Below are 46305 nucleotides of genomic sequence, written 5' to 3'. Positions count from 1 at the left end.
GAATGATGTTTCGATCCCCGCGGCGCTGCTGGCTGGTGTCATCAGCTTTCTGTCGCCCTGCGTGCTGCCGCTGGTGCCGCCCTATCTGATCTACCTCACCGGCGCGACCATCGAGCATGCCGCCAGTGACGAGACGAAAGCGGCCTCGCGGCGCGCGGTGATGATCTCAGCCGGCATGTTCGTGCTCGGCTTTTCCACCGTGTTCGTGGCGCTCGGCGCCAGCGCGTCGCTGATCGGAAGCCTGATCCGCGCCTGGTCCGCGGAGCTGTCGATTGTCGCCGGCATCGTCATCATCATCATGGGCCTGCATTTCCTCGGGCTGACCCGGATCGGCTTCATGATGCGGGAAGGGCGGTTGCCGATCCCCAAGCCGGTCGGCCTGTGGGGCGCCTATGCGATGGGGCTCGCCTTCGCGTTCGGCTGGACGCCCTGCATCGGGCCGATCCTGGCGGCGATCCTGTCGGTCGCCGCATCCGAGGCCACGGTGGCCAAGGGGGCGATGCTGCTCGCGGTCTATTCCGCCGGGCTCGGAATTCCCTTCCTGATCGCGGCGTTCATGGTTGAACAATTCTCCGCGCTGTTTGCGCGGATCAAGCGGCACCTCCTCCACGTCGAACGGGCGATGGGCGTGCTGCTGGTTGTCACCGGAATCGGCTTTCTGACCGGCGCGGTCACCAGCGCCAGCATCTGGCTGCTGGAAACGTTTCCGGCCTTGCAGAATTTCGGTTAGGGCACTGCCAACTTCTCAAGGCGAACGGGTGCAAAACCACTTACTCCAGCTCGATTTGGGTCTGAACCGACCGGACGATCCGCTCGAATGCAGCCTTGGCCGGAGAATCGTCGGTGAGCCACTCCATGGTCCAGTTCGGTCGTCCCTCCAATGGCGTGAACGTGGCGATTTCGTAGGCACCACCGGCGCGCGACAGTGACGCCTTGAGCGTCGGCTGGTCTTCAATCAAGGACCAGACTCTCGCTTCGATCTCGCGGCGGGCAGCTTTGACCGGGTGCAGTTCATACCTTCCCTGGAGTTCGCCGGCGATTGCGTTGAGGCAGGTGTAGCAGGCCACCGATACCTTGTTGTCCTTGCCGGCTATTCCAAAGCCCCAATTGGCATCGGGGCGGGGCGTGGGGCCGAAGATGAAAAGATCTTCCAGTTCGCTGCACACTTCGTGCTTGCGGGCGGCCGCCAGCATCATCTGGCGCAATTCCTCCTCGTTCCTGCGTTCCTTCGTCAAGTTGGATCTCCTGCTGCGCAACAAGGTTGGGACGCGCCTGATACCGATCGGCGGCGGAGGCCATGGCCTTTCTTCAGCCGATGTCAACGCTCGCGCCCTGCAAGGGACCGCTGTTTTCAAGCCGAAGCGCCACGGCTGCCAAGCGTCGCCAGAGCCTGGCAATGGCAATTTAGGTGTTGTGTAGTACAAACGTCCGGGCGCGCACCCGATGGCGCGTCCGGACGTGGGGTAGCGTCAGCCGTTGCGATTGATCGCGATACGGCGGACGTTGCTCTTCGCTTCGGCGGACTTCGGCACCGTGATGCTCAGAACGCCGTTCCTGAACGTGGCCGTAGCCTTGTCCTCATCGACGTCATCAAGCGGAATCCGCCGTTCGAAGCGGCCGTAGTACCGCTCGCTGAAACGGCGGTCCTTGTCTTCCGTTTCCGATCGTTTCTCGCCCGAAATCGAAAGGACGCCGTTGGCGACTTCGAGGCTGACTTCCTTCTCGTCCAGACCGGGCAGTTCGGCGGTGATGCGCACTTCCTTGTCGGTCTCGTCGATGTCGATCCGGGGCCAGCCCGCCCCGTTCAGTGCCCCCGTCGATCCGAACGGTGCAACATCAAACCCGCGAAACACATCATCGAACAATCGGTTCATTTCGCGATGCAACGCAAAGAACGGATGCACGTCGGTGCCGCGCTGACTGCCGACCTCGCGTCCCCTGCTGCTCCATGGGATCAGATCCTTGATAGCCATGCTTGTTTTCCTCATTCACGTGGCTTCCGCCGCGAACGCGTCCGCCGCGGAAGCTGGCTATTTGAAAGGTTCGATCGCGGTCAGGCCGCCTTGCCGTCGATCTGGCGGACGTTGGAAACCGATGCGCCGTCGATCGAAATACGCCGCGGCTTCATGGTCTCCGGAACCTCGCGGACCAGTTCGATTTGCAGCAAGCCGTTGTCAAACGCCGCGCCCTTGACCTGAACATAGTCGGCCAGGTTGAACTGCCGCTTGAAGGGTCGCGATGAAATTCCCTGGTACAGGAATTCGCGCTGCTGTTTTTCCGCCTTGCGGCCTTCGACCGTCAGCACGCTTTGTTCGGCGGTTATCGCGATTTCGTCGGGCGAGAAACCGGCGACCGCCAGCGAGATCTGGTAGCGGTCCTGAGCCAGTCGTTCGACGTTGCAGGGTGGATAGTTTTCGTCCGTACCGGTGTGCTGCGCGGCATCGACGAGGTCGAACAGGCGGTCAAATCCAATGGTCGACCGCCAAAGGGGAGAAAAGTCGTAGGTCGTCCTCATAGCCAAATCCTCCATTGAGCAAGATGGGTACGAGCAGGCACCGGACACCGCCGGCGCCCGTCTCAGCCGGACCCCCGAAGGGCGCCCGGGCCGCCGAAGGCGGCACGATGAAAATTAGAAAAAGCCCGTCGGGTTTCAAGAGGGACGCCGGCACTTTTTCGAAATTCGAAAGCGTGATCACGATTTTCGGTTCGATTGCGGTCGCCCCATCAATCGCGAAGGGCAATCAACTTCCCGGCCAGGCACGCGTAACCAACAGCCGTCCGTGTTGCCGTCTTGGCGCGGCACCGCCGCCGATATTGGCGGCGGTGCTTTCGCTGCCGTCACTCACGGCGCCCTAATTGGCGGGTGTCTTGCCGAATTGCGCTTCAGCATTCCCGAACTGATTGGTAGCCATGGCCGAGCTTTTCAGGATTGCCGGACCGTCGAAATCCCGCATCAAAAATGTGCCAATTCCCGGGCCGTTCGATTTTGCCCCAATGCCCATCCACGGCATGGTGTCGAGATAGGGGATAGGCGGGAGCGGAAGATCTTGCGAAAGTCTCGTCGCAGCCACTGCGGCGACGTCATTGTTGAATTCGCTCTCGCTCGCCACGGCGGTTTGGGGAGCCACGAGAGCGCCCGCGAGCACAAATGCGAACAGTCTTGCCGTCATGTCATCCTCCGTCATTGTTGCGTCGGGCTCATCCCCCGCGATCGGGATTTGCCGACTGGTCGCCGCAACGCTCAATCAGAAAAAATGTTCCGGCCAGGGCGGCTCCGCTCGCGGCCATAATATTCGCGACCATCAGGACGGTCATCGGGGGCGTAAACATCGGCGTCGTTCCGTCGCTTATGCAGCTTCGCGTTGCTGCGGGGCGGAAATAGGGGCGGTCGCCGCCTGTATCGCAGCCTTTACCTTCTGAAACGCGCGCGACTCGATTTGACGAATGCGTTCGCGAGATACGCCGTGCTCGGCGGCAAGTTCTTCAAGCGTCGCTGGCCGTTCCTTCAGCCTGCGCGCCACGAAGATACGGCGTTCACGGGCGTTAAGCGCCGCCACCGCTTCGTTCAAGGCCTGGCGGCGAGCGGCGGTCTCTTGCTCGTCGGCCAGCGTGGATTCCCGGTCCGGCGCGGGATCGACCAGCCAATCCAGCACCTGGCCGGCTTCACCATCGTCACGGACCGGAAGGTTCAAGGAGACGTCGCCCTGCAGGCGCCGGTTCATTTCAACGACCTCCCGTTCAGCCACCTTGAGATGCCCGGCTATCCGGCGGACCTGCTCCGGCCGCAGATCGCCGTCCTGGAGCGTCGCGATCGCTCCCTTCGCGCGCCGCAGCTTGAAGAACAGCCTCTTCTGGCTGGAACTGGCTGCGATCTTCACCAGCGACCAGGATCGAAGGATGTACTCCTGGATCGTGGCCCTGATCCACCACACCGCATAGGTGGCAAGGCGGACACCCCGTTCCGGATCGAACCGCTTCACGGCCTGCATCAGGCCAATGTTGCCCTCGGACACGATTTCCGAGACCGGAAGACCGTAGCCGCGATAACGCATCGCGATCTTGGCGACGAGCCTCAGATGGCTGGTGACAAGCCGGTACGCGGCGTCGCGGTCCTGCTCTTCGCGCCAACGCCTCGCGCAGGCGAGTTCTTCGTCCGGCCTGAGCATGGGAAATTTGCGGATCTCGGTCAGATATTTCGACAATCCGGCGTCGACCGTGAGCGCCGGCAGACCAGCAGCGTTAAGCATTCTTGAACACCTCATTGGCGCAGGAAACATGACGCGGTTCAACAGGGCGATTGGCGCGATCCATCGAACCAGCTCTCGGACTGCTTAAGGCTCGGTTTGGATGTTGGGTACGGCTGTCGGCCCGGCGCTGCTCGGGAAATTGCTGCCGTCTGCATCTCGGGTAACATCGACCGGACCGAAAAGGTCGTCGAAGCCCGGTAACGACCGCCACCAAGCGGTCAGATCGCAAGTCCTCATAGCCAAATCCTCCAAAGAGCAAGATGGGTACGAGCAAACGCCGGACACCCCCGGCGCCCGTCTCCACCGGGCCCCCGAAGGGCGCCCGGAACCGCCTGTGGCGGCACGCACAAAACTAGCAAATCGCGTTTTGGTTTCAAGGAGGGGGCAGGTGTTTTGAGGCAGAAAAATCCTCATCGTTTCTGCAATCCCGGCGAGTCGTGTGATCCCGCACGATTGATCTTGTGCGCGGACCGCGCGACACTCCGGTCATGATGCGGAGTGCGATGTGGAAGGACCATGCTTTCCTGCCCTATGTCTGGGCCATATCGATCTATCTGTGTTCGCGGGTGGTGGTCGCACTCGGACTGGTGTTCTCACGAAAATACCTGCCCATCACGGCGGCGGACTGGTCTGCGGGACCGTTCTGGTACCACCAATTGCTGCAATGGGATTCGGAATGGTATTTCAAGATCGCAACCGAGGGATACCGGTATAACGGCGATCCGACCATTCAACAGAATGTCGTGTTCTACCCGCTATATCCGCTGCTCTCGCGGGGTCTCGCGGCGATCAGCGGCCTGTCGCCCGCCGATTCACTGCTGCTGGTGGCCAACGTCGCGGGACTGTTGGCGGTGGTCGCTCTTTTCAAGCTGGTTCGCGAGGAATTCGGCGACCGGCTCGCTCTCGCCACCGTCGCACTGCTCAGCTTCTTTCCGACCTCGGTCTTGCTGTCGGCCGGGTATACCGAGCCTCTGCAGTTGCTCCTGATCGTTGCGTTTTTTCTTGTGTTGAAGCAGGGGCGCTATCTGTCGGCAGCGCTGCTTGCGGGCCTCGCGGTGGCCGACCGGTCAACGGGCATTGTGCTGCTGCCCGTCCTGCTCTGGGAGATGTGGCGCAATCGCGATCAGAGGCCGTTCCTTGCGGTCCTCTTGCCGTGCGTCGTTCTCGCGACGTCCGGCCTCTGGCTGTTCATGATCTATCTCTGGAGCCAGTTCGGGGATCCGTTCGTCTTCGCCGAAGGGCAGACCGCTTTCCACCGGGAAACGACCATGGCTGCGCGGATAATTGCGGCACTCAAGCTCGAACCGTTCACCCGGATGACCCTCAATGACTGGAATCCATGGGGACAAGACAGCTGGTTTACGCTGCTGTTCATTGTCCTGATCGCCGTGGGTGCGTTTCGGCTGCGCTCTTCATGGACACTGTTCGCCATGGGCGTGTTGTTGCTGCCATATCTGACACTCAGCGGCGGGCCGGCAGGCTTCGTGTCGATGGGCCGGTTCAATCTGGTTTCGTTTCCCCTGTTCGTCGTGTTGGCCGATTTGTTGCTGCGGGCGAAATGGCTGCTGGCCGGCGTGATCGGGCTTCTCGGTGCAGCCCTGCTCATGAACACCGCGTTGTTCGCCCGCAGGATCTGGATCGGGTGAAAAACTACCGCTTCTCGATTTTCGTGATGGTCTTCGTCCCGCCCGTTTCGCTGACCGAGAAAGTAACCCGGTCGCCGGCGTGCAGTGTCGTCAGCATGCCGGCTTGAACCTTGAATTGCTCCGCCGCGCCGCCGGTGTTCGCTCCAACCGTGGCGTTCTCGGTGCCGCTTGGCACCGGCTGAATGGTAATGGTCCCGCTGATCCGATTGAGCATGGTGATCGTTCCGGTACGCGCTTCCTGGGCCCACGTCGCCGAACCGATCATCGCCAGCATGGCACCCGCCAATAACGTTTGTGTGAATCTCATCGCGATCTCCCGGATTTCGTGCATTCGACGTTAAGTTCCGGCGGCCGGATTTTGTTCCCGGCCTCGAGGCCAGAATGCCCTATTCCAGCGTGCAGGTCACCGTGCAGACAACGCCGCGGGGCAGAAAATCGACGGTAGCCTCGCCGCCGAGCTGGTCGCGGGCGCTGCGCTCGATCAGCCGCGAACCGAAGCCACGCTGCACCGGCGCTGTGACGTGCGGCCCGCCGGATTCCGTCCAGATCAACCTCAATTGCCGTTTGGCGTCTTCCGCGATCACCTCCCAGTCCAGCGCAACCTTGCCGCTGTCGTTCGACAGCGCGCCGTATTTGGCGGCGTTGGTCGCGATCTCGTGCAGGATCATCGACAGCACCACGGCAAGCCGTGGCGACAGCGGCACGTTCGGGCCGGAGATTCGCAGCCGCTCCGGCGTGCTGAGCAGATAGGGCTGCAGCACACGGCCGACGACATCCTTGAGTTCCGAGCCCTCCCACTTTTCCTTGCTGAGAAGGTTGTGCGCTTCCGCCAGCGCCCCGAGACGTCCCTCGAATTTCTCGCGCTCGACCCTGCTGGCGCTGCGAAAGGTCTGCGTGGCGATCGCCTGCAGGATCGCCAGCGTATTCTTGACGCGATGATTGAGCTCTTCGATCAACAGATCGTGCAGCATCTCGCCCCGGGCGATCGCCCTCGCCATCCGCACCGCGAAGGCGAGGCCGATCAGCAGCAGGAGGCCGCCGATCACGCTGGTGATGGCGAGGTTGCGCAACAACGGGCCGACCAGCGAGCTCTCCGCGATCCCGGCGGCCACCGTCCAGCCGGTGAGCGAGGAGCGTGCAAAGCTCGTGATCAGCGGCACGCCTTCGAGCGACACCGTCGGCACGGTGGTTTCCGGTGCGCGCTGCATCGCGGCGTACAGCGTCGGCGAGGCGCGTTTGCCGACGGTTTCCTGCGGATTGGGAACACGCGCGAAGTTGATGCTGTCGCGGTCGAAGATCGAGATCGTCCAGGCCTGGCTCGGACGCTGCTTCTCGATGAGTGCCTGGAAGATCTCGATCGGCGGACTGAAAGAAAGGACACTGACGACCTCGCCGTCGCGAAGCACCGGCACCTCGATCGTCACGATCAGCCGTTTCTTTACTTCGTCGATGAACAGGCTGGAGTATTGCGTGCTCTTGGTTGCGAATGCCTTCTCGACGACGTCGCGATGGTTGCGCGGCGGAAGGCTCGCTGTATCCGCCGTGACCGAGGAAAACAGCTGACGGCCGTCGCGGTCGGCTACCAGCACGACGCCCTCCTTGCCATATCGCTCGAGAAAGCTGGTGGCGATGGGGCGGAAGCCGTCGAAATCGCGGTCCCGCAGCGCGTTGGTCAGCGCCATCACCCGGAGCCCGCCGGTCATCCGCTGCATTTCGGCGTCGAGAACCAGCCGGATGCTGCGTACCGTTTCCAGCACGCGCTGCGTCGCGGCCCGGCGGTCCTGTTCGTAGTTATAGAAAACGAGGCCAACCGCGAAGATGATCAGCGGCAGCGTTGTTCCCGCGACCAGCAGGACGAGACGCACTGGCAAGGAGAGTTTCGGCACGCGGATTCCGGCTGATGACGTCCGGCGCGAAAGCGCCTGATGCGCCGAGCATAGGAGAAGCGTTGGAAACGCGCCAGCGGAAGCCGGGTTCCATGGTGCCTTGAACGCCCGGCCTGCTGCTCAGAGGTTGCTGTCGGTGATGGCGGAATAGACCATGGTGCGCAGTTCACGCCGGATCGGATAGGCGCTCGACGGCAGCACCTGGGTCATGAAGATGGCGATCAGTTCTTCCGCGGGATCGATCCAGAACGATGTCGTCGCCGCTCCGCCCCAGGAATATTCACCGGCGCTGCCGGGAATCAGCGTTTGCGCCGGGTTCATGGTGACGGAGAAGCCGAGGCCGAAGCCGATGCCGTTGTAGGTCGCCTCCGAGAACAGCGAGCGCGACATCGCCGGCAGGTCGCAGCCGCCGGGCAGGTGATTCGACGTCATCAGCGCCAGCGTCTTCGGACCGAGCAGCCGGACGCCGCCGAGTTCGCCGCGGTTCAGCAGCGCGCGGCAGAAGGTGAGATAGTCGGCGGCGGTCGAGCACAGCCCGCCGCCACCGGAAACGAACGACGGCGGCGACAGGAACGAACTCGTGGTGGGGTCGTCCTGCAGTGTCAGGCCGGCCTTGAGATCGGTGCCCGGGGAGGTCATGCCGAGCTTCGCGTCGGCCGAATAGCAGGCCGCGAAGCGACCCGCCTTGCCGGCAGGTACATGAAAATCGGTATCGGTCATCCCGAGCGGATCGAAGATGCGCTCCTTCAGGAACTGCTCGAACGGCATGCCGCTGATCAGGCCTACGAGGTATCCGACTACGTCGGTGGAGACGGAATAATTCCAGCCCTCGCCGGGAGAGAACTCCAGCGGAATTTTCGCGAGGTCGTCGATCATCGACCGCAGCGTGCCTGACTTGACGACCTCGCCGATCTTCATCTCGCGATAGGCGGCATCGACATTGGAGCGCTGCTGGAAGCCGTAGGTCAGTCCGGACGTGTGCCGCAGCAGGTCGACGATCAGCATCGGCCGTGACGGCGGCCTGGTCAGGAAGGCCGGCGCGGTGCCGGCCTGGAACACGCCGAGGTTCTTCCACTCCGGGATGTATTTGTGCACGGGCTCGTCGAGCGCGACGCGGCCTTCCTCGACCAGCATCATGAAGGCCACCGACGTGATCGGCTTGGTCATCGAATAGATCCGGAAGATGGTGTCGTCCCTGACCGGCACCTTGCGCTCGAGGTCGGCAAAACCCTGCACCGCGCTGTGCACCACCTTGCCGCGGCGGTAGACCAGAATCTGCGACCCCGGAAAGCGGCCGGCGTCGATGTAGCGGTGCTTCAGATGCGCATCGATGCGGTCGAAGCCGGCCTTGGACATGCCGGCGGATTCGGGCGAGGCGGGGGTCGGGGCTAACATCGGGGTCTCCGGGGCTGTCGCGGTCCGCCTTGATAGCCGAAAATGGCACGTCGTTCCAAGCGTCGCCTGCTTACCCCGGGCGGGCGGCTGGTGTAGGCTTCGCCCGTCACACGCGCCGCCGCAGGACAGCCCGACATGCCGCAATTCAACGACACCGAACTGACCGCCGCCGTCATCAAGAGTTTCGAGGAGACGCCGGACCCGCGGGTCAGGTTCCTGATGGAAGAACTGGTGAAGTCGCTGCACGACTACGTGCGCAAGACCGATCTCTCCTTCGACGAATGGGGCTACGCGATCGATTTTTTGACCCGCACCGGCCAGAAATGCTCGTCGAGCCGGCAGGAGTTCATCCTGCTGTCCGACGTGCTCGGGGTGTCGATGCTGGTCGACGCCGTCAACCATCGCGAGCGCGAGGGCGCGACCGAGACGACGGTGCTGGGGCCGTTCTATGTCGGCGAACACCGACCGATGCCGCACGGCACCGATGTCTCCTCCGAACTCGAGGGCGAACGGATGTTCGTGCAGAGCCGCGTCACCGACCTCGCGGGCAAGCCGCTGGCGGGCGTCCCGGTCGACATCTGGCACGCCGACGATGACGGCTTCTACGATTCGCAAAAGCCGGATTACGAGACCCGGGGTCCGTCATCGCGGGCGCGCTTCATCACCGACGCCGATGGCCGGTTTTTCTTCCGCACCATCCTGCCGTGTAGTTATCCGATTCCGACCGACGGTCCGGTCGGGGAAATGATCCTGCAGACCCGTCGCCATCCGATGCGGCCGGCGCATGTGCATTTCCTCGTCGACGCGCCCGGCTACGAGCCGCTGGTCACGCATGTCTTCATCGAAGGCGACAAATACCTCGATACCGATGTGGTGTTCGGGGTGAAGGACGAACTGGTCGCCAGGATCGAAAAGCGCAGCGATGCGCTGATGCCGGACGGCAAGCCGGCGCCCGCGCCATGGCATTTGATGACCTATGAGTTTCGCATGAAGCCGGGCAAGGGAACGGCGCCGAAGCCAATGCTGGCCGTAGCCGAAGACGCCTAGGAATCGTCGGCCTGGAGGCTTGCTCAATCTTTGTGCGGCGCACAAGAAATGAGCGAATCGCAAATTTTCGATGCGGGTGTCCAGCTCGGCGCCTCCAGATTGAACTCACAAGCATCTGACTGACATACGATTTTTTCGTCGCACCGGCTTGGCACGAAGCTTGAATAGCTGGTGCCGACGCCATTGATGCCGTCCCTCGAAACCAATCATCCGAATTGTGAAACCGCCAGACCGGGGCCTCCCCGGAGCGTGCCTCCGTGCGCTTCCAGCGGTGACACCTGACGAACGGCCCAACCGACGCAAAGGACGCCAGCGCCCATGACGAAGCCGACCGACCAGACCTCCCGCCGCGGCATCAGCCGCCGTCAGATCCTGAAAGCCACCGCGGGTACCGCAGCCCTGCTCGCCGCCGCCAGGCTGAACTTCCCCGCCGGCGCCTTCGCGCAGGGTGCGGGTCCCGAAGTCAAGGCCGCCAAACTCGGCTTCATCGCGTTGACCGACGCGGCGCCGCTGTTCGTCGCCAAGGAAAAGGGCATGTTCGCCAAATACGGCATGCCCGACGTCGAAGTGCAGAAGCAGGCTTCCTGGGGCACCACGCGCGACAATCTCGTGCTCGGCTCCGAAGGCAACGGCATCGACGGCGCGCACATCCTCACCCCGATGCCGTATCTGATCTCTTCCGGCAAGGTGACGCAGAACAACCAGCCGACCCCGATGTACATCCTGGCGCGGCTCAATCTGAACGGCCAGTGCATTTCGGTCGCCAAGGAATACAGCGACGTCAAGGTCGGCGTCGACACCGCGCCGTTCAAGGTCGCGCTGGACAAGAAGAAGGCCTCCGGCAAATCGATCAAGGCCGCGATGACTTTCCCGGGCGGCACCCACGATCTGTGGATCCGCTACTGGCTCGCGGCCGGCGGCATCGATCCCGACAAGGACATCGAAACCATCGTGGTGCCGCCGCCGCAGATGGTGGCCAACATGAAGGTCGGCACCATGGATTGCTTCTGTGTCTGCGAGCCCTGGAACCTGCAGTTGATCCACCAGAACATCGGCTACACCGCGATCACGACCGGCGAACTCTGGGCCAAGCATCCGGAAAAATCCTTTGGCATGCGCGCCGCCTATGTCGACAAGTACCCGAAGGCGGCCAAGGCGCTGCTGATGGCAGTGATGGAAGCGCAGCAGTGGTGCGAGAAGCCGGAAAACCGTGACGAAGTCGCGGCGATCTGCGCCAAGCGCCAGTGGATCAATTGCCCGGTCAACGACGTCACCGATCGCGTCAAGGGCAAGTTCGACTACGGCACCGGCAGGGTGGTCGAGAACAGCCCGCACGTCATGAAGTACTGGGCCGATCACGCTTCCTACCCGTTCCAGAGCCACGATCTCTGGTTCATGACCGAGGACATCCGCTGGGGCAAATTCGAGCCCGGCTTCGATTCCAAGGCGCTGATCGCCAAGGTCAATCGCGAAGACCTCTGGAAGGATGCGGCGAAGGAACTGGGCGTCGCCGCCGCCGACATCCCCGCCTCCAAGTCGCGCGGCAAGGAGACCTTCTTCGACGGCAAGGTGTTCGATCCGGAAGATCCGGCGGCGTATCTGAAGTCCCTTTCCATCAAGCGTGTCGAGGTCTGATCCAGGCGGGGCCGCACGCGCGGCGTGCGGCCCGCCCATCGAACATGGAGAACCACTCCCGATGAATATGCATGCCCTGAAGACCGAACCCGATGCGGCGGCGGTTGCGCCTGCCATCGTGACCGCCGCGGCTCCGGTCGTCGCGATGACGCCGAAGCGACAGCCTCGCGCCGAGAAGTACATCAAGATGGCGCAGGAATCCGCGGTGCGCGTGGTGCCGCCGCTGATCGTGCTCGCGCTCCTGATCCTGTTCTGGGAACTGGTCTGCCAGCGCGCCGGCTCGACGCTGCCGCCGCCTTCGCGGGTATTGCAGGAAACCAAGGAACTGATCCTGGATCCATTCTACGACCGCGGCGGCATCGACAAGGGCCTGTTCTGGCACATGTACGCCAGCCTGCAGCGCGTCGCGCTCGGCTATTCGCTGGCGGCGATCGCCGGCATCGCGCTCGGCACCCTGGTCGGCCAGTCGGTCTGGGCGATGCGCGGACTCGATCCGATCTTCCAGGTGCTGCGCACCATTCCGCCGCTGGCCTGGCTGCCGCTGTCGCTGGCGGCGTTCCGCGACGGCCAGCCCTCGGCGATCTTCGTGATCTTCATCACCTCGATCTGGCCGATCATCATCAACACCGCGGTCGGCATCCGCAACATTCCGCAGGATTACCGCAACGTCGCCGCAGTCGTTCAGCTCAACCCGCTGGAATTCTTCTGGAAGATCATGATTCCGGCGGCGGCGCCCTACATCTTCACCGGCCTGCGCATCGGCATCGGCCTGTCCTGGCTCGCCATCGTGGCGGCGGAAATGCTGATCGGCGGCGTCGGCATCGGCTTCTTCATCTGGGATGCCTGGAACTCGTCGCATATCAGCGAAATCATCCTGGCGCTGTTCTACGTCGGCATCATCGGCTTCGTGCTCGACCGCATCATCGCGGGCATGGCGCAGATCGTCACCCGCGGCACCGCGCTGAACTGAAGGAATAGCTCATGCAGGCCTATCTGAAGCTCGATCATATCGACAAGGTTTTCACCCGCGGCAACACCTCGACCGAAGTGCTGAAGGACATCAGCCTGACGATCGACAAGGGCGAGTACGTCTCGATCATCGGGCACTCCGGCTGCGGCAAGTCCACGCTGCTCAACATCGTCGCCGGCCTCACCACCACCACGATGGGCTGCGTGCTCTTGGAAAACCGCGAGGTCAACTCGCCGGGTCCGGATCGCGCGGTCGTGTTCCAGAACCACAGCCTGCTGCCCTGGCTCACGGTCTACGAAAACGTCCGGCTCGGCGTCGACAAGGTGTTCGCTTCGAGCAAGACCCGCAGCGAGCGCGACGCCTGGACCATGCACAATCTCAATCTGGTGCAGATGGCGCATGCCAAGGACAAGCGTCCCTCGGAAATCTCCGGCGGCATGAAGCAGCGCGTCGGCATCGCGCGTGCGCTGGCGATGGAGCCGAAGGTGCTGCTGCTGGACGAACCGTTCGGCGCGCTCGATGCGCTGACCCGCGCCCATCTGCAGGATTCGGTGATGGCGCTGCATCAGAAGCTCGGCAACACCATCCTGATGATCACCCACGACGTTGACGAAGCCGTGCTGCTGTCGGACCGCATCGTGATGATGACCAACGGGCCGAGCGCGCGCATCGGGGAAGTGCTCGACGTGCCGCTGGCGCGTCCGCGCAAGCGGCTCGAGCTCGCGACCAATGCCGGCTACCTGAAATGCCGCCAGCGCGTGCTCGAATTCCTCTATGAGCGGCATCGATTCGTCGAGGCGGCATAAGCCGTTGCTTCTCTCGCGAACCTTGTAGTGAACGAATGTTTGCCCGGCGCGACCAAGAGGTTCTGCTTTAACCCATTTGGAGAGATGAATGAATTCGACGCAGGTGAAACTGGTTCAGGAGAGTTTTGCAAAGGTGGTCCCGATCTCGGAAGCCGCGGCAGCAATCTTCTACGATCGCCTGTTCGAGGTCGCCCCGGCGGTGAAGGCGATGTTTCCGGACGATATGAGCGGACAGCGCAAGAAGCTGATGATGATGCTGGCCGCCGTGGTGAACGGCCTCGGCAATCTGGAGTCGATCCTGCCTGCCGCCAGCGCGCTGGCGAAGCGCCACGTCGATTACGGCGCCCGGCCGGAGCACTACCCCGTGGTCGGCGGCGCCCTGCTGTGGACGCTGGAAAAGGGACTCGGCGAGGCCTGGACACCCGATGTCGCCGAGGCATGGACCGCGGCCTACGGGACGTTGTCCGGCTACATGATTTCAGAAGCATATGGCCGCGCGCAAGCCGCCGAGTAAGGATGCGATGTGAGCGAACCGCTGGTCATCGTCGGCAATGGAATGGCGGCGGCGCGTCTGGTCGACGAACTGTCGAAGGCGGCGCTCGGCCGTTATGCCATCGCGGTGATCGGGGAGGAGCCGCGGCTCGCCTACAACCGCGTGCTGCTGTCGTCGGTGCTGGCGGGCGAGACTGCCTCGCATGACATCGAATTGCGGCCGGCGTCATGGTGGCGCGACCGCGGGGTTACCCTGAAATACGGCTGCGCCGCCACCGGGATCGACGTCGGCCGCCGCGAACTCAAGATCGACAATGACGAGAGCATCGCGTTTTCCAAACTGGTGCTGGCCACCGGCTCGACGCCGCTGCGGCTCAACGTGCCCGGCGCCGAGCTCGCGGGCGTACATACTTTTCGCGACAGCCGGGACGTCGACCTGTTGCTGACGCTGGCGGCGCAAAGGAAGCGCGTGGTCGTGATCGGCGGCGGATTGCTCGGGCTGGAAGCGGCCTACGGCCTCGCCAAGGCCGGCGCGGCGGTGACCCTGGTTCACCTGATGGACCGGCTGATGGAGCGCCAGCTCGATGCGCCGGCGGCCGAGCTCCTGAAGTCGCTGGTCGAGCTCAAGGGCATCACCATCCTGCTCAATGCCAGCACCGCGCGGTTTCACGGCGAGACCCGCGTCGAAGGCGTCGAACTGGCCGACGGACGCCGGATCGACGCCGATGCGGTGATCTTCGCGGCCGGCATCCGCCCCAGCATCGCGCTGGCGAAGGAGGCCGGCATTGCCGTCAATCGCGGCATCGTGGTGGACGATGTCCTGCGGACCGGCGTGCCCGATATCTTCGCGCTCGGCGAATGCGCCGAGCATCGCGGCACCTGCTACGGCCTGGTCGAGCCCGCCTACGAGCAGGCGCGCGTTCTGGCGCGGCATCTGGCGGGCAGGCCGGCCGCCTATCATGGCAGCGTGGTCGCCACCAATCTGAAGGTCTCCGGCGTCAGCGTGTTTTCGGCCGGCGACTTCATCGGCGCCGACGGCAGCGAGGCTATCGTGCTCAACGACGTCAGGCACGGCACCTACAAAAAACTGGTGATATCGGACGGCCGGCTCACCGGCGCGGTGCTGGTCGGCGATGTCGCCGACGCGCTCTGGTACCTCGAACTGATCAGGGATCGCCAGCCGGTGCTGGGCATTCGCCGCCGCATGATGTTCGGCCGCTCGCTCGCGACGGCCTCGGAGGCGGCGTGATCCGGCAGCCGACATGACCGCGGTCGATCCCGCGCTGCCCGCTGTTCGCACCACCTGCGCCTATTGCGGTGTCGGCTGCGGCGTCGTGGCGACGCCCGACGGCAGCGGCGGTGCGGCGATCTCGGGCGATCCCGAGCATCCCGCCAATTTCGGCCGGCTGTGCTCGAAAGGTTCGGCGCTCGGCGAAACCCTCGGGCTCACGGACCGGCTGCTCCATCCGATGATCCGCTGCAGCAAGGGCACCATGGAGCGGGTGGCCTGGAGTGACGCGCTCGACCATGTCGCGCATCGCTTCGCGCACATCATCAAGCGCGACGGTCCGGACGCGGTGGCGTTCTATCTGTCCGGGCAGCTTCTCACCGAGGACTATTACGTCGCCAACAAGCTGATGAAGGGATTCATCGGCAGCGCCAATGTCGACACCAATTCGCGGCTGTGCATGGCCTCCTCGGTCGCCGGCCACCGCCGCGCCTTCGGCGCCGACACCGTGCCCGGCTGCTATGACGATCTCGACCAGGCCGACCTGCTGGTGCTGGTCGGCTCCAACGCGGCGTGGTGCCATCCGGTGCTGTACCAGCGCATGGTCGCCAACAAGCAGAAGCGCGGCGCGCGCATCGTCGTGATCGATCCGCGCCGCACCGATACGTCGGGGGATGCCGACCTGTTCCTGGGCCTCAAGCCCGGCACCGACACCGCGCTGTTCTCCGGGCTGTTGGCGCATCTGGCCGACCACGGCGCGCTGGATACCGGCTATATCTCGCGGCATACCTCGGGTTTCCAGGAGGCGCTGGCGCGGGCGCGGGTCATGGCCGGCAGCGTCGGCGCGACCGCCCTGGCGACCGGCCTCGCCGAACGCGATGTCGCGGACTTCTTCCGGCTGTTCGCCACCATGCCGCGCGTGGTGACGCTCTATTCGCAGGGCGTCAACCAGTCGGCGCAGGGCACCGACAAGGTCAATGCCATCATCAATTGCCACCTCGCCACCGGGCGCATCGGCCAGCCCGGCGCGTCGCCGTTCTCGCTGACCGGTCAGCCCAATGCGATGGGCGGGCGCGAGGTCGGCGGGCTCGCCAACCAGCTCGCCGCCCATATGGGCTTCACGCCGCCCGACATCGACCGCGTCCGCCGGTTCTGGAAAGCGCCGCGCATCGCCACGCACGAAGGGCTGAAGGCGGTCCAGATGTTCGAGGCGATCGCCCGCGGCGAGATCAAGGCGCTGTGGGTGATGGGCACCAATCCCGCGGTGTCGCTGCCGGACGCCGACGCAGCCCGCGCCGCGCTGAAGAAGCTCGAACTGTTCGTGGTCTTGGAGAATGTGCGTTCCAACGACACCGTGAACGCCGGCGCGCATGTGCTGCTGCCGGCGCAGGCCTGGGGCGAGAAATCCGGTACGGTGACCAATTCGGAACGCCGCATCTCGCGGCAGCGGGCGTTTCTCGAGCCCCCCGGTGAGGCCAGGCCGGATTGGTGGATCGTTGCCGAAGTGGCCAAACGGCTCGGATTCGGCGCGGCGTTCGACTTCAATTCCGCGGCCGACGTGTTCCGCGAACACGCCGCATTGTCGGCGTTCGAGAATGCCGGCGGCCGCGATTTCGACATCGGCGCGCTGAAGTCGCTGTCGGACGAGGCGTTCGACGCGCTCGCGCCGGTGCAATGGCCGACGCGGCTGGACTCCAGCCAGCCGCAACGGCGGTTCTTTGCCGATGGCGGCTTCTTTACCAACGACTTCAAGGCGCGCTTCGTGGCGCCGGAAATCCCGGCGCTGCGCAGTGTCACCACGGCCGCCCGGCCGCTGCGGCTGAACACCGGCCGCATCCGGGATCAATGGCACACCATGACGCGCAGCGGCCAAAGCCCGCAGCTCGGTCAGCATCTGCCGGAACCGTTCGTCGAGGTGCATCCCGACGACGCCCTGAAATTCGGCGTGGCCCATGACAGCTTCGCGCGGATCACCACCGATTACGGCCAATGCACGCTCAAGGTCGTCGTCAGCGAACGGCAGCAGCGCGGCATGCTGTTCGCGCCGATCCACTGGAGCGAGGCGACCGCCACGGCTTCGCGGGTCGGCGCGCTGGTGGCGCCGTTCACCGATGCGTTTTCCGGCCAGCCCGAGAACAAGGCGACGCCGGCGTCGATCGCGCCTTACGAATATGTGTTCCGGGGCTTTGCGCTGTCGCGCACGCCGCTGACCTTGCCCGGAAATGCGTGGTGGGCCCGCGTCGCGGTGCCCGGCGGCTACGGCTATCTGCTGGCCGACAATGCGGATCTTGCGGGATGGCAATCCTGGCTGCGCGCGGCGGCCGGCGACGATCTCGCCGAGTACAAGGATTTCGGCGGCGGCGTCTACCGCGCCGCTTCTTTTGCCGCCGACCGGATCGAAGCCTGTCTGTTCATCGGCCCGGCGCAGGACGCCGGCGACTGGAACGTGATCAAGCAGCTGTTCGCGGCAGGCCCGCTCGGTGACGAGCAGCGCCGCATGCTGCTGTCGGGTGAATCGACCGACGGGATCGCCAGCGCCGGGCCGATCGTCTGCGCCTGTTTCGGGGTCGGCCGCACCACGATTGTCGCGGCTATCGCGGCGGGGGCGGGGACCGCCGCCGAGATCGGCGCGCGGCTGAAAGCGGGCACCAATTGCGGCTCGTGCATTCCCGAGATGAAGCGGCTGATCGCGCAGGCGGGCGCGGCTGCGCGGACGGACTCGCAACACAAGGTGGCGATGGCCGCAAGCTGAGATGTAGCTTGGATGGAACGCTGCATAATCGGCCGCCGGAATCTTTCATCGCCCGGCTTTGGCTGGGCGATCCAGTACGCCGTGTCGTCTCGATCAGTTCGCTGACGCCTCTGGAATGCCGGATCACCCGATTTCGCGGGTGTTGACGGCTGGGGTAGTTCGACGAGGACTTTCACTTCCCGTTCGTCTAGGCTGAGGCTCGCTCGGTTAATTCGGCGAACGAGGCGATCTTGCAAACCAGAAAATTCGGCAACGCTCCCGACGTGTCCGTGATCGGGCAGGGCACCTGGTATATCGACCGCGGCGATCGCAAGCAGGCGGTTGCGGCGCTGCGTCGCGGTCTCGACCTCGGCATGGGTCACATCGACACCGCCGAGATGTATGGCGATGCCGAGCCGGTGGTCGCCGAAGCGATCGCCGGGCGGCGCGACGAGGTTTTCCTGGTCTCGAAGGTGCTGCCGGGCAACGCCTCGCGGCGCGGCACCATCACCGCCTGCGAGCGCTCGCTGGGGCGGCTGAAGACCGACCGGCTCGATTGCTATTTGCTGCACTGGCGCGGCGCCTATCCGCTTGATGAGACGGTTGCGGCGTTCGAAGAGTTGGTAGCCGCCGGCAAGATCCGCAGCTGGGGCGTCAGCAATTTCGACACCGACGATCTCAACGAACTGCTGGCGGTCGCGGGCAAGAACAAAATCGCGTGCAACCAGGTACTCTATCATCTGCAGGAGCGCGCCATCGAGCACGCGGTGATCCCGTGGTGCGAACAACACGCGGTCGCGGTGGTGGCCTATTCACCGTTCGGTCACAATGATTTTCCGTCCGCGCGCAGCAAGGAAGGTGCGTTGCTGCAGGGCATCGCCGACGCCCATGGCGTCTCACCGCGCCAGGTCGCGCTGGCGTTTCTGACGCGCCGGCCCTCGGTGCTCGCGATTCCAAAAGCCGGAACATCGCAGCATGCGGCCGACAATGCCGCCGCGGGCAATTTGGTGCTCGGCGAAAGCGACATCTCAGCCCTCGACACGGCGTTCCCGCGCGGCCCGAAACCGCGCGGCCTGCCGATGCTGTAGCGGAACACGGTTCTTAACAAAGTGTTACGGCGGCGCGCGCCCGACTACTGCGGCGCTTCGTGCGCAATCGCGCATATCGGCGTCCCGGTTTCGTGCCTTGTCGCGTCAACCCAATTGGCGTTGTTAGAGGTTCGCCCCGAATCGAAAATTATTGCCTCCGAGATTGCCCGTGACACCGCCCCCCGCCGCAGCCGTCAGGCTGGACAGCGTCCCCTTGCCGTTGCCCGAAAAGAAGCCCGCCGCACGCCAGGCACCCGCGCGCGCCGATCATCCCTTCAAGGGCATCGCGCTGATCCTGCTCTCGACCGTGTTCCTCGGGGCCTCGGACGTGACGGCGAAATATCTGTCGGCGACGCTGCCGTCGGTCGAGATCGCCTGGATCAGGTTCCTGACCTTTGCGCTGATCATGTCGCCAGCGATGTTTCCGGGATCGCCGCTGTTCGCCCTGCGCACCGAGCGCCCCGGGCTGCAACTGATGCGCGGTGCGGCGTTGCTCGGGTCGTCGCTGTTCTTCATCTCCGGCCTGCGCTATCTGCCGATCGCGGAAGCCTCGGCAACCGGTTTCGTGGCGCCGCTGTTCGTCACCGCGCTGTCGATTTTCTTTCTCGCGGAGAAGGTCGGCGTGCGGCGCTGGATGGCGACAGCGGTCGGGCTGGTCGGCGTGCTGATCATTTTGCGGCCGGGTACCTCGGCCTTTCATGCCGCCGCGTTCTTTCCGCTGGTGTCGGCGCTCGCCTGGGCCTGCACCTTGATCATGACGCGCATGATGAGCGGGCGGGAACACGTGATAACCACCATGACCTGGTCGGCAATCACGGGCCTGTGCATTCTCTCGGTGATGGTGCCGTTCGTCTGGGTCACCCCGACCTGGCACGATATTGCCTTCGGCGTATTCATCGGCGTGGCGTCGACGGCGGGGCAGTGGATCGTGGTGCTGGCGTTTCGATACGCCGATGCCTCGGTGCTGGCGCCGTTTTCCTACACGCAATTGCTGTGGGTCAGCCTGCTCGGCTTCTTCGTGTTCGGCGAAGTGCCTGATGTCTGGACCGTGACCGGCGCCGTTTTCATCGTCGGCAGTGGCCTCTACACCGCGCACCGCGAGCGCGTCAGGCGCTCGCAATTGCTGGCGGTCGCGGGCGAGTCGTCGCCGAACGCGTGAGCCGGCTGGTACAATCATGCGCTGAATGAGAACGGTTCACGCGCAGGCGTTGCGCGCCTGCAACAGTTGGGCAGGAAACGCCCGATTTTCGAGGGAAAGCCAACGGATTTGCAGGCAACCGTAAGTTTACGGGGAAACGCGTGCTAGCCTGAACCGCTGGCGCCGCAGAGCGCTGGACGACAGGGCTGTAGGCGGGTTGGGTTGTGGTTCATTCGGGTCGAGCACGCTTGCGTGTGCCGGCAAGCGCCGCGGTAGCTGTTGCTGTGCTCGCGCTCGGCGCTGCGCAGGCCAAGGCCGCCAATTTTGACGTTACCGACTCGGCCTCGTTCGTCTCCGCCATCGCCACCGCCGGCAACGGCGACACCATTACCATCCTGAACAGTTTTACGATGACGACGCGGGTCGATCCGATCTCCGCTAACGTGACCGTTATCGGCAATGGCAACACCATCGATGCCGCCAACGCGTTCCGGCCGTTTTTCGTCTACAGCGGCACGGTGGCGATTCAGGATCTCACGGTCGCCAACGGCATGGCGCAAGGGGGACGCGGCGGCGACGCCAATGTGGCAGGCGGTGGAGGGTTGGGCGCCGGGGGCGCCATCTTCGTCAACACGGGCGCCAGCGTCACCATCGCCAATGTGAGCTTTCAGAACAACCAGGCGGTCGGCGGTCGCGGCGGCCAGAACACCGGTCTCGCGTTGAACGGTGGCGGTGGTGGTGGCGGTCTTGGCGGCAATGGCGGCGACGGGGCGCTGAACGCGGCGAGCGGCGGCGGCGGCGGCGGTCTGTTTGGTGCCGGAGGCAATACGAGGGCTGGCTTTGGCGGCGGTGGCGGCGGTGGCGGATTCTTTGCAGGCGCCGATGGCAACTTCACGGAAGGCGGTGGCGGCGGCAGTGCGCAGGGACCCGGCAACGGAGCTGTCCCTGGTCCTGGCGGGACCGGCGCCGGGGCGGGATTTGACGGCACGAGTTTTGGCGATGGCGGCGGAGGCGGGGTCTCTGGCGGTGGATCCGGCGGTAACGGCGGACCCGGCGGGGGCGGCGGCGGAACTGGCGGTTTTCAGGTGAGTAATCCCGCCACCGGAGGCAATGGCGGCGCTTTCGGCGGCGGCGGCGGTACTGCGACCGGGTATACCCAACCCGGCAATGGGGGTTTCGGTGGCGGTGGTGGCGGCGGCGGCGGCGCCGTCAGTGGCATCGGCGGGTTTGGCGGCGGAGGAGGAGGGGCGGCTTCCGCTGGGACTCCCGGTGGCTTCGGCGGCGGTGCCGGCGCTATCGTGAACGGCGGCGGAGGAGGCGCGATGGGCGGCGCGATCTTCGTCGCGGCCGGCGGGTCGCTGTCGATCAGCGGCGCTTCCACCGAAGGCGGCAGCGGCGTGACCGCCGGCAGCGGCTTTTTTCCCGACCCCCTCCTCGTAGCTGGTGACGGCTCAGCCTTTGGTTCGGGGATTTTCTTCCAGGGCGCACCCGGCGGGGCAGCCAGCACGCTGACGTTCGGCGCCGGCAATCAGACTTATGCCGGGACGATCGCGGATCTCAACGGCGCTGCCGGAAACGCCACGACCGCCAACGGCCTCGGCGGCACCGGCGGCATCATGGCGCTCGCCAAGACCGGCGGGGGCATACTCACCCTGAGCGGCGCCAACAGCTATTCCGGCGGCACCAGCGTCACCGCCGGAACACTGACAATCACCAATGGCGACGCCATCGGCAGCGGCGATCTGGCAATGGCCGAGGGCACGTCGCTGCGGCTCGATGGCAGTTTCACGCTGAACAACAACATCAACATCGCCGGCGATCCGATCTTCGACGTCAGCGCGGGCAATACCGTTGACGTGGCCGGGGTGATCAGCGATGCGCCTCTTCCGGCGCCGCCCGGCGTGGTCGAAAAAATCGGCGCCGGCACGCTGGTGCTGTCGGGCGTCAACACCTATTCCGGCGGCACCGTGATATCGGCCGGCATCCTGCAAGTGACCAACAGCGGCTCGGTCGGGACCGGTGCGGTAACGCTGGACGGCGGCACCTTCCAGGCCGACGGGCTCGGCGATCTCACCTTCACCAATGGTTTCAACATCAACACCCCAGGCGGCACCGTCGACAACAACGGCATCGTGCTGACGCTGTCCGGTCTGATTTCCAATGGCAATGGCTCAACCGGCGTGCTGCAACTGACCGACTCGTTCGGTGGTTCCGGCCTGACGGTGCTGTCCGGCGCCAACACCTATTCCGGCGGAACAACGGTGGTCGGAACCACGGTGCAGGTGACGAACAGTACCTCGGGAGTGAGCAGTTCGGTCGGCACGGGAACGGTCACGCTCCAGAACGCTCAATTCCAGGCTGGCGCCGCTGACCTCGTCTTCGGCAACAATTTCAGGATCAACGATACCCCGGCTGGCAGCGCGATCGATGCCAACGGCTACGCGCTGACCATCGCGGGCGTCGTCGCCGACGGCGACGGACCTGGACGCCTGACCGTGGCGGATTCGTTCGGCGGTGGCGCCGTAATTTTCACCGGCGCCAATACCTACACCGGCGGAACCACGATCTGCAGCTGCGCGACGCTTCAACTTGGCGACGCCACCCATATGGCAAGCATCGTCGGGGGCGTCATCAACGAAGGCACCTTCAACATCGTCAATGCCAATACCGCCGGCATCACCTCGATCATCAACGACGGCACGTTCGGGCCGGCTGTAACGACCTTCCTCAACGCCACCTCCGCCAGCAGCATCGCCATCACCAACGAATATCTCGGCGAGACGATCTTCGGTGTCGCCGCCGGCACCGACACCGCGACGGCCGGAAACGCTGTCATCGTCAACCGTACCGGAGGTTCGACGACGTTCCAGGCGATGACCACCGCCGGCAACGCCAGCATCACCAATCGTTTCGGCGGCCAGACCATCTTCGGTACGGCGACCGGCACCGACGCTCCTAGCGCCGGCACCGCCACCATCGTCAACCGGTACTTCGGCAACACCGAATTCAACGCCTTCGCGACGGCGGGCAACGCCAGCATCACCAACAGGTTCGGCGGCAGTACCGACTTCTACGATTCCAGCACCGCGGGCAACGCCACGATAACGACCCGAAACGGCGGCGCCACCTTCTTTCACGACAATGCCGACGGCGGCACCGCACAGTTCGTCACTATCGGCACCGGATTTGTAGACTTCTCAGGCAGCCTGGGCCCGAACGGCGACGGCCGGATCGCAGCGGGATCAATAGCGGGGTCAGGGTCCTACTATATAGGGGCCGGGAACACGCTGGTGGTCGGCGGCAACAATCTGTCGACGGAAGTCAGCGGCATCATCGCCGACTACGATCCCTGCGGCTGCTTTCCGGGGATAGGCAACTTGGAAAAGATTGGCACCGGCACCATGATCCTGTCGGGGGCCAACACCTACACCGGAACGACCGGGGTATTCGGCGGCGTGCTCGATGTTCGAGGCTCGATCGCATCTTCCAGCCTCACCACCGTGAATGCCAATGCGGCGCTGACCGGAGCGGGCACCGTCGGCCATACCGTGATCGGCAGCGGCGGCATTTTCCTGCCCGGCAACGGCTCGCCGGGTTCGTCGATGACGGTGTCCGGCAATCTCGCCTTCCAGTCGGGCGCGCTGTACCTGGTACAACTCAACGCCGCGACATCGGCCTTCGCCAACGTCACCGGGACTGCCGCGCTCGATGGCACGGTGGGCGCATCGTTCGCGGCGAGCAGTACTTTATTGCCGCAATACACCATCCTGACTGCAGCAGGTGGCCGCAGCGGCACCTTCGCGGGCGTTGATGCGCTGGGGATTCCAGCGGGTCTCGTCGCCACGCTCAGTTACGATCCCACCCACGCTTATCTCAATTTCGTGCTGGATTACGCGGCAAAGTCAAACCTGAACGTCAACCAGCAGAATGTGAACAAGGCGCTGGGAGATTTCTTCAAGGCCAATGGCGGCATTCCGGTGGCGTTCGCGGGATTGTCTCTTGCAGGACTCTCGCAGGTCTCCGGCGAGAGCGCGACCGCATCGCAGCAGGCCACTTTCGATGCCATGAATTTGTTCATGGGGTTGCTGACCGATCCCTTCGTTGCGGGCCGTCATGGCCTTGGTTCCACTTCCGGCGGCGCTTCGCCATTCGCCGAGACGTTCGACAGCGTCAACGCCTATGCGGCGAAGCAGCCGGCCGCGGCGCGCGAGGCGTTCGCCAAATTCGCCACCAAGGCGAAGTTCGCGCGCAATGATCTGTTCGATCCGCGCTGGAGCGTGTGGGGCGCGGCCTTTGGCGGCGGCAGTTCCACCGACGGCAACGCGGCGCTGGGATCGAACAATGCAACCGCGCGCGCATTCGGCTTTGCCGCCGGCGCGGACTACCGGATTTCGCCGGCGACGGTCGCCGGCTTTGCGCTGGCCGGAGGCGGCACAAGTTTCGCTGTCAACGGTTTCGGCTCCGGGCGCTCGGACCTGTTCCAGGCCGGCGCGTTTGTTCGCCACACCGTCGGGCCGGCCTATGTCACGGCAGCGCTGGCCTATGCCTGGCAGGACGTGACGACGGATCGCACCGTCACCGCCGCCGGCATCGACCGGCTGCGCGCGCAGTTCAGCGCCAACGCCTGGTCCGGCCGCGTCGAGGGCGGCTATCGTTTCGTCACCCCGTGGATGGGCGTCACGCCCTATGCCGCCGGGCAGTTTACCACCTATCAATTGCCGGCCTATGCCGAGCAGGTGGTGTCGGGCGCCGACACTTTCGCGCTGAATTATGCCGCCAAAAACGTCACGGCGTCGCGATCCGAACTCGGCATCCGCACCGACAGATCGTTCGCGATGCAAAACGCGATCCTGACGCTGCGCGGCCGCGCCGCCTGGGCGCACAATTTCAATACCGACCGCAGCATCACCCCGGTGTTCCAGACGCTGCCGGGCGCTGCCTTCGTCGTCAACGGCGCGGCGCAGGCCCGCGATGCCGCGCTGACCACCGCATCTGCCGAGATGAAGTGGCTGAACGGCTGGTCCGCCGCCGTCACCTTCGAGGGAGAATTCTCCCACGTCACGCGGTCCTATGCCGGCAAGGGCATTGCGCGCTATACGTGGTAAAGGCTCGGGCTGAAGCCTGACAAAAACAAGAACGCGAAGGAAACGCCGATGCGCGCTGCGATTTTCAGGAACGGCGAGATCGTCGTAGACACGCTGCCGGAGCCGAAACCGGCGTCCGGGCAGGTGCTGGTCAGGACGCTGGCCTGCGGCATCTGTGGCTCCGACCTGCACGCCCGCAAGCACGCGCATCGCATGGTCGAACTCGCAAGACATTTCCCCGGCCGCAAGCCGATGGACCTTTCCCGCGACATCGTATTCGGCCATGAATTCTGCTGCGAGATCCTCGATTACGGGCCGGGCACCGCGCGCAAGCTGAAAGCCGGCACCCGCGTCTGCTCGCTGCCGGCGCTGCTGACCGCGGAAGGCCCGCAAGGCATCGGCTATTCCAACGACAATCCCGGTGGCTATGCCGAGCGCATGCTGCTCAGCGAGGCGCTGCTGCTGGAGGTGCCGAACGGATTGGCGGCCGAGCATGCCGCCCTGACTGAGCCGCTCGCGGTCGGCGTGCATGCCGTCGCCAAGGCCAATATCCGCGGCGACGAGGTGCCGCTGGTGATCGGCTGCGGCCCGGTCGGGCTGGCGGTGATTGCGGCGCTGAAACTGAAGGGATTGCACCCGATCATCGCCGCGGATTATTCACCGGCGCGCCGTGCGCTGGCCGAAAGGATGGGCGCCGACATCGTCGTCGATCCCGCGCGGTCGCAGCCTTATGCGACCTGGGCCGAGCACGCCGCGATGTCGCCGGAGCAGAAGGCGGCGCGGCCGCCGCTGCAGGCCTTGCTGCCGGCGCTCAAGCCGGCGCTTATCTTCGAATGCGTCGGCATCCCCGGCCTGATTCAGCAGGTGTTCGAGGGGGCGCCGCGCGACGCCCGCATCGTCGTGGTCGGCGTCTGCATGGAAACCGACCGCTGCGAACCGATGCTCGGCATCATGAAGGAACTCAACGTTCAATATGTGCTGGGCTATACGCCGGACGAATTCGCCCATTCGCTGCGCCTGATCGCGGAAGGCGAAGTCGATGCCGCCGCGCTGGTCACAGCGACCGTCGGCATCGACGGCGTCGCCCAGGCGTTTGCCGATCTCGCCAATCCGGAGCGGCATACCAAGATCGTTGTCGAGCCATGGCGGTAGGTTTTTTCAGCGTCATGGTGAGGAGCCGCCCTCGCGCCGTCTCGAACCATGAGAGCCCCTTTCTCTCACCCTTCGAGACGCGTCCAGGTGGACGCTCCTCAGGGTGAGGATGGTGGGGTATGATGCGCCATGACCCCTGATGATACCGATCGTCCTCCGGTGCTGGCGCATCAGCGTTTTGTCAATGACCGGGAATCCTTCGCGGGCCTCGATCTGGCGCAGCGCTTCCGGCGCATTCACGACACCAATCTGTGGGGCGCTGTGGCATCCACCTCGGGGCTCGGCTCGGAGCTGGACGCCACCGCGGTGCTGCGCGCGGAATTGTCCGGACTTTTTCAAAGGCTCGGCGTGACTTCGCTGCTCGATGCGCCCTGCGGCGATGCCGGCTGGATCAACCAGGCCGATCTCGGCGTGCGCTATGTCGGCATCGACATCGTACCTTCACTGATTGACAATCTGCAGGCCCGCGCCACCGCCGGCGAGATCAGGGGAGAATATCATCTCGCCGATATCACCGTGGATGTGCTGCCGCGGTGCGATGCCATCCTGTGCCGGGATTGCCTCGTGCATCTGTCGTTCGCCAATATCGGTCACGCCGTGTCGAATTTTCGGGCGTCCGGCGCGACCTGGCTGATTGCGACCACGTTTCCGGATTGGCAAGGCAATGCCGATTGCGAGGACGGCGACTGGCGTGCGCTGAATTTCGAACGCGCGCCCTTCAATTGGGGGCCGCCGGTCGAACTGCTCAACGAAAATTGCCTCGAGGCGGGCGGCGGCTGGCGCGACAAGAGTCTTGGCGTGTGGCAGCTTGCGCAAATTCCGCACTGAGGCGAGACCGCGTTTGCCGATCTGGCCAATTGCGAAGCCATGACGGTAGAGTGAATGAAATCGGTCGTAACGGGAGACGAAACATGATCGCGCTGACCTCAAAGGACCTCCTGCCGGAAGACGGCACCCGCGGCACGCTGGTGGGGCGGGTCTGGCTGCCCGATCTGGCAGGCCCGGCCGTCGTCGCGGTTCGCCCGGACGGCGTATTCGATGTCAGCGCGCGTTTCCCTACCGTGAGCGCACTCTGCGAGGAGACCAACCCGGCGGAAGCGCTGCGGGGAGCCGCAGGAGAGCGGATCGGCGATCTCGAAAGCATCCTTGCCAATACGCCGCCCGATCGCCGCGACGGGACAAGACCCTGGCTGCTGGCGCCGCTCGACCTGCAGGTCCTGAAAGCGGCGGGCGTCACCTTCGCGATCTCGATGCTGGAGCGCGTGATCGAAGAGCGGGCGCGCGGCAACCCGGCCTCGGCGGATGCGATCCGCAAGGAAGTGGTGCGGCTGGTTGGGGACGACCTCTCGAAACTCAAGCCGGGGTCGCCGGAAGCCATGAAGCTGAAGGCGGTGCTGATCGATCAGAACGCCTGGAGCCAGTATCTCGAGGTAGGCATCGGTCCCGATGCGGAAGTGTTCACCAAGGCGCCGACGCTGTCCTCGGTCGGATCCGGCATGGATGCCGGCCTGCATCCGAAATCGACCTGGAACAATCCGGAGCCGGAGGTGGTGATCGTGGTGTCGAGCCGCGGCGCGATCGTCGGCGCGATGCTCGGCAACGATGTCAATCTGCGCGACTTCGAGGGCCGCTCGGCGCTGCTGCTGTCGAAGGCCAAGGACAACAACGCCTCCTGCGCCGTCGGCCCGCTGCTGCGGCTGTTCGACACCAGCTTTTCGCTCGACGACGTCCGCAAGATGGACGTCGGGTTGACGGTGAAGGGGCAGGATGGTTTCGTTCTCGACGGGTATTCGTCGATCAGCAAGATCAGCCGCGATCCTACCGACCTGGTGGCCCAGACCATCGGGCCGGTGCACCAATATCCCGATGGCTTCGCGCTGTTCCTCGGCACCATGTTCGCGCCGGTGAAGGACCGCGATGCGCCGGGCGAGGGGTTTACGCACAAGCGCGACGATATCGTCACGATATCGGCGCCGCAGCTCGGCAAGCTGGTCAACCGCATGCGCTCAAGCGATGAGTGCGAGCCCTGGACCTTCGGCATCGGTGAACTGATGCGCAACCTGGCGAAGCGGAAGATTCTGTAGGAGTACAACATTCGGCAGTTGGAACGGGGACTCGACGGCTTCCTTCAACAACAGACGACCGGGATTATGGGTCCCGGCGTTCGCCGGGACGACGGAGTGAGCGCGGATTACACCGGCAGCGCGATCGAGTATTTCACCTGGCTCAGCGCAAAGCTCGATTCGATCGAGGCGATGCCGTCGAGCCGCGTCAGCTTGTTTTTCAGGAACGCTTCGTAGGACGAGAGATCGGCGGCGACCACGCGCAGCAAATAATCGCGGTTGCCGGTCATCAGATAGCATTCCAGCACCTCGTCCCACTTCGAGATCGCCCTGGCAAAGCGGTTGAGGTCTTCCTCCTTCTGCCGCGCCAGTTTGATGGAGATGAAGACGCTGACGTGGAGACCGAGGGATTTCTGGTCAACGGTCGCGATATAGCGGGTGATGACGCCGCGTTGTTCCAGCAGTTTCACCCTTCGATGGCACGGCGACACCGACAGGCCGACCTTGTCGGCGAGCTCCTGCATGGTGGTGCGGCCGTCGGATTGCAGCTGGGCGAGGATCTTGCGGTCGATGGCATCAAGTGCGTGCATTGGGATAAACTCGATCCTTTGGACTGTGCATTGGTATTTTATCCCAATATTGGCAGGTATGTCGCGGAAATTTGAGATTTTTGACGACGGCTGAAGCGCTAACATTCCCGGATATTTCGCCCTGCCGGGAGTATTGCCATGCCGATCGATCCCGCACGCCTCGAAACCCTGTCCGCGCTGGCCCGCAAGGTGCTGTGGCTGTCGTCGTGGACCATCCATCACGCCAACCACATCCGGCCCAATGCCGACGGGCTGAAGGTCGGCGGCCACCAGGCCTCGTCGGCCTCGCTCGCCAACATCATGTCGGCGCTGTATTTCTCGGTGCTGAAGCCGGAGGACCGCGTCGCGGTGAAACCGCATGCCAGCCCCGTGTTCCACGCCATCCAGTATCTGTTCGGGCACCAGACCCGCGAGAAGCTGGAAGATTTTCGCGGGTTCAATGGCGCGCAATCCTATCCGTCGCGGACCAAGGACACCGACGACGTCGATTTTTCCACCGGTTCGGTCGGGCTCGGCGTGGCGCAGACGCTGTTCTCCTCGCTGGTGCAGGATTACGTCAAGGCGCATGGCTGGATGAAGGATCGCCGGGAAGGGCGGATGATCGCGCTGGTCGGCGACGCCGAAATGGACGAGGGCAATATCTTCGAGGCGCTGCTGGAGGGCTGGAAGCATGGCCTGCGCAACACCTGGTGGGTGGTCGACTACAACCGGCAGAGCCTCGACGCCGTGGTGCGCGAGGGGCTGTGGGAAAAATTCGAATCCATGTTCCGCAATTTCGGCTGGGACGTGGTGATCGTGAAATACGGACGGCTGATGCAGGCGGCATTCGCCGAGCCCGGCGGCGAGGCCCTGAAAGGCTGGATCGACGCCTGCCCGAACGCGATGTATGCGGCGCTGTGCTTCCAGGGCGGGGCGGCATTTCGAAAACATCTCGACGACGAGATCGGCGACCAGGGCGCGGTGTCGCAACTGATCGGACGGCGCAGCGACGACGAGCTGCTGGCGCTGATGTCCAATCTCGGCGGACACGACATGGCCAGCATGATCGAGGCGTTCGAGCAGATCGACCATGATCGTCCGGTCTGCTTCATCGCCTACACCATCAAGGGCGTCGGCCTGCCGTTCCAGGGCCACAAGGACAACCATGCCGGATTGATGACGCCAACCCAGATGGAGAAGTGGCGCGCCGCGCAGAACATCCGCAGCGGGCATGAGTGGGAGAAGTTCGAGGGCCTGGCGCAGGATCCGGCGGTGCTGGAGGCCTTTCTGGCGGACGCGCCGTTCAACCGCGACGGTCGCCGCAGGCTGAGCGCTCCCGTGATCGAGGTGCCCGAGCGGCTGTCCTTCAAGACGTCGCCGCAGATGTCCACGCAGCAGGGATTTGGGCTGGTGCTCAACGAACTCGCGCGCGGCGACAGCGAACTGGCCGCGCGCATCGTCACCGCGTCGCCGGATGTCACGGTGTCGACCAATCTCGGCGCCTGGGTCAACCGCCGCGGGCTGTTCGCACGTGCCGAGAAGGCCGATCTGTTCCGCAGCGAGAAGATTCCATCGACCTTCAACTGGGACTTTTCGCCCAAGGGCCAGCATATCGAACTCGGCATTGCCGAGATGAACCTGTTCATCCTGATGTCGGCGCTGGGGCTGTCGCATGCCATCAATGGCGAACGGCTGCTGCCGGTTGCCACCCTGTACGACCCCTTCATCCAGCGCGGGCTCGATGCGCTGAACTACGCCTGTTACCAGGACGCGCGTTTCATGGTGGCGGCGACGCCGTCGGGCGTTACGCTGGCCCCGGAAGGCGGCGCGCACCAGTCGATCGCCACGCCGCTGATCGGCATGGCGCAGGATGGCCTCGCCTCGTTCGAACCGGCCTTCGTCGATGAACTCTCCGTGATCATGGGCTGGGGTTTCCAGCACATGCAGCGCGAGGGGGCAGGCGAGGGCGGCTCGGTCTATTTGCGGCTGTCGACCCGCACGGTCGACCAGCCGCAGCGGATCATGACGCCGGAGCTGCAACGCGGCATCACCGATGGCGCCTATTGGCTGCGCAAGCCCGGCGAGAACTGCGAGGCGGTGGTCGCCTATACCGGCGCGGTGGCGCCGGAAGCGATCGAGGCGATCGGCCTGATCGGCGAGAGCCGCAGGGATGTCGGCCTGCTCGCGATCACTTCGGCCGACCGGCTGCACGCGGGCTGGACCTCGGCGCGCAAACTGCGCCGCGACCGCCGCGGGGTGGCGCATCTCAGCCATATCGAGAAATTGCTGGCGCCGCTGCCGCGCGACTGCGGCATCGTCACTGTCATCGACGGCCATCCGGCGACGCTGGGCTGGCTCGGCAGCGTGCGCGGCCACCGCGTCGAGGCACTCGGCGTCGAGCATTTCGGCCAAACCGGCACCATCGGCGACCTTTACCGCCACCACGGCATGGACGCCAACGCCATCATCGACGCGGCGGAAAGCCTGACGGCGGGCGCCCCGGTGCGGCACAGGAAGATGGCGGTGTAGTTCGCCGGACGGCGTGCCTTGCTTCCTTCGCGAACCTCACCCTATATTCCGCGCCTGCCGCATCGCGGCGTCCCGCATATGGCGGTTCAATTCCCCCGGCTTTCGTGCAAGGATGCCTGCCGAACGGTCCGTTCCCCTCCCTTTGCTTCGAAATAAAGAGGTTTCCGATGGTCAACCGCATGCAATTCTACATCGATGGCGCCTGGGTCGATCCCGCCGTCAAGAAGTCCACCCCGGTCGTCAATCCGGCGACCGAAGAGGCGATGTATGAGGTTGCGCTGGGGTCCAAGGCCGACGTCGACAAGGCGGTGGCCGCTGCCAGGCGGGCCTTCGAGACCTATTCGCAGACCACCCGCGAAGAGCGCGTCGCGCTGCTTACCAAGGTCATGGAGGTCTACAAGACCCGCATGAAGGACATCGGCGCCGCCGTCTCCGACGAGATGGGTGCGCCGCTGCCGATGGCGGAAAAACTGCAGGCCGGCGCCGGCCTCGGCCATATCGCCTCCACGCTGGAAGTGCTGAAGAACTATCATTTCGAGGAGCCGGTCGGCTCCGCCATGGTGGTGCGCGAACCGGTCGGCGTCATCGGCATGATCACGCCGTGGAACTGGCCGCTCAACCAGATCGCCTGCAAGGTCGCGCCCGCGCTCGCCGCCGGCTGCACCATGATCCTGAAGCCGTCGGAATTCACCCCGACCTCGGCACTGATCTTCGCGGAAATCCTTCATGAGGCCGGCGTGCCGAAGGGCGTCTTCAACCTGATCAACGGCCTCGGCCCCGAGGTCGGCGCCGCCATGAGCGAGCATCCCGATATCGACATGATCTCGTTCACCGGCTCGACCCGCGCCGGCGTCGATGTCGCCAAGCGCGCTGCACCGACCGTCAAGCGGGTCAGCCAGGAACTCGGCGGCAAGTCGCCGAACGTCATCCTGGAAGGCGCCGATCTCGCCAAGGCCGTCACCGGCGGCGTCATGCACATGTTCAACAACTCCGGACAGTCCTGCAACGCGCCGTCCCGCATGATCGTGCCGCTGTCGAAGATGAAGGAAGTCGCCGCGATCGCGAAAAGTGTGGCCGACAAGACCAAGGCCGGCGATCCCCGCGCCGAAGGCACCACCATCGGCCCGGTCGTGTCCCGCATCCAGTGGGACAAGATCCAGACCCTGATCCAGAAGGGCATCGACGAAGGCGCCACCCTGGTTGCCGGCGGCCCCGGCCTGCCGGAAGGCGTCAACAAGGGCTTCTACGTGCGCCCGACCATCTTCGCCGATGTCACCAACGACATGACGATCGCCCGCGAGGAAATCTTCGGACCGGTGCTCACCATTCTCGGCGCCAAGGACGAGGAAGAAGCCGTCAAGATCGCCAACGACACGCCCTACGGTCTCGCCGGTTATGTCTCCGCCGACACCGTCGAGAGCGCGCGCCGGGTCGGCCGCCGCATCCGCGCCGGCAACGTCAACCTGCAGGGCATGCCCAACGACCGCACCGCGCCGTTCGGCGGCTACAAGCAGTCCGGCAACGGCCGCGAGTGGGGCAAATACGGCCTGGAAGAGTATCTCGAGGTCAAGGCAGTCGCCGGCTACAACGCCGCGTAAGTCTTTACGCCAAGCGAGATTGAAGCGCCGGGGCGGATCATTCCGCCCCGGCGTTTTTGCGTAGGGTGGGCAAAGGCGCGCTTGCGCCGTGCCCACCAACAACGGGTGATGCAGGATGGTGGGCACGCTTCGCTCTGCCCACCCTACGATTTCGGCGCCTATCCCCCCGGTGCGCCCTGCGTGTTGACATACAGCGCGTAGATCGACTGGCTCGCCGCCATGAACAGGCGGTTGCGCTGCAACCCGCCGAAACACAGATTGGCGCAGCGTTCGGGCAGCGCGATGCGGCCGATCATGACGCCGTCGGGCGCGAACACCACGACGCCGTCGAGTTCGGGATCGCCCATGCCCCAGCCGCACCACAGATTGCCGTCGATGTCGGCGCGCATGCCGTCGGGCGTACCGGTGCCGGCGTCGGCGAACACGCGCTTGTTGGAAAGCCTGTCGCCGCCGGCTGCGACGTCATACGCCAGGATCTTGCGGGTCGGCACGCCTCGCGATTCGATGATGTAGAGAATTTTCTCGTCCGGCGAGAAGCACAGCCCGTTCGGCCCCAGAATTCCCTCGGCGACGATGCCGGCCTTGCCGGTGTCGCCGTCGATCCGGTAGACGTTCATGTCGATCTCGGACTCGGCCTTGTAGCCCTCGTAATTGCCGAGCAGGCCGAATACCGGATCGGTGAACCAGATCGATCCGTCGGATTTGACCACGACATCGTTCGGCGAATTGAGCCGCTTGCCGTCGAACGAATCCATCAGCACGGTGATGGCGCCGTCATACTCGGTTCGCACCACGCGCCGTCCGCCATGCTCGCAGGTGACCAGCCGGCCCTGGCGGTCGCGGGTGTTGCCGTTGGCGAAACCCGACGGTTTGCGGAAGATGCTGACCGCGCCGGTTTCCTCCTCCCACTTGATGATGCGCTGGTTGGGAATGTCGCTGCACAACAGATAGCGCCCGTCGCCGAACCACACCGGGCCCTCGGCCCAGCGCAGCCCGGTGGTCAGCCGCTCCACCGCCGACAGTTTCCACCAGTATTTTTCGAACCGCGGATCGAGCGCGTGAATCGCGGGATCGGGATAACAGGTCGCCGGCTGCCAGCCGGCGCGGGGTGCTGCCTCGGACATTTGCTGTTCTCGTTGCTTGTTGCGTTTCCTCGCGTTCTGGTTTGCTATCATTGTCGGTCGACGACCGCAAATCGGTTGCAGCAACGAGGGAAGAAATGCCACGCATATTGATGACCGGCGCCGCCGGCGGGATCGGCACGAGCCTGCGCAAATTATTGCCGCCGGTCTATCCGGATCTGCTGCTCAGCGATCTGAAGGCGCCCGCCGATCTCGGTGCAGGCGAGAAATTCAGGGCGGCGGATCTGGCCGACCTCGCGCAGGTCGAGGCGATCTGCGAGGGCGTCGACGGCATTTTGCATTTTGGCGGATTTTCGGTCGAAGGAGCCTGGGACGATATCCTGCAGTCCAACATCATCGGCTGCTACAATCTGTTCGAGGCGGCGCGCAGGAAGGGCGTCAAGCGCGTCGTGTTCGCGTCGTCGAACCACGCAGTCGGCTTCTATCCGCGCCATCACCGCATCGGCACCGACGTGACGGCGCGGCCCGACAGCCGCTACGGCGTCAGCAAGGTGTTCGGCGAGGCGGTCGGCGCGCTCTATGCCGACAAGCACGGGCTCGGCGTCACCTGCCTGCGCATCGGCAATTTCGGCGAAAGGCCGCTCGATCACCGCCGGCTGTCGATCTGGCTGAAGCCGGAAGACCTGGTGCAACTCTGCCGCATCGGCCTCGACCATCCCGGCATCCATTTTGAGATCCTCTACGGCGCCTCCTACAACGAACGTGCCTGGTGGGACAATCACCGCGCCTACGACCTCGGCTATCGCCCGACCGGCCGCGGCGAGGATTTTCGCGAGCATGCGATGGCGGAGCAGGCGAAACTGCCGCCCGATCCGGTCAGCGACTTCTACCAGGGCGGCGCGTTCTGCGGCATGGAGTTCGATGGCGATATGGGGCGGATCATCGATTGGAAGTGACGGCTCTTGGGCCGTCATTGACAATAATTCCGCGGACTTCATAAGTGGGCGAAACAGAACAGCAAGGAACAGGCACGATGGCCGACGGGCTTCGCAAGGGTTTGACCAGTTACGGCGATGCCGGCTTTTCGCTGTTTCTGCGCAAGGCCTTCATCAAGGCGATGGGCTATTCCGACGACGCGCTGAACCGTCCCATTGTCGGCATTACCAACACCCACAGCGACTACAATCCCTGTCACGGCAACGTGCCCCAGATCATCGAAGCGGTGAAGCGCGGCGTGATGCTGGCGGGCGCGATGCCGATGGTGTTCCCGACCATCTCGATCGCCGAGAGTTTCGCGCATCCGACCTCGATGTATCTGCGCAACCTGATGGCGATGGATACCGAGGAGATGATCCGCGCCCAGCCGATGGACTCCGTCGTCGTGATCGGCGGCTGCGACAAGACGCTGCCGGCGCAGATCATGGCAGCCCTCAGCGCCGATCTGCCCACCGTCGTCATTCCGGTCGGGCCGATGGTGGTCGGGCATCACAAGGGCGAGGTGCTGGGCGCCTGCACCGATTGCCGGCGGCTGTGGGGAAAATACCGCGCCGGAGAAATCGACGATGTCGAGATCGAGGCGGTCAACGGCCGGCTCGCGCCGTCGGTCGGCACCTGCATGGTAATGGGCACCGCCTCCACCATGGCCTGCATCACCGAGGCTTTGGGCCTGTCGCTGCCGATGAGCGCGACGATTCCGGCGCCGCATGCCGAGCGCTTTCGTTCCGCCGAAGCCAGCGGCAAGGTCGCCGCCGGGATGGCGAAGGCCAAGGGACCGAAGCCCAGCGAGTTCCTGACCAGGGCCTCGTTCCGCAACGCGCAGGTGGTGCTGCAGGCGATCGGCGGTTCGACCAACGGCCTGATCCATCTCACCGCGATCGCCAACCGCACCGAGCACCGCATCGATCTGGAAGGCTTTGACGAGCTCGGCCGCGAGGTGCCGGTGCTGATCGACCTGAAACCGTCGGGCGATCATTACATGGAGCATTTTCATCATGCCGGCGGGCTGCCGAAACTGATGGCGCAACTCGGCGACCTGATCGACCTCGATGCCAAAACGATCACCGGCGCGACCCTGCGCGATGTGGTCGCCGCCGCCGAGGAAGTGCCGGGCCAGGACGTGATCCGCGCGCGAAACAGTCCGATCAAGCCGGAAGGCGCGATGGCGGTGCTGCACGGCAATCTGGCGCCGCGCGGCGCGGTCATAAAACATTCGGCGGCGAGTCCGAAGCTGCTGCAGCACACCGGCCGCGCCGTGGTGTTCGAATCCGTCGAGGACATGACGCTGCGGGTCGACGATCCCGATCTCGACGTCAACGCCGACGACGTGCTGGTGCTGCGCAATGCCGGCCCCAAGGGCGCGCCGGGCATGCCGGAGGCGGGCTATCTGCCGATCCCGAAGAAGCTCGCGCGCGGCGGCGTCAAGGACATGGTGCGGATTTCGGATGCGCGCATGAGCGGCACCGCGTTCGGCACCATCGTGCTGCACATCACGCCGGAATCCGCGGTCGGAGGCCCGCTGGCGCTAGTGCGGAACGGCGACATGATCCGGCTCGACGTCGCAAAGCGCAGCATCGATCTGCTGGTCGATGCGGCCGAGCTTGCCAGGCGGCAGGCGACGCTGGCGCCCGCGACAACGCCGGATTGGGCCAGGCGCGGCTATGCGCATCTGTTCAACGAAACCATCCTTCAGGCCGACGAAGGCTGTGATTTCGATTTCATGCGCGGCCAGGGGAAGGGCTGACGGCGGTCCTCGTCGCTTCTCGTACCACCCCGCTCCCGACGCCGCGCAAAGCGCGCGCGGCTCCTCAGGATGAGGTTGGAACGCGCAGCTACGCGATTGGGCCGAGACGCCGCGGCGTACTGGATCATCCGCCTTCGGATGATGACAGCTGTCTATGAGCCGGCTCTGCCTTTACTTTCCCTTGCTCGTGAATTTCTTCACCGCCATGCGAAAATCATCCGTGTGCATGGCGTCGATGATCTTGGTTTCCTCGGCGTCGAGCTGCTGCTTGGTCGGGGTGACCGCGGCCTGGTAGACCAGCGACTTGGTGCCCGCGATGGCGGCCGGCGGATTCTGTGCCAGCCGCTCGGCGAACTTTCGCGTTTCCGCTTTCAGTTCGGCCACCGGAACGACCTTGGCGACCAGGCCCCACTCATGGGCCTGCTGCGCGGAAAAACTGTCCTCGCTGAGAAAAATCTGCAAGGCGCGCCGGACGCCGACCGTGCCGACCATACCCACCGTGCTGCCGCCGTCCGGCGAGACACCGATTTTGGCATAGGCCGGCGTAAAGCGGGCGGTGTCGGCGGCGATGCAGAGATCGGCGACGAAGGCCAGCCCCATGCCGGCGCCGGCGGCGGAGCCGTGGACGCTCGACAGCACGATCCTGGGCATCCGCCTGAGGGTCTCGATGAAGGCATGATAGTGCTTGAGCAGTTCGCCGACCACGGGTGCGATGGTATCCGCCTCAGCGGCGGCTCCGATGGTCTGCAAATCCCCTCCGGCGCTGAAGGCGCGGCCTTCGCCCTCGATCACCAGCACCCGGATTTCGTCATTGGCCTCGACCTCGGCGCCGAGCTGTTCGAGCTTTTTGGCGATCGAAAGGTCGATCGAGTTGAAGGCGGCGGGCCGGTTGAGCGTGATGGTGGCGATCGCGCCGTCGATCCTGAGCAGCGCCGGATCGTCGGGGGAGGCGGTAGCCGGAACGGGGGTCGGCATTGCGGGAGACCTCGAGGGGGTTAGGGGGCGCGGGCATTTAAATCGCAGAAGGGGACAGGTGACAATCCCGGCGAAGTCTGCAAGGTTTGCTGCCGATCCTCATGCATGAGCCATGAGGTCGAGCGATGCCCCCATCCTGCAAGATGCGGCCACGAGCGCCGCCACCCGGGATGAGACGGGCAAGCACCAAATCGGCTGATATCAAGGAGCTGACATGGGTAATCCCTGTGCCCTTCCAGTTGGGTTGTTCCGATGACGCAGGGATCGGTCGTCATTGTCGGCGCCGGCCACGCCGGTTTTCAGGTCGCGGCGTCGCTGCGCCAGCATGGCTTTGCCGGGCGCATTTGTTTGCTCAACGATGAGGCCCACCTGCCGTACCAGCGGCCGCCTTTGTCGAAGGCCTATTTGAAGGGCGAGGGCCGGCCCGACAGCCTGATGTTCCGGCCGGACAAATTCTACCGCGACCAGACCATCGAGTTGATCGCCGACCGCGCCGTCGCGATCGATCGCAGCGCGCGAACGGTGAAACTCGAATCGGGCGCCGCGCTCGATTACTGGCACCTGGTGCTGGCGACCGGCGCGCGCAATCGCCTGCTCGATATTCCCAACGCCGGTCTCGAGGACGTACGCTACCTGCGAACGCTTGACGAAAGCGAAGCGCTGCGCCAGCGGATCGGGTCGGGCCAGCGCGTCGTGGTGATCGGCGCCGGCTTCATCGGGCTGGAATTCGCCGCCACTGCGCGGGCAAGGGGCCTCGAGGTGGATGTGGTCGAACTCGGCGCCCGCGTCATGGCCCGCGCGGTGACCGCGGAAATCTCGGAATATTTTCAAGCCAGGCACACTGCTGCCGGTATCCGCATCCATCTGGGCGTGCAGGCGACCGCCATCGAGGGTGAAGACGGCCGCGTCACCGGGGTCAGCCTCAGCGACGGGCGCCATATCCCGGCGGACCTGGTCGTGGTCGGCGTCGGTGTCCTGCCCAATGTCGAACTGGCCGGCGACGCCGGCTTGAAGGTGGCGTCGGGCATCATCGCCGACGAGCAACTGCTGACCTCGGACCCCGACATCTCGGCGATCGGCGATTGCGCGCTGTTCGTCAGTCCGCGCTTCGGCGCCACGCTGCGGCTGGAGTCGGTACAGAACGCCACCGATCAGGCGCGCTGCGTGGCGGCGCGTCTGACCGGCGACGCCAGGACCTATGATGGTCAGCCCTGGTTCTGGAGCGACCAGGGCGACGACAAGCTGCAGATTGCCGGACTGACCACCGGTTACGACCACGTGGTGGTGCGCGGCGACCCGGCGCAGCGGTCGTTCTCGGCGTTCTGCTATAAGTCCAGCCGGCTGGTCGGCGTCGAGTCCATCAACCGCGCTTCGGACCACGTGTTCGGACGCCGCATCCTGGCGTTGAACCGTTCGATCGAACCGGAACAGGCGGCGGATCCAGGTTTCGACCTGAAAGCGGCCCTGACTTAAGTCGGCATTGCCGCCACTTGCATCCGAACTTCATATCGGCGACGTTGTCGTACGAGGGCCCGTCAACGAGGCCCCAGGCAATAATTTCAGGGAGCGAACCATGTCCGTGTGGACACGCCGTGCAGCATTATCGACGGTATTCATTATCGCAGCAGCCATCGCGGGTCCGGCGTCGGCCCAGACCAAGCTGAAATGGGCGCATGTCTACGAAGTCGCCGAGCCCTATCATACGCAGGCGCTGTGGGCCGCCGAGGAAATCAAGAAGCGCACCTCCGGCAGGTATGAAATCGCGGTGTTTCCGGCATCCCAGCTCGGCAACGAGAACCAGATCAACGAGGGTCTCGGCCTCGGCACCGTGGACATGATCTACACCGGCACCTCGTTCGCCGGTTCGATCCACAAGCCGCTGGCGATCTCCGGCGCGCCCTTCATGGTGCGCGATTTCAATCACTGGAAATCTTACCGCGACAGCAAGTTGTTTCGCGACATCGCCAAGGGCTACGAGGACAAGACCAAACACAAGGTCGTCGCGCTGACCTACTACGGCGAGCGCATGGTCACCGCCAACAAGGAAATCAAGAAGCCCGAGGACATGAAGGGCATGAAGCTGCGGGTGCCGCCGGCACCGCTCTATCTGATGCTGGCGAAATCCGTCGGCGCCAACGCCACCCCGATCGCCTTCGCCGAAGTGTATCTGGCGCTGCAGCAGGGCACCGTCGACGGCCAGGAAAACCCGCTGCCGACCATCATGGCCAAGAAGTTCTACGAGGTGCAGAGCCACGTCATGCTGACCGGCCACATCATTGAATCGCTGCTGACCATCACCGGTACGCATGTCTGGTCGAAACTGTCGGATGCCGACAAGAAGGTGTTCGAGGAAGTGCTGGTGCAGGCGGCGGCAAAATCCTCGGATCAGATCCGGGAGTCCGAACAGAAGATCGCGGATGAGCTGCGCAAGCTCGGCAAGACCGTGGTCCAGGTCGATCGCGAGGCATTCCGCAAGGCGGCGATCCCGCTGCACAATGACGCCTCGGCCGGCGCCGGCTGGACCCAGGCGCAGTACGACGCACTGCAGGCGCTGAAGTAGTCGTGGCGCCATCGACACGTCGTCCCGGCGAACGCCGGGACCCATACGCCGTGTCGTTTCGGTAGCGCAAGGTGGCAGACACCTCTGTCATCCCGGGCGCCGCGGAGTATGGGTCCCCGCTTTCGCGGGGACGACGTTGCAGATCGTGCAAACGGACTTCCCGCCGATGAACACAACTCCACCCACCAGCGCCGCGCCCATCGACGACGTTCACCTGATCGTCGTCGAGGACGAAGAGGTCGTGATCGAGCACCATCCGGAAGACTGGATCGCGTTCACGCTGTTCTGGGCGCTCGCCTTCATCGTCTTCCTGCAGTTCTTCACCCGCTACATCCTCAACGACAGCCTGGCCTGGACCGAGGAGATCGCGCGCTACGGCTTGATGGCGCTGACGTTCATCGGCGGCGCGGTGGTGACGCGCAAGAAGGCGCATATCGCGGTCGAACTGGTGTCGAACCTGATGGGGCCGGGACCCGTCAGGTCCGCGCTGCTGGCGCTGGTGGATTTCGTCACGCTCGGCTTCATGGGCCTGCTGGCCTATTTTTCCGTGACGATCGTCGAGCGGATGCATTCGCAGCCGATGACCGTGTTCGATCTTCCGATGAGCCTGGTTTACGGCCTCGTCGGTCTCGGATGCTTCATGATGCTGGCGCGCCAGATTCAGGTGGTCTGGCGCAATGCGCGCGACGGCTGGCGGCGGGCGCCCGACGTCGCCGATCAAATTCACGCCGATTGAAAGCCGGGCTGAGCGATGCCGATCCTGATCTTCGTGTTCTTTGCGACCTTGCTGGCCGGAATTCCGGTGTTCATCGCGCTGGCGTTCTCGTCATTGCTCTATACCCATTTCATCGCGGGGATTCCCGATTTCGTGATCCTGCACCGGATGGCGGGCGGGCTCGACAGTTTTCCGCTGCTGGCGGTACCGTTCTTCATTCTCGCCGGCAATCTGATGAATTCCGCCGGGATCACCAACCGGATCTATGATTTCGCGGTGGCGACCTGCGGCTGGATGAAGGGCGGCCTCGCCCACGTCAACATCTTCGGCTCGGTGATCTTCGCCGGCATGTCCGGTACCGCAATTGCCGATGCTGCGGGTATCGGCACCATCGAAATCAAGGCCATGAAGGACCATGGCTACAGCACCGAATTCGCGGTCGGTGTCACGGCCGCGTCCGCCACGCTCGGTCCGATCATTCCACCGTCGCTGCCGTTCGTGATCTACGGCATGATGGGCAACGTATCGATCGGAGCGCTGTTTCTCGGCGGCTTCATCCCCGGCGTCGTCATGACGCTCTTCATGATGCTGTTTGTGAGCTTTTACGCGCGGCGTTACGGGATGGGCCGCGATCAGGCATTTCGCTGGAATGTGCTCGGCCGCACCTTCCTTGCGGCGCTGCCGGCGCTGATGACGCCGGTGATCATCATCGGCGGCATGACCTTCGGCTGGTTCACGCCGACGGAAGCCGCCATCGCGGCGTGCACCTGGGCCTTGATGCTCGGCATCTTCCTGTACCGTTCGCTGTCGCTGAAGCAGTTCTACAAGGTCACGATGGACACCATCGAGACCACCGCGGGGGTGCTGCTGATCGTCGCCGCCGCCTCGCTGTTCGGGTGGGTGCTGACCACGACGCGGCTGACAGAGGCCGGCGCGGAGGCGCTGCTGCAACTAACCGACAACAAATACATCATCCTGCTGCTGATCAACGTGCTGCTCCTGATCGTCGGCTGCTTTCTGGAGCCGATCGCCTCGATCAGCATTCTGGTGCCGGTGCTGATGCCGATCATCCTCAAGGTCGGCATCCACCCGGTTCATTTCGGCGTGATGATGACGCTCAATCTGATGATCGGATTGCTGCATCCACCTCTCGGCATGGTGCTGTTCGTCCTGTCGAGGATCGCGAAACTATCGATCGAGCGCACCACCATGGCGATCCTGCCGTGGCTGGTTCCCCTGCTGATATCGCTGATCGCCATCACGCTGATTCCCGAATTGACGCTGTGGCTGCCGCGCACGATGGGAATGTTGAAGTAGTTCAGCGGGGAACGATGGCCTCAACTTCCGCCGCCGTCGGCATGGACGGCGCCGCACCCATCCGCTGCACGCAGATTGAGGCAGCGGCATTGGCATAATCCAGTGCGTTGCCTATCGGGTTGCCGCCGGCGAGTTGCGCCGCAACCGCGCCGACGAAACAATCGCCGGCGCCGGTGGTATCGACGGCCTTGACCGTTCGGCCCGCGATGATCCGTGGTTCGCCACCGATCAGTGCCAGCACGCCGCGCTTGCCCAGCGTCACGCAGACGACCTTGCCCCGGCCGATCGGCAGCGAACGCGCGGCGCCGACGAATCGGGCGGGCTCGTCGGTATCGCAAAGCTCGACCCCTGTCAGAAAGCCGAGTTCGGTCTCATTGAGGATGAGAATGTCGACGAGCTCGAGCAGCTCAGCGCCGCAGGCGATTGCGGGCGCCGGATTGAGGATGGTGGTCGCACCCGCGGCCCGGGCCCGCTCGAAGAACGCGGCGATCGCGGGCAGGGGAATCTCGAACTGGCTGACCGCGATGTCGCCCTCTGCGATCCCAAGCGAGGCGAAATCGGCGGCGTTCACCAGCGCATTGGCACCGGGGATGACGACGATAGTGTTGTCGGCATTGGCCGACGTGATGACGGCCGTTCCGGTCTGGGCGCCTGCGGTTGCCTGCACGAAACCCAGGTCTATTCCCTGCGTGGCGAGGAACGCCTTCAATCGATCGCCGAACGCATCGTTGCCGAGCCGGCCGATCAGCGTCGTCGGCGCGCCGAGTTTTGCGGCGGCCACCGCCTGGTTGGCGCCCTTGCCGCCGGGAAAGTAGAGCAGCGCGGTGCCCGCGACGGTTTCCCCGATGCGGGGATGGCGCTCGGCCGTCGCCACCACATCCATGTTGATGCTCCCGGCAACGAACACGCGGCCCATGTCTATTCCTGGATTTGCTCTATTCCTGGAATTGCCTAATCCCAGAATTCCTTCTTGCGCCCGACCTGAAACTCCTGCTTGACGGCTTCGATGTCGGCGAGCGTCGGCAGGCCGGCCTCGTTGCCGAGGCGCTGGATCTTGTAGGTCGAGGCCGCGCGGGCAAATTCGAAATGATCGTGCCAGCCTTTTCCGGGATTGTTGAGATACGAAAACACATAAGCACCATGAAACACGTCACCGGCGCCGTTGGTGTCGAGCACGCGCTCTGGCGCGATGGGAAGCGCGGGCATGGTGCGAACCGCTCCGGTCTCGTCATACCAGAGCAGGCCCTTTTCGCCCTGGGTGACGCCGCCGACCCGGCAGCCCCGGCTCTTGAGATAATCGAGCATCTTCTCCGGTGTCATATCCATCTGTTCGCACAGCCGCTCGGCGACGATGGCGACGTCGATGAATTCAAGCAGTTCGTGGGTGTTGGTGCGCAGGCCGCCACCGTCGAGCGAGGTCAGGATACCGGCCTCGCGGCAGAGTCTGGCGTAGTGGATCGCGGCGTCGGGCTGGTGGCCATCGACATGCAGCGCGCGGCAGCCGCCGAGGTTCAACAGCGGGAAGGGATGGATATGCTCGTCGTCGCGGCAGCGCACGATCGCGCGTTTGCCGTCCTTCGGCATGATGAAGGACAGCGACGAGGAATTGACCTTGCGCGGATGGATCGAGATGCCGTACTTCGCGCTCATGTCCTGGAACATGCGTCCCAGCCAGTCGTTGGCGATGGTGGCGATCAGGTCGGGTATGATGCCGAGCTTGGCGCAGCAGAATGCCGCGGTGACCGCGTTGCCGCCGAACGAGACCGCGTAGGCGGAAGCGACATGCTTCTCGTCGCCGGTCGGCATATGGTCGGTGATGAAGGTGACGTCGATATAGGTCTGTCCGATGAAGAGCGCCTGCATAAATCATTCCGTCGTGGCTGAGGGGTGGTCCCGGCCGGCAGCGATACATTAGCACCGTCCATGGCCGATTATTCGCTGAAATTATTCGCACGCTGCCATCTTAATCGCTTGAGATAACCATATGACCGGCCTACGACCGTCCCTGGGTGTCGTCGGCGTACCGGCTGGCTAACGGCCCGTGCCGGCTCCAGGTTCCTCACAACAGGACAAAAGGCGAGGGAACGATGACGGTCTATTCCGGTCCGGTATTCGAGATGGCAGTCAACCAGTTCGGGGTGATCGCCAATCATCTGTCGATCCCGATGGACGAGCGCGACCGGCTGCTGTTGCCCAAGCGGGCGGTGATCGTCTCCTGTCCGATCCATCGCGACGACGGCTCGATCGCGGTGTTCGAAGGCTACCGGGTGCAGCATCACCTCACGCTCGGCCCGACCAAGGGCGGCACCCGGTTTGCCCCGTCCGTCGATATCGGCGAGGTGGCGGCGCTGGCGATCTGGATGAGCTGGAAATGCGCGCTGGTGGGCCTGCCCTATGGCGGCGCCAAGGGCGGCGTCCGGGTCGATCTAACGACCATCTCGAAGCGTGAACTGGAATCGCTGTCGCGCCGCTACATGCAGGAGATGATCCCGTTCGTCGGTCCGCATACCGACGTGATGGCGCCGGACATGGGCACCAATGAGCAGGTGATGGCCTGGTTCATGGACACCTATTCGATGTATCAGGGCCGCACCGTGACCGAGATCGTCACCGGAAAGCCGGTGGCGTCCGGCGGCACGCTGGGACGCCGGGAAGCCACCGGGCGCGGCGTCGCCCATCTCGCCAAGCGGGTGTTGAGCGAATTGTCGATCAGCCTCGGCAGCGCCACCGCCGTGATCCAGGGCTTCGGCAATGTCGGCTCCTACGCAGCATTGGAGCTGCAGCAATTCGGCCTCAAGGTGATCGCGGTCAGCGACCACACCGGCGCGCTGCACGACCCCGCCGGGCTCGATATCCCGGCGCTGATGCGGCACACCGGCACGCATGGCAGCATCGCCGGTTTTTCCAGCCAGCTGCAATTCGATCCCGCGCAGATATTGACGCTGCCCTGCGACGTGCTGGTGCCGGCGGCGATGGAACGCGTGATCGACGCCGGGGTCGCGGAAAACCTGAAATGCCGGGTGCTGGCGGAAGGCGCCAACGGCCCCACCACGCCGGACGCCGATCTGGTGCTGGAGAAGCGCCAGGACGAGATTTTTCTCATTCCGGACATCCTCTGCAATTCCGGCGGCGTCGTGGTCAGCTATTTCGAATGGGTGCAGGATCTGCAGCAGCTGTTCTGGGAAGAGGAGGAAGTGATGCGGCGCGAATATCATATCCTCGACCGCGCCTTCGAGGCGATGGTGGCGCGCTCCAGGGCCGACAAGATCCCGCACCGCACCGCCGCCATGGCGATCGGCGTCGAGAAGGTCCGGGCCGCCAAGAACACCCGCGGGCTGTTTCCGTGATCACAGGGCTCGACCACGTCGTCGTACTCGTCAGCGACCTCGCTGCTGCCGCCACGGCCTACCAGACGCTGTTTGCGCGGACGCCGGCGTGGCGCAGCGGCGGCGACGGCGCCGAACGGGTGCTGTTCACGCTCGACAACATGACGCTGGAACTGCTGTCGCCCTCCGGCGACGATGTCACCGCGGATCGGATTCGCGGCGTCATCGCGGAGCAGGGCGAGGGGCTCGCCAGCCTGTGCTTTCGCACACGGGATATCGGCAGGAT

Annotated in this window: 38 protein-coding genes; 25 read left to right on the top strand and 13 right to left on the bottom strand. The window is 64.4% G+C overall.

Features of this window, described 5'->3' with window-relative positions; all coding sequences use genetic code 11:
• A partial coding sequence (locus tag Q8R73_RS17345; RefSeq protein WP_305720778.1) for a cytochrome c biogenesis CcdA family protein occupies positions 1 to 730 on the top strand: 730 nt, incomplete at its 5' end.
• 40 nt (positions 731 to 770) lie between these two features.
• Here the strand turns inward: Q8R73_RS17345 and Q8R73_RS17340 are convergent.
• From Q8R73_RS17340 to rpoH, 5 genes are all read right to left on the bottom strand, one after another.
• Complete coding sequence (locus tag Q8R73_RS17340; RefSeq protein WP_305720777.1) at positions 771 to 1235, bottom strand: hypothetical protein; 465 nt, start codon at positions 1233 to 1235, stop codon at positions 771 to 773.
• 234 nt (positions 1236 to 1469) lie between these two features.
• Positions 1470 to 1973 (bottom strand): Hsp20/alpha crystallin family protein, encoded by a 504-nt coding sequence (locus tag Q8R73_RS17335; RefSeq protein WP_305720776.1) that lies wholly within the window; start codon positions 1971 to 1973, stop codon positions 1470 to 1472.
• Between the two features lie 80 nt (positions 1974 to 2053).
• Positions 2054 to 2515 carry an Hsp20 family protein gene (locus tag Q8R73_RS17330; RefSeq protein ID WP_305720781.1) on the bottom strand — a complete coding sequence of 154 codons (462 nt, stop codon included), beginning with the start codon at positions 2513 to 2515 and terminating at the stop codon, positions 2054 to 2056.
• 337 nt (positions 2516 to 2852) lie between these two features.
• On the bottom strand, positions 2853 to 3170 hold the full coding sequence (locus Q8R73_RS17325; RefSeq protein WP_305720775.1) for a hypothetical protein: 318 nt from the start codon (positions 3168 to 3170) through the stop codon (positions 2853 to 2855).
• A gap of 177 nt (positions 3171 to 3347) precedes the next feature.
• Positions 3348 to 4247 (bottom strand): RNA polymerase sigma factor RpoH, encoded by a 900-nt coding sequence (gene rpoH / locus Q8R73_RS17320; protein WP_305720774.1) that lies wholly within the window; start codon positions 4245 to 4247, stop codon positions 3348 to 3350.
• 656 nt (positions 4248 to 4903) lie between these two features.
• Here rpoH and Q8R73_RS17315 point away from each other — a divergent pair.
• Complete coding sequence (locus Q8R73_RS17315; RefSeq protein ID WP_305720773.1) at positions 4904 to 5893, top strand: mannosyltransferase family protein; 990 nt, start codon at positions 4904 to 4906, stop codon at positions 5891 to 5893.
• Positions 5894 to 5897: 4 nt separating this feature from the next.
• On the opposite strand, the gene Q8R73_RS17310 is transcribed toward Q8R73_RS17315, so the two are convergent.
• The 3 genes from Q8R73_RS17310 to Q8R73_RS17300 all read right to left on the bottom strand — a co-directional run bounded on the left by Q8R73_RS17310 (position 5898) and on the right by Q8R73_RS17300 (position 9174).
• Positions 5898 to 6224 carry a copper-binding protein gene (locus Q8R73_RS17310; protein WP_305720772.1) on the bottom strand — a complete coding sequence of 109 codons (327 nt, stop codon included), beginning with the start codon at positions 6222 to 6224 and terminating at the stop codon, positions 5898 to 5900.
• A 55-nt stretch (positions 6225 to 6279) separates the two neighbouring features.
• Positions 6280 to 7779 (bottom strand): sensor histidine kinase, encoded by a 1500-nt coding sequence (locus Q8R73_RS17305; RefSeq protein WP_305720771.1) that lies wholly within the window; start codon positions 7777 to 7779, stop codon positions 6280 to 6282.
• A 120-nt stretch (positions 7780 to 7899) separates the two neighbouring features.
• On the bottom strand, positions 7900 to 9174 hold the full coding sequence (locus tag Q8R73_RS17300) for a serine hydrolase (RefSeq protein ID WP_305720770.1): 1275 nt from the start codon (positions 9172 to 9174) through the stop codon (positions 7900 to 7902).
• A 135-nt stretch (positions 9175 to 9309) separates the two neighbouring features.
• Here Q8R73_RS17300 and Q8R73_RS17295 point away from each other — a divergent pair, with 135 nt between their 5' ends.
• The 13 genes from Q8R73_RS17295 (at position 9310) to Q8R73_RS17235 (ending at position 28629) form a co-directional block, all read left to right on the top strand.
• Positions 9310 to 10221, top strand: coding sequence for an intradiol ring-cleavage dioxygenase (locus Q8R73_RS17295; protein WP_305720769.1), 912 nt, complete (start codon positions 9310 to 9312; stop codon positions 10219 to 10221).
• Between the two features lie 318 nt (positions 10222 to 10539).
• On the top strand, positions 10540 to 11856 hold the full coding sequence (locus Q8R73_RS17290; RefSeq protein WP_305720768.1) for a CmpA/NrtA family ABC transporter substrate-binding protein: 1317 nt from the start codon (positions 10540 to 10542) through the stop codon (positions 11854 to 11856).
• A 61-nt stretch (positions 11857 to 11917) separates the two neighbouring features.
• Positions 11918 to 12826, top strand: coding sequence for a nitrate ABC transporter permease (gene ntrB, locus Q8R73_RS17285; RefSeq protein ID WP_305720767.1), 909 nt, complete (start codon positions 11918 to 11920; stop codon positions 12824 to 12826).
• Between the two features lie 11 nt (positions 12827 to 12837).
• Positions 12838 to 13632: an ABC transporter ATP-binding protein gene (locus Q8R73_RS17280; RefSeq protein ID WP_305720766.1), complete on the top strand. Its 795-nt coding sequence runs from the start codon at positions 12838 to 12840 to the stop codon at positions 13630 to 13632.
• An 88-nt stretch (positions 13633 to 13720) separates the two neighbouring features.
• Positions 13721 to 14146, top strand: coding sequence for a globin family protein (locus Q8R73_RS17275; protein WP_305720765.1), 426 nt, complete (start codon positions 13721 to 13723; stop codon positions 14144 to 14146).
• A 42-nt stretch (positions 14147 to 14188) separates the two neighbouring features.
• Positions 14189 to 15373, top strand: a complete 1185-nt coding sequence (locus tag Q8R73_RS17270; RefSeq protein WP_305720780.1) for an NAD(P)/FAD-dependent oxidoreductase — start codon at positions 14189 to 14191, stop codon at positions 15371 to 15373.
• A gap of 13 nt (positions 15374 to 15386) precedes the next feature.
• Complete coding sequence (locus Q8R73_RS17265) at positions 15387 to 18104, top strand: nitrate reductase (protein WP_305720764.1); 2718 nt, start codon at positions 15387 to 15389, stop codon at positions 18102 to 18104.
• Between the two features lie 230 nt (positions 18105 to 18334).
• Complete coding sequence (locus Q8R73_RS17260; protein ID WP_305720763.1) at positions 18335 to 19171, top strand: aldo/keto reductase; 837 nt, start codon at positions 18335 to 18337, stop codon at positions 19169 to 19171.
• A gap of 169 nt (positions 19172 to 19340) precedes the next feature.
• Entirely contained in the window at positions 19341 to 20330 is a 990-nt protein-coding gene (locus tag Q8R73_RS17255) for a DMT family transporter (protein ID WP_305720762.1), read from the top strand.
• A gap of 233 nt (positions 20331 to 20563) precedes the next feature.
• Entirely contained in the window at positions 20564 to 25414 is a 4851-nt protein-coding gene (locus tag Q8R73_RS17250) for an autotransporter domain-containing protein (protein ID WP_305720779.1), read from the top strand.
• A 48-nt stretch (positions 25415 to 25462) separates the two neighbouring features.
• Positions 25463 to 26545: a zinc-binding dehydrogenase gene (locus Q8R73_RS17245; protein ID WP_305720761.1), complete on the top strand. Its 1083-nt coding sequence runs from the start codon at positions 25463 to 25465 to the stop codon at positions 26543 to 26545.
• A gap of 129 nt (positions 26546 to 26674) precedes the next feature.
• Complete coding sequence (locus Q8R73_RS17240) at positions 26675 to 27373, top strand: class I SAM-dependent methyltransferase (protein ID WP_305720760.1); 699 nt, start codon at positions 26675 to 26677, stop codon at positions 27371 to 27373.
• An 83-nt stretch (positions 27374 to 27456) separates the two neighbouring features.
• Positions 27457 to 28629: a fumarylacetoacetate hydrolase family protein gene (locus tag Q8R73_RS17235; RefSeq protein ID WP_305720759.1), complete on the top strand. Its 1173-nt coding sequence runs from the start codon at positions 27457 to 27459 to the stop codon at positions 28627 to 28629.
• Between the two features lie 107 nt (positions 28630 to 28736).
• Here Q8R73_RS17235 and Q8R73_RS17230 read toward each other — a convergent pair whose 3' ends face one another.
• Positions 28737 to 29198, bottom strand: coding sequence for an Lrp/AsnC family transcriptional regulator (locus tag Q8R73_RS17230; protein ID WP_305720758.1), 462 nt, complete (start codon positions 29196 to 29198; stop codon positions 28737 to 28739).
• 138 nt (positions 29199 to 29336) lie between these two features.
• Here Q8R73_RS17230 and Q8R73_RS17225 point away from each other — a divergent pair, with 138 nt between their 5' ends.
• Positions 29337 to 31706, top strand: a complete 2370-nt coding sequence (locus Q8R73_RS17225; RefSeq protein WP_305720757.1) for a transketolase — start codon at positions 29337 to 29339, stop codon at positions 31704 to 31706.
• Between the two features lie 167 nt (positions 31707 to 31873).
• Entirely contained in the window at positions 31874 to 33304 is a 1431-nt protein-coding gene (locus tag Q8R73_RS17220) for an aldehyde dehydrogenase family protein (protein WP_305720756.1), read from the top strand.
• Between the two features lie 158 nt (positions 33305 to 33462).
• Here the strand turns inward: Q8R73_RS17220 and Q8R73_RS17215 are convergent, their stop codons facing one another.
• Positions 33463 to 34428, bottom strand: coding sequence for an SMP-30/gluconolactonase/LRE family protein (locus Q8R73_RS17215; protein ID WP_305720755.1), 966 nt, complete (start codon positions 34426 to 34428; stop codon positions 33463 to 33465).
• 95 nt (positions 34429 to 34523) lie between these two features.
• Between Q8R73_RS17215 and Q8R73_RS17210 the strand changes: the two genes are divergently transcribed.
• Both Q8R73_RS17210 and Q8R73_RS17205 read left to right on the top strand, forming a co-directional pair.
• Positions 34524 to 35342: an NAD(P)-dependent oxidoreductase gene (locus Q8R73_RS17210; RefSeq protein WP_305720754.1), complete on the top strand. Its 819-nt coding sequence runs from the start codon at positions 34524 to 34526 to the stop codon at positions 35340 to 35342.
• A 77-nt stretch (positions 35343 to 35419) separates the two neighbouring features.
• Positions 35420 to 37126 (top strand): IlvD/Edd family dehydratase, encoded by a 1707-nt coding sequence (locus tag Q8R73_RS17205; protein WP_305720753.1) that lies wholly within the window; start codon positions 35420 to 35422, stop codon positions 37124 to 37126.
• A gap of 171 nt (positions 37127 to 37297) precedes the next feature.
• Here the strand turns inward: Q8R73_RS17205 and Q8R73_RS17200 are convergent, their stop codons facing one another.
• Complete coding sequence (locus Q8R73_RS17200; RefSeq protein ID WP_305720752.1) at positions 37298 to 38101, bottom strand: enoyl-CoA hydratase/isomerase family protein; 804 nt, start codon at positions 38099 to 38101, stop codon at positions 37298 to 37300.
• Between the two features lie 252 nt (positions 38102 to 38353).
• Between Q8R73_RS17200 and Q8R73_RS17195 the strand changes: the two genes are divergently transcribed.
• From Q8R73_RS17195 to Q8R73_RS17180, 4 genes are all read left to right on the top strand, one after another.
• The gene (locus Q8R73_RS17195; RefSeq protein WP_305720751.1) at positions 38354 to 39574 is read left to right on the top strand and encodes an NAD(P)/FAD-dependent oxidoreductase; all 1221 of its coding nucleotides are present in this window, start codon (positions 38354 to 38356) and stop codon (positions 39572 to 39574) included.
• Between the two features lie 100 nt (positions 39575 to 39674).
• Positions 39675 to 40661, top strand: coding sequence for a sialic acid TRAP transporter substrate-binding protein SiaP (locus tag Q8R73_RS17190; RefSeq protein ID WP_305720750.1), 987 nt, complete (start codon positions 39675 to 39677; stop codon positions 40659 to 40661).
• A 166-nt stretch (positions 40662 to 40827) separates the two neighbouring features.
• Positions 40828 to 41397: a TRAP transporter small permease gene (locus tag Q8R73_RS17185; RefSeq protein WP_305720749.1), complete on the top strand. Its 570-nt coding sequence runs from the start codon at positions 40828 to 40830 to the stop codon at positions 41395 to 41397.
• Between the two features lie 15 nt (positions 41398 to 41412).
• Positions 41413 to 42693 carry a TRAP transporter large permease gene (locus Q8R73_RS17180; RefSeq protein ID WP_305720748.1) on the top strand — a complete coding sequence of 427 codons (1281 nt, stop codon included), beginning with the start codon at positions 41413 to 41415 and terminating at the stop codon, positions 42691 to 42693.
• A 1-nt stretch (position 42694) separates the two neighbouring features.
• On the opposite strand, the gene Q8R73_RS17175 is transcribed toward Q8R73_RS17180, so the two are convergent.
• Both Q8R73_RS17175 and Q8R73_RS17170 read right to left on the bottom strand, forming a co-directional pair.
• A complete protein-coding gene (locus Q8R73_RS17175; RefSeq protein WP_305720747.1) occupies positions 42695 to 43609 on the bottom strand; it encodes a ribokinase in 915 nt (304 codons plus the stop codon).
• 35 nt (positions 43610 to 43644) lie between these two features.
• The gene (locus Q8R73_RS17170; protein WP_305720746.1) at positions 43645 to 44556 is read right to left on the bottom strand and encodes a sugar kinase; all 912 of its coding nucleotides are present in this window, start codon (positions 44554 to 44556) and stop codon (positions 43645 to 43647) included.
• A gap of 224 nt (positions 44557 to 44780) precedes the next feature.
• Here Q8R73_RS17170 and Q8R73_RS17165 point away from each other — a divergent pair, with 224 nt between their 5' ends.
• Positions 44781 to 46040 carry a Glu/Leu/Phe/Val dehydrogenase gene (locus tag Q8R73_RS17165; RefSeq protein WP_305720745.1) on the top strand — a complete coding sequence of 420 codons (1260 nt, stop codon included), beginning with the start codon at positions 44781 to 44783 and terminating at the stop codon, positions 46038 to 46040.
• Positions 46037 to 46305, top strand: a 269-nt coding sequence (locus Q8R73_RS17160; protein WP_305720744.1) for a VOC family protein, incomplete at its 3' end; no start/stop codon positions are given. The genes Q8R73_RS17165 and Q8R73_RS17160, both read left to right, overlap by 4 nt.

It is taken from the genome of Bradyrhizobium sp., from assembly GCF_030697065.1.
In the GTDB taxonomy this organism is placed as follows: domain Bacteria; phylum Pseudomonadota; class Alphaproteobacteria; order Rhizobiales; family Xanthobacteraceae; genus Bradyrhizobium.
Note: the sequence above shows the minus strand (reverse complement) of the source record. Positions and strands in the feature narration are given on the sequence as shown.

What these genes read in the sequence shown, in the direction of transcription:
- Q8R73_RS17335 (WP_305720776.1), bottom strand. Translation starts at nt 1,973, where the DNA reads ATGGCTATCAAGGATCTGATCCCATGGAGCAGCAGGGGACGCGAGGTC.
- Q8R73_RS17330 (WP_305720781.1), bottom strand. Translation starts at nt 2,515, where the DNA reads ATGAGGACGACCTACGACTTTTCTCCCCTTTGGCGGTCGACCATTGGA.
- Q8R73_RS17325 (WP_305720775.1), bottom strand. Translation starts at nt 3,170, where the DNA reads ATGACGGCAAGACTGTTCGCATTTGTGCTCGCGGGCGCTCTCGTGGCT.
- rpoH (WP_305720774.1), bottom strand. Translation starts at nt 4,247, where the DNA reads ATGCTTAACGCTGCTGGTCTGCCGGCGCTCACGGTCGACGCCGGATTG.
- Q8R73_RS17310 (WP_305720772.1), bottom strand. Translation starts at nt 6,224, where the DNA reads ATGCACGAAATCCGGGAGATCGCGATGAGATTCACACAAACGTTATTG.
- Q8R73_RS17300 (WP_305720770.1), bottom strand. Translation starts at nt 9,174, where the DNA reads ATGTTAGCCCCGACCCCCGCCTCGCCCGAATCCGCCGGCATGTCCAAG.
- Q8R73_RS17295 (WP_305720769.1), top strand. Translation starts at nt 9,310, where the DNA reads ATGCCGCAATTCAACGACACCGAACTGACCGCCGCCGTCATCAAGAGT.
- Q8R73_RS17290 (WP_305720768.1), top strand. Translation starts at nt 10,540, where the DNA reads ATGACGAAGCCGACCGACCAGACCTCCCGCCGCGGCATCAGCCGCCGT.
- ntrB (WP_305720767.1), top strand. Translation starts at nt 11,918, where the DNA reads ATGAATATGCATGCCCTGAAGACCGAACCCGATGCGGCGGCGGTTGCG.
- Q8R73_RS17280 (WP_305720766.1), top strand. Translation starts at nt 12,838, where the DNA reads ATGCAGGCCTATCTGAAGCTCGATCATATCGACAAGGTTTTCACCCGC.
- Q8R73_RS17275 (WP_305720765.1), top strand. Translation starts at nt 13,721, where the DNA reads ATGAATTCGACGCAGGTGAAACTGGTTCAGGAGAGTTTTGCAAAGGTG.
- Q8R73_RS17270 (WP_305720780.1), top strand. Translation starts at nt 14,189, where the DNA reads ATGGCGGCGGCGCGTCTGGTCGACGAACTGTCGAAGGCGGCGCTCGGC.
- Q8R73_RS17265 (WP_305720764.1), top strand. Translation starts at nt 15,387, where the DNA reads ATGACCGCGGTCGATCCCGCGCTGCCCGCTGTTCGCACCACCTGCGCC.
- Q8R73_RS17245 (WP_305720761.1), top strand. Translation starts at nt 25,463, where the DNA reads ATGCGCGCTGCGATTTTCAGGAACGGCGAGATCGTCGTAGACACGCTG.
- Q8R73_RS17240 (WP_305720760.1), top strand. Translation starts at nt 26,675, where the DNA reads ATGACCCCTGATGATACCGATCGTCCTCCGGTGCTGGCGCATCAGCGT.
- Q8R73_RS17235 (WP_305720759.1), top strand. Translation starts at nt 27,457, where the DNA reads ATGATCGCGCTGACCTCAAAGGACCTCCTGCCGGAAGACGGCACCCGC.
- Q8R73_RS17230 (WP_305720758.1), bottom strand. Translation starts at nt 29,198, where the DNA reads ATGCACGCACTTGATGCCATCGACCGCAAGATCCTCGCCCAGCTGCAA.
- Q8R73_RS17225 (WP_305720757.1), top strand. Translation starts at nt 29,337, where the DNA reads ATGCCGATCGATCCCGCACGCCTCGAAACCCTGTCCGCGCTGGCCCGC.
- Q8R73_RS17220 (WP_305720756.1), top strand. Translation starts at nt 31,874, where the DNA reads ATGGTCAACCGCATGCAATTCTACATCGATGGCGCCTGGGTCGATCCC.
- Q8R73_RS17215 (WP_305720755.1), bottom strand. Translation starts at nt 34,428, where the DNA reads ATGTCCGAGGCAGCACCCCGCGCCGGCTGGCAGCCGGCGACCTGTTAT.
- Q8R73_RS17210 (WP_305720754.1), top strand. Translation starts at nt 34,524, where the DNA reads ATGCCACGCATATTGATGACCGGCGCCGCCGGCGGGATCGGCACGAGC.
- Q8R73_RS17205 (WP_305720753.1), top strand. Translation starts at nt 35,420, where the DNA reads ATGGCCGACGGGCTTCGCAAGGGTTTGACCAGTTACGGCGATGCCGGC.
- Q8R73_RS17200 (WP_305720752.1), bottom strand. Translation starts at nt 38,101, where the DNA reads ATGCCGACCCCCGTTCCGGCTACCGCCTCCCCCGACGATCCGGCGCTG.
- Q8R73_RS17195 (WP_305720751.1), top strand. Translation starts at nt 38,354, where the DNA reads ATGACGCAGGGATCGGTCGTCATTGTCGGCGCCGGCCACGCCGGTTTT.
- Q8R73_RS17190 (WP_305720750.1), top strand. Translation starts at nt 39,675, where the DNA reads ATGTCCGTGTGGACACGCCGTGCAGCATTATCGACGGTATTCATTATC.
- Q8R73_RS17185 (WP_305720749.1), top strand. Translation starts at nt 40,828, where the DNA reads ATGAACACAACTCCACCCACCAGCGCCGCGCCCATCGACGACGTTCAC.
- Q8R73_RS17180 (WP_305720748.1), top strand. Translation starts at nt 41,413, where the DNA reads ATGCCGATCCTGATCTTCGTGTTCTTTGCGACCTTGCTGGCCGGAATT.
- Q8R73_RS17175 (WP_305720747.1), bottom strand. Translation starts at nt 43,609, where the DNA reads ATGGGCCGCGTGTTCGTTGCCGGGAGCATCAACATGGATGTGGTGGCG.
- Q8R73_RS17170 (WP_305720746.1), bottom strand. Translation starts at nt 44,556, where the DNA reads ATGCAGGCGCTCTTCATCGGACAGACCTATATCGACGTCACCTTCATC.
- Q8R73_RS17165 (WP_305720745.1), top strand. Translation starts at nt 44,781, where the DNA reads ATGACGGTCTATTCCGGTCCGGTATTCGAGATGGCAGTCAACCAGTTC.